This window comes from Pseudomonas sp. LBUM1656, from assembly GCF_059716065.1.
This window is the reverse complement of the sequence record NZ_CP166800.1, coordinates 1,323,003-1,378,664: the sequence shown is the minus strand read 5'-3', so window position 1 is coordinate 1,378,664 and position 55,662 is coordinate 1,323,003. Positions and strand designations below refer to the sequence as shown.

The window sequence follows — 55,662 nt, the reverse complement described above, 5'->3', positions numbered from 1 at the left end:
GCCCTTACACATTTTCTTCCCCGGTTCGGCGTTGCCGCAGCAGTGGCCGGTGTTTTGAGCCTGACCGGTTGTCAGACCTGGAACACCCAGGACACCCTCGCGCCAACCACCGGCGTGCAGCCGCTCAAGGGCCTGGCGCAGAACGTTTCGGTACGCCGCAATGCCATGGGCATGCCGCTGATCGAAAGCAACAGCTTCCACGACGCACTGTTCGCCCTCGGCTACGTCCACGCCAGCGACCGCCTCACGCAAATGGTCACCTTGCGCCTGCTGGCCCAGGGCCGTTTGTCGGAGATGTCCGGTTCGGACCTGCTGGACGCCGACCGCTACATGCGCGCCGTCAACCTGAAGAAAAGCGCGGGCGAGTTGTACAAAGCGTCTTCACCGCGTCTCAAACGTTTCTTCGAAGTCTATGCGCGTGGCGTCAACGCCTACCTGTTCCGCTTCCGCGACAAGCTGCCGGCCGACCTCGCCGCCACCGGCTACAAGCCTGAATACTGGAAACCGGAAGATTCGGCGCTGATTTTCTGCCTGCTGAACTTCAGCCAGTCCGCCAACCTGCCGGAAGAAATTTCCGCGCTGATGCTGGCCCAGACCGTCACCACCGACAAACTCGGCTGGCTGACGCCGTCCGCGCCCGACGAAAAACTGCCGCTGGGCGAAGCCGAAAAACTCCAGGGCATCAAGCTCAATGGAGCCATCCTGGGCCTGGCCGACCTCAGCAAAGCCGTCGGGCAACTGTCCGACCTGAATCTGTTGGGCGCTACCTCGTCGAACAACTGGGCCATCGGCCCGCAACGCAGCCGCAGTGGCAAAAGCCTGCTGGCCAGCGACAGCCATGGCCCGTTGGGTGTGCCGTCGTTGTTCAGCTACGTGCAGATTCGCGCACCGAAATACCAGGCCTCTGGCGTGACGATCGCCGGTTTGCCCATGGTCCTCGGCGGTTTCAACGGCAAAGTGGCGTGGAGCATGACTTCGGTCATGGGCGACAACCAGGACCTGTTCCTGGAGAAAATCAAACGCCAGGGCAACGGCCTTACTTATGAAGTCGGCGGCAAATGGCAGCCGGCGATCGTGCGCAACGAAACCTACTTCGTCAAAGGCCAGCGGCCGATTCGCGAAGTCGTCTACGAAACCCGCCACGGGCCTCTGCTCAACAGCGCTCAAGGCACGACACTGGCCAATGGTTTCGGCCTGGCCTTGCAGACGCCGAACTTCACCGATGATAAAACCCTGGACGCGTTTTTCGACCTGTCACGGGCGCAGACCGTCGAGAAAGCCTCGGACGCCAGCCGTGAAATCCGCGCCATCGCCTTGAACCTGGTGTTCGCCGACGCCAGCAATATCGGCTGGCAGGTCACCGGGCGTTACCCGAACCGCCGCGAAGGTGAAGGCCTGCTGCCGTCTCCGGGCTGGGAAGGTCGCTACGACTGGGACGGTTACGCCGACCCGATGCTCCACCCGTACGACCAGGACCCTGCTCAAGGCTGGCTCGGCACCGCCAACCAGCGGGTCATTCCCCATGGCTACGGCATGCAGTTGTCCAATTCCTGGTCGGCACCGGAGCGTGGCGAACGCCTGGCCGAACTGGCGGGTGTGGGCAAACAGGACACGCGCAGCGTGATCGCGATGCAATACGACCAGACCACGAAGTTCGCCGCCAAACTGAAGAAAATGTTTGAAGCACCGGGCATGGCCCAACCGCTCAAACAGGCCATCGAAGCACTGCCGGTGGCCGATCGCGGCAAGGCTCGCGAGGCGTTTACCCGCTTGATGGCGTTTGACGGCAAACTCAGCCCGACCTCCGCGGATGCGGCGATCTACGAACTGTTCCTTCAGGAAAGCACCAAACAAATCTTCCTCGATGAACTGGGCCCCGAAAGCGGCCCGGCGTGGAAAGCCTTTATCGCCAACGGCAAGTTGTCCTACGCGGCGCAGGCCGACCACCTGCTGGGCCGTGAAGACAGTCCGTTCTGGGATGACGCGCGCACGCCGCAGAAAGAAGACAAACCGGCAATCCTCGCCCGCAGCCTGGCGGCGGCAATCAGCGCCGGTGACAGCCAATTGGGCGGCGATCACAAAGCCTGGCAGTGGGGCAAACTGCACCGCTATGAGTGGAAGAATGCCAGCGGCCAGACCGTGCGCGGTCCATTGGCGGCCGGAGGCGATCACACGACGCTGAACACTGCGGCGTTCACCTGGGGCCAGGACTTCAACACCACGCTGGCACCGGCCATGCGCTTTATCGTTGATTTCGGCCAGGCGGAACCGTTGATGGGGCAGAACGGCACCGGTCAGTCCGGCAACCCGGCGAGCCCGAATTACCTCGACAGCATTGATCCATGGCTGAAGGGGCAATACATGAGCCTGCCGATGCAACCGCAGAACTTTGACAAGGCTTATGGCAAGACACGGCTGACCCTGACGCCTGGCAAGTAAGGCAAAAGGCAAGATCAAAAGATCGCAGCCTCGTTTCACTCGACAGCTCCTACATGGATACGCGTTTCAATGTAGGAGCTGTCGAGTGAAACGAGGCTGCGATCTTTTGCTTCTGATCTCTGAAAAATCAATAGAACTTCTGGCTTCGCGCAAACCTCATAGCTAACAAGTCCCCCCATTTGGGTAACAACATGGATCTTGTTATCGCGCGCCCCGAAGGTTTGTACTGCCCCGCCGGCGATTTCTATATCGACCCGTGGCGGCCGGTCGAGCGTTCGGTCATCACGCATGCTCACGGCGACCATGCCCGTACCGGCAACCAGCATTACCTGGCGGCCGCGCCCGGCGAAGGGATTTTGCGTGCGCGACTGGGCCAGGACATCAACTTGCAAACCCTGCCCTATGGCGACCGCTTGCAGCACCACGGCGTCACCTTGAGTTTTCACCCGGCCGGCCATGTCCTCGGCTCTGCCCAAGTGCGCCTGGAATACGGCGGTGAAGTCTGGGTGGCCTCGGGGGATTACAAAATCGAGCCCGACGGCACCTGCGCGCCGTTCGAACCGGTGCGGTGCCATACCTTCATCACCGAGTCGACTTTTGGCCTGCCGATTTATCGCTGGCAACCCCAGGCGCAGGTCTTCGCGGAGATCAATCAGTGGTGGCAGGCCAATGCCGCCGTCGACAGAACCAGCGTGCTGTTCTGTTACTCCTTCGGTAAGGCCCAGCGAATTCTCCACGGTATCGATGCCAGCCTCGGCCCCATTTTGGTGCACGGCGCGGTAGAACCGCTGAACAAGGTGTATCGCGAGAGCGGCGTTTATATCCCGCCGACGATCTATGCCGGCGATGTCCTGAAAAGTGACCCGATGATGCGCAAAGCGCTGGTCATCGCCCCGCCATCGGCCGGCGCCAGCACCTGGATGCGCCGGTTTGGCGATTACAGCGATGGCTTCGCCAGTGGCTGGATGCGCTTGCGCGGCACACGGCGCAGACGCGGTGTCGACCGTGGCTTTGTGCTGTCGGACCACGCCGACTGGCCCGGCCTGCTCTGGGCCATTGAACAGACCGGCGCCGAACGGGTGATGGTCACCCACGGTTCGGTGGCGGTACTGGTGCGTCATCTGCGCGAGCAAGGCCTGGATGCCATGGGTTTCAGCACAGAATACGGCGACGATGAGGAAGATAACGCCACCGTCGAAACAGAGAGCGCCGAGGTGCTGCCATGAAGGCTTTCGCCGAGCTGTATGCCGAACTCGACGCTACCACTTCAAGCAATGCCAAACTGGCCGCCATGCAGTCCTACTTTGCCCAGGCCGCCCCCGAAGACGCCGCGTGGGCGGTGTACTTTTTGTCCGGTGGGCGCCCACGGCAACTGGTGCCGGTACGCGTGCTGCGTGAGCTGGCCGTCGAGTTTTCCGGAATTGAACCCTGGCTGTTCGAAGAGAGTTACCAGGCGGTCGGCGATCTGGCGGAAACGATTTCGCTGGTCCTGCCCGAAACCCTGCACAGCTCCACCGACGGGCTAGCGGTATGGATTGAAGACAAACTGCTGCCACTGCGCGGCGAATCCCCGGAAGCCCTCGTCCAACGACTGCCCGCGCTCTGGGCGCAACTGGACCGCCACAGCCTGATGCTCTGCATCAAACTCATTACCGGCAGTTTCCGCGTCGGCGTCTCCAAGCTGTTGGTAACCCGTGCCCTGGCGGCCATGGCCGGGCTAGACAGCAAACGCGTGGCCCAGCGACTGGTCGGTTACACCGACCTGTCCAATCGTCCGAGTGCTGCCAGCTACCTGAAATTGATCGCACCGGAATCGTCCGACGAACATGCCCAACGCGGTGGCCAGCCCTACCCGTTTTTCCTGGCCCACGCTTTATCACAACCGGTCGAGCAGTTCGAAGCAATGCTCGGTCCGGCGACCCAGTGGCAAGTGGAATGGAAGTGGGATGGCATTCGCGCTCAGGTGGTCAAGCGTGAGGGGCGCCTTTGGATCTGGTCACGCGGCGAAGAACTGGTGACCGAGCGCTTTCCCGAACTCGACAGCCTGTTGCACGGTTTGCCGGACGGGACAGTGATCGATGGTGAAATCGTCGCCTGGAGAGCTCCTCGACCGAACACCGACGATGCCTTCAACCCGCAATCGCCGGCCGCTCCCGCGGTCATGCCGTTCGCCTTGTTGCAGCAGCGAATCGGCCGCAAAACCCTGGACAGGAAAATTCTCGAAGAAGTGCCCGTGGTGGTCCTCGCCTACGACCTGCTGGAATGGCAAGGCGAGGACTGGCGCAGTCAGCCTCAGGTGAAGCGCCGCGCGCAACTGGACCAACTCGTCGCTACCTGCAACAACCCGGTGTTACTCACCTCACCGGTGCTGACCGGCGAAGACTGGTTCGACCTCGCCAGACAACGCGAAGCCTCTCGCAGCCTCGGTGTCGAAGGCATGATGCTCAAGGCCCGGGATGCGCTGTATGGCGTTGGCCGGACCAAGGACATGGGCGTCTGGTGGAAATGGAAAGTCGACCCCTTCAGCGTCGACGCGGTGCTGATTTATGCGCAGCGCGGTCATGGTCGCCGGGCGAGTCTTTACAGTGATTACACCTTCGCGGTCTGGGACGGGCCGGCTGACGCCAGCGAACGTGCCCTGGTGCCGTTTGCCAAAGCCTATTCCGGGCTGACCGACGAGGAAATGCGTCAGGTCGACAGTATCGTGCGCAAGACCACAGTGGAGAAATTCGGCCCGGTGAGCAGTGTGAAACCGAGCCTGGTGTTCGAGCTGGGGTTTGAGGGCATTGCCCTGTCGAAACGGCACAAGAGCGGGATTGCCGTGCGATTTCCGCGGATGTTGAGGTGGCGGCAGGACAAGTCGGTGGAAGAAGCAGACAACCTCGCAACGTTGCAGGATTTACTGGGCTAACCCAATCCTCCCTGTGGGAGCGGGCTTGCTCGCGAAAGCGGAGTGTCAGTTGATACAAATGTGCCTGACGCACCGCTTTCGCGAACAAGCCCGCTCCCACAGGAATTTGTGCCATTCTGAACCAAGATGGTGCAGCAATTTTCCGACGCCCGATTTCGTGCACAAATCCCCGTTTGCCATTTCTTGAATCACCTTTTAAACGCTTGTTCGGGACTCTGGTTCGGAAATTGCTACTTTCATTAGGTCTTACGCTTTCCAGTAACAATAATTCTGCGCCACAAGCGCTCATATTGGTTCTTAGGGATTGAATAATGAAAAAAGCATTGCTGACCCTTTCTGCACTGGCGTTGTGCATGGCGGCTGGTTCCGCCATGGCGAAGGAATACAAAGAACTGCGTTTTGGCGTTGACCCTTCCTATGCTCCGTTCGAGTCGAAAGCGGCCGACGGCAGCCTGGTGGGCTTTGACATCGATCTGGGGAACGCAATCTGCGCCGAGCTGAAGGTCAAGTGCAAATGGGTCGAAAGCGATTTCGACGGCATGATTCCGGGTCTCAAGGCCAATAAATTCGACGGTGTGATCTCTTCGATGACCGTCACCCCTGCCCGCGAAAAAGTCATCGACTTCTCCAGCGAGCTGTTCTCCGGCCCAACCGCTTACGTGTTCAAGAAGGGTTCCGGCCTGAGCGAAGACGTCGCTTCGCTGAAGGGCAAGACCGTTGGCTACGAGCAAGGCACCATCCAGGAAGCCTATGCCAAGGCCGTATTGGACAAGGCTGGCGTGAAAACCCAGGCCTATCAGAACCAGGATCAGGTGTATTCCGACCTGATGTCGGGTCGTCTCGACGCGGCGATCCAGGACATGCTGCAAGCCGAACTGGGCTTCTTGAAGTCGCCAAAGGGCGAAGGCTACGAAGTCAGCAAGCCGGTTGACAGCGAATTGCTGCCGGCCAAAACAGCTATCGGTATCTCTAAAGGTAACAAAGACCTCAAGGCACTTTTGGATAAAGGTATCAAAGCGTTACACGACGATGGCACCTACGCCACCATTCAGAAGAAACACTTTGGCGATCTGAATCTGTACAGCGGCAAATAATGCCCGGCGCCCATCTCGCGATGGGCGCTTTTTTCACCCGATCAGGTTGCTGATTTATGTTCGAAAACCTATTACAAAACCTGGGGCTCTCAGCCTTCAGCATAAAGGGCTTCGGTCCGTTGCTGATGGAAGGCACCTGGATGACCATCAAATTATCGGCATTGTCGCTGCTGGTGGCCGTATTGCTCGGCCTGCTCGGCGCCACCGCCAAACTGTCAAAAGTCAAACTGGTGCGGGTTCCAGCCCAGATCTACACCACGCTGATTCGCGGCGTGCCGGACCTGGTGCTGATGCTGCTGATTTTCTACAGCCTGCAAACCTGGTTGACGTCGTTCACCGATTTCATGGAATGGGAATACATCGAGATCAACCCGTTCAGCGCCGGGGTCATCACCCTGGGCTTCATTTATGGCGCGTATTTCACCGAAACCTTTCGCGGGGCGATTCTCTCGGTGCCTCGGGGTCAGGTCGAAGCCGCCACCGCTTATGGCCTTAAACGCGGACAGCGTTTTCGAATCGTGGTGTTCCCGCAAATGATGCGTTTCGCCCTGCCGGGTATCGGTAACAACTGGATGGTGATGCTCAAGGCCACCGCGCTGGTGTCGATCATCGGCCTTGCCGATTTGGTCAAGGCTGCACAGGACGCCGGTAAAAGCACCTATCAACTGTTTTACTTCCTGGTGCTTGCCGCGCTGATTTACCTGGCCATCACCAGCGCCTCGAACGTCGTCCTGCGCTGGCTCGAACGCCGTTACGCCGCCGGTTCCCGGGAGGCCGTACGATGATCGAACTCTTGCAGGAATACTGGAAACCCTTCCTCTATACCGACGGCTACAACATCACCGGGCTGGCCATGACCATGTGGCTGCTGACCGCCTCGATTGTCATCGGCTTCCTGGTGTCGATCCCGCTGTCCATTGCCCGGGTATCGCCGCATTTCTACATTCGCTGGCCGGTGCAGTTCTACACCTACCTGTTCCGCGGCACGCCGCTGTATATCCAGCTGCTGATTTGCTACACCGGTATCTACAGCCTGGCCGCGGTGCGTGCGCAACCGGTGCTGGATGCGTTCTTTCGCGATGCGATGAACTGCACGATCCTGGCCTTCGCCCTGAACACCTGCGCCTACACCACGGAGATTTTCGCCGGGGCGATCCGCAGCATGGCCCATGGTGAAGTCGAAGCGGCCAAGGCCTACGGCCTGACAGGCTGGAAGCTGTATGCCTACGTGATCATGCCGTCAGCCCTGCGTCGCTCGTTGCCTTATTACAGCAACGAAGTGATTCTGATGCTGCACTCGACCACCGTGGCGTTCACCGCGACCATCCCCGACATCCTGAAAGTCGCGCGGGACGCCAACTCGGCGACCTTCCTGACCTTCCAGTCGTTCGGCATCGCCGCGCTGATTTACCTGACGATTACCTTTGCGCTGGTCGGCCTGTTCCGCCTCGCCGAACGCCGATGGCTGGCGTTCCTCGGGCCGACCCACTAGGACCAGGAATAAAGAGACGAACATGCGCCACCAGATACATGACTTGTTGGCCCCGCTGCCGGGGACCGCACGACAGATTCACAGCTTCCACTTCGGCCCGACCTCGGCCAAAGGCAAGATCTACATCCAATCGTCCCTGCACGCCGATGAAATGCCCGGCATGCTGGTGGCCTGGCACCTCAAGCAGCGCCTGGCGGAACTTGAAGCCGCCGGCCGCCTGCGCAGCGAGATCGTGCTGGTGCCGGTGGCCAACCCGGTCGGCCTGGAGCAGGTGCTGATGGATGTACCGCTGGGCCGCTACGAGCTGGAAAGCGGGCAGAACTTCAACCGCTGGTTCGTCGACTTGAGCGAAGCGGTGGGCAACGAAATCGAAGGCCAGCTGGGCGATGATCCCCAGCGCAACCTCGAATTGATCCGTGAAAGGCTGCGCAACGCCCTCGCTGGGCAGACCGCCAGCACTCAACTGCAATCCCAGCGCCTGACCCTGCAACGGTTGGCCTGCGATGCGGACATGGTGCTGGACCTGCATTGCGATTTCGAAGCGGTCGCCCACCTCTACACCACCCCCGAAGCCTGGCCCCAGGCCGAACCGTTGGCGCGCTACATCGGTGCCGAAGCGAGCCTGCTGGCCACCGACTCCGGCGGTCAGTCGTTCGATGAATGCTTCACCTTGCTGTGGTGGCAGTTGAAAGAACGCTTCGGCGAGCATTTCAACATTCCGCTCGGCAGTATCTCGGTCACTGTCGAACTGCGTGGCCAGGGCGACGTCAATCACCCGTTGGCCAGCCTCGATTGCCAGGCGCTGATCGATTACCTGATTCACTTCGGCGCCATTGCCGGCGAAGCGGCGCCACTGCCCGAGCTGCCCTACCCCGCCACACCGCTGGCCGGCGTCGAGCCGGTGTCGACACCGGTGGGCGGCCTGCTGGTGTTCACCGCGCTGCCGGGGGAATACCTCGAAGCCGGGCAACTGATCGCCGAAATCATCGACCCGATCAATGATCGCGTCACCCCTGTTCATTGCACCGCCGCCGGCCTGATGTACGCCCGCTCGCTGCGGCGCATGGCCACTGCCGGCATGGTGATCGCGCACGTCGCGGGCACCGAGGCCTATCGCAGCGGCTACCTACTTTCGCCTTGAGGATGCATGCCCCATGTACAAACTGACCATCGAAGGCCTGCATAAAAGCTATGGCGATCATCATGTGCTCAAAGGCGTTTCACTCAAGGCCAACACCGGCGACGTCATCAGCCTGATTGGCGCCAGCGGCTCGGGCAAAAGTACCTTTCTGCGCTGCATCAACTTTCTCGAACAACCCAACGACGGCGCCATGACCCTGGACGGCCAGAACATCCGCATGGTCAAGGATCGCCACGGCATGCACGTGGCCGACCCCGATGAACTGCAGAAAATTCGCACGCGCCTGGCCATGGTGTTCCAGCACTTCAACTTGTGGAGCCACATGACCGTGCTGGAAAACATCACCATGGCCCCGCGCCGGGTGCTGGGTTGCAGCAAAGAGGAAGCTGAAGACCGCGCGCGGCGTTATCTCGACAAGGTCGGGCTGGCGGCGCGGGTGGCGGATCAATACCCGGCATTTCTTTCCGGTGGCCAACAGCAACGCGTGGCGATTGCGCGGGCATTGGCCATGGAACCGGAAGTCATGCTGTTCGACGAACCGACCTCGGCACTCGACCCGGAGTTGGTGGGTGAAGTGCTCCGAGTGATCCAGGGCCTCGCTGAAGAAGGCCGGACCATGATCATGGTGACTCACGAAATGAGTTTCGCCCGCAAAGTGTCGAGCCAGGTGTTGTTCCTGCATCAGGGCCTGGTCGAGGAAGAAGGCGCGCCGGAAGACGTGCTAGGCAATCCGAAGAGCGAACGCTTGAAGCAGTTCCTGAGCGGCAATCTCAAATAACACTCCCCCCTTTGTAGGAGCCGGCTTGCTGGCTCCTACAGGATCGCGTTTCTTCATTAAACCTTTGCCCTTGCGCCGCGGTCACTGAAAGAAGACTTTCAGAGCGCACACCGCCAGCATGGGATCCTCCCCCGACTACGCAAAACAATGGTTCAGCGCCCGCGACTGGAAGCCATTCACCTTTCAGAAGCAGGTGTGGACGGCCGTTAAACGCGGTGAGTCCGGTTTGCTGCACGCCAGCACGGGCGCCGGTAAAACCTATGCGGTCTGGTTTGCCGCGCTCAATCGCTTCGCCAAGTCGAGCGCCCCTGTAGAAACCCCTCGCAAACGCAAACCTCTTGCCGAACCGATGACGGTGCTGTGGATAACCCCCATGCGCGCCTTGGCCGCCGACACCGCTCGCGCCCTGCAAGCGCCGCTGCACGACCTGCAGATCCCGTGGAGCGTCGGCCTTCGCACCGGCGACACCAGCAGCAGCGAACGTGCACGACAGAGCCGGCGCCTGCCCACAACGCTGATCACCACCCCCGAAAGCCTGACCCTGATGCTCGCCCGTGCCGATGCGCAAACAGCGCTGTCGACCTTGCGCATGGTGGTGGTCGACGAATGGCACGAACTGCTCGGCAACAAGCGCGGCGTGCAGCTGCAACTGGCGCTCGCTCGTTTGCGGCGGTGGAATCCGGACCTGATCGTGTGGGGCGTTTCCGCGACGCTGGGTAATCAGGCCCACGCCGAACAGGTATTGATCCCACAAGGTGGCGGCATCAGCGTGCAAGGCCAGACCTCGAAGGAGCTGCAGGTCGACACCTTGCTGCCGCCGGCCATCGAGCGTTTTCCATGGGCCGGGCACATTGGCTTGAAGATGTTGCCGCAGGTCGTCGCCGAAATTGATTCAAGCCCCAGTAGCCTGGTGTTCACCAACACCCGCGCGCAATCCGAGATCTGGTATCAGGCCTTGTTGGAAGCGCGCCCCGATTGGGCCGGATTGATCGCTTTGCATCACAGCTCCCTGTCACGGGACACCCGCGACTGGGTCGAGCGGGCGCTGAAGGAAGGTCAACTCAAAGCGGTGGTCTGCACCTCAAGCCTCGATTTGGGCGTGGATTTCCTGCCGGTGGAACGGGTACTGCAAATCGGCTCGGCCAAGGGCGTGGCGCGCCTGATGCAGCGGGCCGGGCGGTCCGGTCATGCGCCGGGGCGGGTGTCACGGGTGACGCTGGTGCCGACTCACAGCCTGGAGCTGATCGAAGCCGCGGCGGCTCAAGACGCCGTGGCGCAGCGTCGCATTGAGCCCCGCCAGTCGCCGCATAAACCGCTGGATGTGCTGGTGCAGCATCTGGTCAGCATGGCGCTGGGCGGCGGGTTTGTGCCCGATGAGTTGTATGAAGAAGTCCGTGGCGCCTGGGCCTATCGAGACCTCACCGTGGAGGATTGGACCTGGGCACTGGCGTTCGTACGCCACGGAGGGCTTTCCCTGACAGCCTATCCGGATTATCGCCGGGTCGAGCCTGACGAGCAGGGCATCTGGCGCGTACCGGATGCGCGACTGGCGCGACGGCATCGCATGAGCATCGGCACCATCGTCAGCGATGCGAGCATTCAGCTGAAGTTCTGGAGCAAGGGCGGTGGCGGCAAGCAGCTGGGCAGTGTTGAGGAAGGCTTTATTGCGCGACTCAAACCGGGCGACGGTTTTCTGTTCGCCGGGCGCTTGCTGGAATTGGTGCGGGTGGAAAACATGACCGCTTACGTCAAACGCAGCACCGCGAAAAAAGCCGCGGTGCCGCGCTGGAATGGCGGGCGGATGCCACTTTCCAACGAACTGGCGCAAGCGGTGGTCATGCGCTTCAGTGCGGCACAGCAAGGCGAGTTCATCGGCCCGGAGATGGGGGCGCTGCGGTCGCTGCTGGAGGTGCAACAACGCTGGTCCGGTCTGCCGACCTCAAACACGTTGCTGGCCGAAGCGCTGAAATCCCGCGAAGGCTGGCACCTGTTCCTTTACCCCTTTGCCGGACGCCAGGTGCATCTGGGACTGGCGAGTTTGCTGGCGTGGCGAGTCAGCCAGCAGCAGGCGGTGACGTTTTCCATCGCGGTCAACGATTACGGACTCGAATTGCTCAGCGCCACGGCTGTGGACTGGTCAAAGGTATTGACCCCCGAACTGTTGAGCCCCGAGCATTTGTTGGAAGACGTGCTCGCCAGTCTGAATGCCGGCGAACTGGCGCTTCGTCGCTTTCGGGAAATCGCGCGAATTGCCGGTCTGGTGTTTGCCGGCTACCCCGGCGCACCGAAAAGCACGCGGCAGGTTCAAGCCTCCAGCGGGCTGTTCTTCGAGGTGTTCAAGCAGTACGACGCGGGGAATCTGTTACTGGCCCAGGCCGGAGAAGAAGTCCTACGGGAAGAACTGGATATTCATCGCCTGGAACAGACGTTGGCGCGCATCAATCAACTGAAAATGGACTTGCACCCGATCAAACGTCCTACACCACTGGGGTTTCCCCTGCTGGTTGAGCGCATGCGGGAAAGCATGAGCTCGGAAAAACTCGCGGACCGAATCCGACGCATGGTCACCGACCTTGAAAAAACTGCCGAAACCGGAAAAACCTGATGAGTACGCCCTATCCCGTGCAACTGGCCGGTGAAGAACTGTGGTTGCTGCCGGAAAAAGCCATTTACTGGCCGGCGCAACAAGCGTTGCTGATCGCCGACGTGCATTTTGGTAAGGCGGCAGCGTATCGAAGCCTGGGTCAGCCGGTGCCCCATGGCACCACCGCCAGCAATGTCGCGGTGCTGGACGGGCTGTTGGACGCCCTGCCCTGCCGTCAGCTGATTTTCCTGGGGGACTTTCTGCACGGGCCTGGCTCCCATGCCACCGGCACGTTAAGCGCACTGGCGGATTGGCGGGCGCGGCACCCGGACCTGCCGATGACGCTGATCCGCGGCAACCACGACAAACGCGCGGGGGACCCGCCCGCCTCGTTGAACATTCGCGTAGTGCCTGAGCCGATGTTGCTCGGACCGTTCGCCTTGCAACATGAGCCCGATCCCCATCCGCAGCGGCATGTGCTCGCCGGGCATGTGCATCCGGTTTATCGGCTGAACGGCAGAGGTCGGCAGCGTTTGCGCCTGGCGTGTTTCAGATTGGGAGAGGACATCAGCCTGCTCCCTGCCTTCGGCGCATTTACCGGCGGGTATCAGGTCGAACGGGACGACAGCTGCAGGATTTTTGTCATCGGCGACAAAGAAATATGGCCAGTCAGCTGAAGTCTTCAGGGACTACAGCTGACTGGCCATTCATTTTCGACGCCAGATCAGGCTACGGGCGCGGGAGGCGGCTCATCCGGCAGGGTGGGCTCACCGGGCTCGGTAGGTTGTTCGTTGGGGGTATCGGGATCAGGCTGGCCGGGGATGCCCCCTGCCATGCTGATAGGTGGATGTGCCAACAAGGACCAGGCCAACACGCCAACCTGATTGGGCTCAAGCCTTGCCAGTTCGGCACTTATTTGCGGATCGATCTTCATAAAGCACTCCTGAGCAATGGCCCGTCCGCTGTGCGCGAACCGGGCAGTACACCCAATAGAGTGTCTACCCGCTCAAGAATTCCCGCGACCTGCCAGATGAATGGATCAGGTGCGTGGCAGGGTCACGCCGCGTTGGCCCTGGTACTTGCCGCCACGGTCCTTATAGGACACTTCGCACTCTTCGTCGGATTCAAGAAACAGCATCTGCGCCACGCCTTCGTTGGCATAGATCTTCGCCGGCAGGTTAGTGGTGTTCGAGAATTCCAGGGTCACGTGGCCCTCCCACTCAGGCTCAAGCGGGGTGACGTTGACGATGATGCCGCAGCGGGCGTAGGTGCTTTTGCCCAGGCAGATGGTCAATACGTTGCGCGGAATACGGAAGTATTCGACGGTGCTGGCCAGGGCGAAAGAGTTCGGCGGGATGATGCAGACGTCGCTGTGGATGTCGACGAAGCTGCCGGCATCGAAATTTTTCGGGTCGACAATGGCCGAATTAATGTTGGTGAACACCTTGAAATGACTCGTGCAGCGAACGTCGTAGCCGTAACTCGACACACCGTAGGAGATCACACGGTTATCGTCGCTGCCGCGCACCTGGCGCTCGACGAACGGCTCGATCATGCCGTGTTCCTGCGCCATGCGGCGAATCCACTTGTCCGATTTGATGCTCATGGCGGGTGTCCTGAATAGCGAGGTGGAAAAATTCTGTCCGGCATCTTACCGGGCGCGCGCTCCGGGTTCAAAGTCCGAGGCACAATTCTCGCCGATCCCCCGTGATATCTGGGCCTACACCGTAAATCGATGCACCGTCAGTCATGAAAACAGAGAAACCTTTGCAGGAAGGATTGGCACGTTCCGGAAAAAGGGTTAAGGTGGCGCCACTGTGCTGCTTGTGTCACTGAGAATCTCTACACGATATGTTGAATTTCGATCCAACCATCTACAAGAATTTTTCCTGCTCTTTGCACTCAGTCTCGGCCAGGGTTCTTCCTGCGTCGCAGTTATCTTTGTTCAAGGAGTTACACCATGTCTAATCGCCAAACTGGTACCGTTAAGTGGTTCAACGATGAAAAAGGCTTCGGCTTCATCACTCCACAATCCGGTGACGACCTGTTCGTTCACTTCAAAGCTATCCAATCCGACGGCTTCAAAAGCCTGAAAGAAGGCCAACAGGTTTCTTTCATCGCTACCCGCGGTCAGAAAGGCATGCAAGCTGAAGAAGTTCAAGTTATCTAACTTGTACTTGCTTTAGTAAAAAGCCCCGCCCTCAAAAGCGGGGCTTTTTTGTGCCTGTGTGTTTTTTGCAGGCAAAAAAAATCGCAGCCCATGGCTGCGATTTTTTTGCGTCTTACCAGGCGACGCCAAACCCTGCGGTGTAACGGGTCTTTTCCAGATCGGCATCGTCGGTGCCGCTGATGACGTCTCGCTCGGCCTTCAGGTTAAGCGAAGCCCACTCGGTGACCTTGTAACGCAGCCCAACCTCGGCATCCAGCGCGTAATCCGCCACGCCCGACAATGGCTTGCCCACCTCGCCGTTGGTGAAGAACTCGACCTGCTTGCCGATCAGGTAACGGTTGTAGTCCCACTTCATCGCCAACGAATAGAAGTTTTCCTTGCTGCCATCGGAGAACTGATAGTCCGTGCGGTTGACCAGCGAGCCCAAGGAGAATGCGCCTAGCTCGTCATCCCAGAACTGATAACCCGGACCGGTACCCACGGTGCGCTGACGGGAGAGGTCTTCAACCTTGTCGCGTTTATAGACCGCACGACCCTGCCAGAACCATTTCTCGGTCAGGAAGCGGTCCAGCGAGTATTCGCCCCGCCAGTTGTCGGTGGTGACCACGTCATCCTGGAATTCGCGGTTGTACTCGCCTTCCGCGATATGCCGCCATTTGCCATGGCGCGCAGTGGTCTTGAAGTCGATGTCGTAGTCATCGGTATCTTTCTCCGCCCGCTGGTAATCCAGCGCCGCGTCGATATTCCCTTTCCACACCAGGTCTTCGACCACCGGCTTGGGCTTGAGGATCTGCTGGATACTGGCCAACTCGACGGTCTTGGGCGCCTCGCCATTTTCCAGCGTGACCTTGCCATCGTCTGCCGCATGCAGCGACTTTGCCTTCTCGCCGGTGTAGGCATCCTGCTTGACCAGTAATTCCTGATCACTTTCCAGGGTCTTGACCTGTTTCCAGTCGATCGGGATCGCACCGGCATACTCGGTCTGGATCAGCAATTTACCGCCATCGAACAGCGTGATCTTGCCGCTCAATTTGTCACCGTTCTTCAACCAGACGGTATCAGCGAGCAACGGCGTGGAGGCACTGAGGACAGCGAGGCACAACAGGGTTCTGGACACCATAAGCAGATACAGGCTCAAGTTTGCGAAAAAAAGTCGGCATTATCCCTGAGAATAAGACCCTAGCAAGGACTGACCCGACTATTTCTATTGAGTTCATTTCTCAATTGCCAATCCACGACTTACTCTACAAACGGTAAGGCGACCTTTTTCAGGAACCACGGACGTGACCGACTCAACCGCTGAAACCGACAGTGCGGGGCAAATCCGACGCACGGCTCTCTACTTGACCCTCGCGCAAGTGCCCGAAGGCAAAGTGGTGAGCTATGGCCAACTCGCCGAGCTGGCCGGATTGGGCCGCGCCGCTCGCTGGGTCGGACGCACACTAAGCCAACTGCCCGGCGACACTAAACTGCCGTGGCACCGCGTACTCGGTGCCGGCGGCCGGATCAGCCTGCCCGTGGGCAGTCCTTCGGGGGATGAGCAGCGCGCGCGACTACGCTCCGAAGGGGTCAGTATCCTGAACAATCGTGTTGATATTCAGCGCCATGGCTGGCGCCCGGTAGAGCACAGCGGTTAGAGTGCGCGCTTTGTTTCCGTAATTCTTGAGGCAGACTCCAGCCCATGCCCCGTAAAACCTGGCGCGCCGCGCTCGCCGCCTATGCCAGCCCCTCGACGCTTGTGTTGTTGTTGCTTGGTTTCGCCGCCGGCCTGCCCTACATGCTGGTGTTTTCGACGCTCTCCGTCTGGCTGCGTGAGGCCGGTGTGGCCCGCGAAACCATCGGCTATGCAAGCCTGATCGGCTTGGCCTATGCCTTTAAATGGGTCTGGTCCCCGCTGCTCGACCAATGGCGCCTGCCATTCCTCGGCAAGCTGGGTCGACGACGTTCCTGGCTGGTGCTTTCCCAGGCGCTGGTGATCCTCGGCCTGATCGGGATGGGTTTCTGCGACCCGCAAAAGCATTTGTCCTGGCTGATCGCCATCGCCGTGGTCGTTGCCTTCGCCTCGGCCACGCAGGACATCGCGGTAGACGCCTATCGCCTGGAAATCGCCGACGACACGCGCCAGGCCGCGCTCGCGGCCAGCTATATGTCTGGCTATCGGATCGCCGCATTGCTGGCGACGGCCGGCGCGCTGTTTTTCGCTGAAGGCTTCGGCTCCACCGGCTTCAACTACAAGCATTCGGCCTGGGCCGGCACCTACTTGCTGTTTGGCGCCCTGATGGTTCCGGCGCTGCTGACCACGCTGTTCATGCGCGAACCGCCCGTCCCCCTGCGCACGCAACTTCAGGCCGGTCGCTACAGTTTCATGCATCAGCTGATGTCGGTGTTCGTGCTGATCGTGCTGCTGGTGTCCGTGCCGGCCATGTTTACCCAGCTCTACAACACCGATTTCGCCAGCGTGCTGTTCGAAGGCGTGAGCCCGCTCGACCTGCTGCTCGAAGACCGCGCCTTCCTGCGAGCCATCCTCTATACCACGCTCACGTTTATGTGCCTGTCGGCCATGGGCCGCCGTGGCCTGGCGCCGGTGCTGACGCCGATCAACGACTTCATTCTGCGATACCGCTGGCAGGCGTTCCTGTTGCTCGGGCTGATCGCCACCTACCGCATGTCCGACACGGTCATGGGCGTGATGGCCAACGTGTTCTACATCGACCAGGGCTTCACCAAGGACCAGATCGCCAGCGTCAGCAAAATCTTCGGCCTGATCATGACCCTGGTCGGCGCCGGCATGGGCGGCCTGCTGATCGTGCGTTTCGGCATCCTGCCGATCCTGCTGATCGGCGGCATCGCGTCGGCCGGCACCAACCTGCTGTTCCTGATGCTCGCCGACATGGGCGCCAACCTGAACATGCTGATCCTGACCATTTCCCTGGACAACTTCAGCTCGGGCCTGGCGACGTCGGCGTTCGTCGCCTACCTGTCGAGCCTGACCAACCTCAAGTTCTCGGCCACCCAGTACGCCCTGCTCAGTTCGATCATGCTCCTGCTGCCACGCCTGATCGGCGGCTATTCAGGGGTCATGGTGGAGAAATTCGGTTACCACAACTTCTTCCTGATCACGGCGCTGCTGGGCGTTCCGACCCTGCTGTTGATCGCCCTGCACTGGTTCCAGGAGAGCCGCCGTGCAGGTCCGACGCCGACACCCGAACCGGTGCCGACCCAGGTCGCGGAAGAATCGTAGGACATTTCGCAGAGGGCGCGACGATTCCCGCCCTCGTGCCACACCGCCGACCGCACGCCTGTACGCCAGCAGATCTCGCCCGTACAATGCTCCGTCATTTCTCGTCATCAGCAACCGACAACGGCCAACCATGCGCACCAGTCAATTTTTGCTCGCCACACAGAAAGAAACGCCTTCCGACGCGGTCGTCATCAGCCATCAGCTGATGCTGCGCGCCGGCATGATCCGCAAACTCGCCTCGGGCCTCTACACCTGGCTGCCGATGGGCTTGCGAGTGATGCGCAAGGTCGAAGCCGTCGTTCGTGAAGAAATGAACGCCGCGGGCTCTCTCGAAGTGTTGATGCCGAGCACCCAACCGGCTGAGTTGTGGCAGGAATCCGGTCGCTGGGAAGAGTACGGCCCTGAATTGCTGCGCTTCAAGGATCGCCACGGTCGCGACTTCTGCGCCGGCCCGACTCACGAAGAAGTGATCACCGACCTGATGCGCAACGAGTTGAGCAGCTACAAACAGCTGCCGATCAACCTGTACCAGATCCAGACCAAGTTCCGTGACGAAATCCGCCCACGCTTCGGTTTGATGCGCGGCCGCGAATTCATCATGAAGGACGCCTACTCGTTCCACGCTGACCAGCCTTCGCTGCAGGTCACCTACGACCGCATGCACCAGGCGTATTGCAACGTGTTCACCCGCCTGGGCCTGAAGTTCCGCCCTGTAGAAGCCGACAACGGCTCCATCGGCGGCGCCGGCTCCCACGAGTTCCACGTACTGGCCGAGTCCGGCGAAGACGATATCGTCTTCAGCAACGGTTCCGACTACGCCGCGAACATCGAGAAAGCCGAAGCCGTGCCGCGCGAAACCTCCCGCGCCGCGCCGACTGAAGAGCTGCGCCTGGTCGACACACCGAACGCCAAGACCATTGCGCAACTGGTCGAAGGCTTCAACCTGCCGATCGAAAAAACCATCAAGACCCTCGTGGTTCACGCTGAAGAGCAAGGCAAGCTGATTGCCCTGATCATCCGTGGCGACCACGAGCTGAACGAAATCAAGGCCGCCAACCAGCCAGGCGTTGCCAGCCCGCTGGTCATGGCGTCCGAAAGCGAACTGCGCGACGCCATTGGCGCCGGTGCTGGTTCCCTTGGCCCGATGAACCTGCCGCTGCCAATCATCATCGACCGTTCCGTCGAGCTGATGAGCGACTTCGGCATCGGTGCCAACATCGACGACAAGCACTACTTCGGCGTGAACTGGGAGCGTGATCTGCCGGTTCCGACCGTTGCCGACCTGCGTAACGTTGTCGCCGGCGACCCAAGCCCGGATGGCAAGGGCACCCTGGAAATCAAGCGCGGCATCGAAGTCGGGCACATCTTCCAGCTGGGCAACAAGTACAGCAAAGCGATGAAGTGCGAAGTGCTGGGCGAGAACGGCAAGCCGGTGACCCTGGAAATGGGTTGCTACGGCATCGGCGTTTCCCGCGTGGTGGCTGCGGCCATCGAACAGGGCAACGACGAAAAGGGAATCATCTGGAGCGACACACTGGCGCCGTTCCAGGTTGCCCTGGTGCCATTGCGCTACGAAACCGAACAGGTTCGCGAAGCCACCGACAAGCTGTATGCAGAACTGACTGCAACCGGCTTCGAAGTACTGCTGGACGATCGCGACAAGAAAACCAGCCCGGGCATCAAGTTCGCGGACATGGAGCTGATCGGCATTCCTCACCGGATCGTGGTCAGTGACCGCGGCCTCGCCGAAGGCAATCTGGAATACAAGAGCCGTACCGAACCTGAAGCGCAAGCGCTGCCGGTTGCTGACGTGCTGTCTTTCCTCCAGGCCCGTATCCGCCGCTGACACCAGATAGAGAAGTCATGTTCAAGCGAAACACCTTAGGCCTCGGTGGTGCCGCCCTGTGCGGCACCCTGCTGGTCAGCGGCTGCGCCAATCACATGTCGCAACGTAGCGAGCACGAGGAACGTGTCGAGCGCAAATTGCTCGATCACAGCCTGCAGATCGATGTCGGTGAGCCCAAGGTGCTTGAGCTGCCGCAACGGCGGGTGAAAATCCACGAGCAGAAGACGTTCGAAGTCACCGAATTCGAAGTCACGCGCCACTACGATCGCTACACGCCTTACCAACCCTGGCGGGAGGTCTACGAGATCCCGCTGGGCGCGGTGGCGGTGGTCGGCGGTGTCGGTGCGAATGTGGTCAACGTGTTCACCCTCGGCAATCTGCCGGACAGCGTGACCAAGGATTGGCTGAGCTACGGTTTTGCAGGGCTCAACCCGTTCATGAACGTGCAGTCCAACGGTCGGGCGCAGCAAAACCTGGCCGGCATCGACGAAATCCAGCTCGACAAGCGCACCGAATACTCGAGCCTGCCCTGGAGCGAGCGTCCAGTGGTGGTGAAAGCCGGCAAGGAAACCTTCGACCTGAACACCGACAAAAACGGTGTCTTACGCATTAACCTGCTGGACAGTCCGTTCGCTGAACATGACATCAATCATCTGAGCCGACTGCTGATCAGCGTCGAAGACGGTCAGGACGATGTGCATACCGATTCGTCCCTGGCAGTCAGCAGTGGCTTGCGTGGCAAGCTGCTCGAAGCGCATGGCCTGATTTATGACGACCTCGAAGACGACGAAGTGAGCCAGTGGGTACACCGGGTCAAGCGCTTGTCGGAACTGGGTCTGGAAGAAGAAGCCAGCGAGCTGGAACAAAGCCTGATCGAACTGACCCGCAATGATCCAGAGTTGCAGACCGAATTCCTCAAGTCGTTGACCAAGGATGCCGGGCGACTGGTGGCGGATCCGGGACCGAATTAAAAGCAAAAGCTTCGCTAGCAGGCTAGCTCCCACAGGGGATTCGAGGCGGTCACATATTGTGTGTCCACAGCAAATCCAATGTGGGAGCTAGCCTGCTAGCGATGACGGCCTGACGTTCACCATCACATCAAAACCCTGCCACTACCGCTCAAACAACTCCATCTGCTCAAACCCACCCCGCAAATCCTCCAGCCTGACCCCAATCCCCAACAACCGCACCGGTTTCCCGCCGCGATTGAACGCTTGGGTCAGCAACAGCTTATAACTCTGAAGATCCCGCCCTGCCCCGGCCTGCTCCAGAGTGGTCTGGGTAAAGTCATGGAATTTCACTTTGACGAACGGCTTGCCCGGCCGATAGCTGCTGTCGATCCGCGCCATGCGGCCCGCCAGGGTTTCCAGCAGCTCGGGTAATTTATCCAGACAGCTCACCAGATCCGGCAGATCCACGTCGTAGGTGTTTTCGACACTGATCGACTGCCGACGGCTGTCGTTGTGCACCAAGCGCTCATCAATCCCACGGGCAAGGCTCCAGAGTCGCTCGCCGAAACTGCCGAATTCACGCACCAGCGCCAACTTGTCCCACTCGCGTAAATGCGAGCAATCGACAATGCCGAGCTTGCCCAGCTTGTCAGCAGTCACTTTGCCCACGCCATGCAGCTTGCTGACGGGCAAACCGCTGACAAAGTCTTCCACCTGATCCGGCGTGATCACAAACAAACCGTTGGGCTTCTTCCAGTCACTGGCGATCTTGGCCAGAAACTTGTTCGGTGCCACGCCGGCCGAGACCGTGATGTGCAACTGATTGGAGACCCGGCGGCGAATGTCCTGGGCGATGCGCGTGGCGCTGCCACCGAAATGCGCACAGTCCGACACGTCGAGGTATGCCTCGTCGAGGGAAAGCGGCTCGATCAGGTCGGTGTAATCGCGAAAGATCGTGTGAATTTCCTTCGACGCTTCTCTATAGGCCTCCATGCGCGGCTTGACGATGGTCAGGTCCGGGCACAGCTTCAAGGCATGCCCGGAAGACATCGCCGAACGCACGCCATGGGCCCGCGCCTCATAGTTACAGGTGGCGATCACCCCGCGCCGATCCGCCGAACCACCCACCGCCAGGGGTTTACCTGCCAGGCGCGGGTCGTCACGCATCTCGATGGCAGCGTAGAAGCAGTCACAATCGACGTGGATGATTTTTCGCTGGTTCATATAGAAGCGGTGTTCATGGTGAAGAAAAGGGCGTAATGGCGTGTCGGATCGGCAGTATCTCACTGACACCTGTATATAGCACCAGTAGTCTGAATCTTCTTCCCCGCGGGTAGGAAAAGTACCGGTGAATTTATTTTCTTAATCGAAAACGCCCACTCGATAGAGCTGAAAGCCTTGCCATACCTGACTTGCAGCCGTTCGTCCCACCCCTTATCCCAGCTAAGCGATTGAACCAGAACAGGTTTTATCCGAATTGAAGGTTGACAGCCCCGCGTTCCTCTGTAGAATGCCGACACACAGACGCGGGATGGAGCAGTCTGGTAGCTCGTCGGGCTCATAACCCGAAGGTCGTCGGTTCAAATCCGGCTCCCGCAACCAAACATCAAAAAAGGCTACTCGAAAGAGTGGCCTTTTTTGTGCGCGTCTGTTTTGTGCCGCTATTTTTCACCAGAAGCGAGAAATCGTTCTGATTCCGAAACTTAAGCCTCCCCTGCGACCGTTCGCCGCTTATTCACGCTTATTTGACCCGGTTCCAGATTAACGGTTGACACACAGGCGTATCTCTATAGAATGCCGCCACACAGACGCGGGATGGAGCAGTCTGGTAGCTCGTCGGGCTCATAACCCGAAGGTCGTCGGTTCAAATCCGGCTCCCGCAACCAAACATCAAAAAAGGCTACTCGAAAGAGTGGCCTTTTTTGTATCTGTTGAAAAAGTCCTTTCGCAACAATGACCTGTCACTGTGTAGAGAAGCGTTCGGGATCACCCTGGCTGTGAGTTCAGACTATGCTGAATCCCAGACAGAACCCTCTACGACCAATGACATGCCATCGCCGCCAACCGGTGAGAGGCGTTAATATTTGTGATTATTTTTTTCTACAGGGATTGGTAACTTGGCTGGATACCCCCATCCTGTCGCGCACAATCCAAGAGGTGATTGATGCGCGCCAACTCGTCTGATCCACAAGACACCGTCACAGCGACACAACCGATCAAGGCCGGGCGTCTGCGCTGGCTGGATCTGGTCAGCAAGTACCGTCAGCCTATCGGCCTGGCGGTCACTCTGCTGTTGTTCGCTATCGCGCTGATTGCCTGTCGTCATCTGTTGAGCGAACTCGATCTGTACGCTTTGCATGACTCGATCCTGGAAGTACCGAAGCCGGCATTGCTCGGCGCATTGGGTGCAACCGTGGTCGGTTTCATCATTCTGCTGGGGTACGAATGGTCGGCCAGCCGCTACGCGGGCGTGACACTCGCGCCGCGCATCCTCGCGCTGGGTGGTTTCACTGCGTTTGCCATCGGCAACGCCATCGGTCTTTCGATGCTCTCGGGGGGCTCGGTCCGCTACCGTTTATATGCACGTCATGGTCTGGGGGCTTCGGAAGTCGCTCACATGACGCTGTTCGCCAGCCTTTCACTTGGTTGCGCCCTGCCACCGCTGGCCGCCCTGGCAACCCTCAGCAACCTGCCTGCCGCCTCAGCTGCCTTGGGCCTGTCCGAAGGTTTGCTGGGCGCAGTTGCCGCGGCCGTTTTGCTGCTCTTCAGCGTATTGGCCATCGGCATCTACCGCCGTCGCCTTTCGGAGCAGCCTTCCAAGGACAACCTGCTGGTCAAGGTCGGACGCCGCACCTTGCGCCTCCCGGGTCGCCGCCTGACCTTCCTGCAACTGATCATCACCGCCCTGGACGTGGCCGCCGCCGCGACCGTGCTTTATTTGTTGCTGCCGGAAGCGCCGCCCTTCGGTGCGTTCCTGCTCGTGTACCTGCTGGCCTTGGCCGCTGGTGTGCTCAGCCATGTGCCCGGCGGCGTCGGCGTATTTGAAGCCATCCTGTTGGCCGCTTTCGCCGACACACTCGGCGCCGCCCCACTGGCCGCCGCGCTGCTGCTCTATCGCCTGATCTATGTCGTGCTGCCCCTGCTGGTGGCGTGTGTGTTTCTGCTGATCAACGAAGGCCAGCGCCTGTTTCAGTCGCGCCAGTCCCTGCGGGCCGCTTCCGGTCTGGCGGCGCCGATTCTGGCGGTGCTGGTGTTCCTGTCCGGCGTGGTCCTGCTGTTCTCCGGTGTGACGCCGGAAATCGACACCCGCCTGGAACACATCGGTTTTCTGATCCCGCATCGACTGGTCGACGCTTCGCACTTCGGCGCCAGCCTGATCGGCGTGCTCTGCCTGCTGCTGGCGCAAGGTCTGCGTCGTCGGCTGTCCGCCGCGTGGATGCTGACCACCATCCTATTGCTGGTCGGCGCCCTGCTCTCTCTGCTCAAAGGTTTTGATTGGGAAGAAGCCTGCCTGATGACCCTGACGGCGAGTCTGCTGGGGGTGTTCCGACGTTCGTTCTATCGCCCGAGCCGCCTCACTGAATTGCCGTTCTCGCCGCTCTATCTGGTTTCCAGCCTGTGCGTGCTTGGCGCGTCGATCTGGTTGCTGCTGTTTGCCTATCAAGACGTGCCGTACAGCCATCAACTCTGGTGGCAGTTCACCCTTGATGCCGATGCCCCACGCGGCCTGCGCTCATTGTTGGGCGCCGCCGTTCTGCTGGTGGTCGTGTCGCTGACCTGGCTGCTGCGCACCGCTCGCCCGGTGATTCACTTGCCGACGCCTGATGAACTGGATCGCGCCGTAAAGATTCTCATGGCCTCCGCGCAACCGGACGGTGGCCTGGCCCTGACCGGTGACAAGGCGTTGCTGTTTCACCCCAACGACGAAGCGTTCCTGATGTACGCCCGCCGTGGCCGCAGCCTGGTCGCCTTGTACGACCCGATTGGCCCGACCCAGCAGCGGGCGGAAATGATCTGGCAGTTCCGCGACCTCTGCGACATCCACCACGCTCGCCCCGTGTTCTATCAAGTGCGCGCCGAGAACCTGCCGTACTACATGGACATCGGCCTGACGGCGATCAAGCTCGGCGAAGAAGCCCGGGTCGATCTGCAGCGCTTTGATCTCGAAGCCAAGGGCAAAGAGATGAAAGACCTGCGCTACACCTGGAACCGCGGCACCCGCGATGGCCTGTCGCTGGAGATCTTTGAGCCGGGCCATGCGCCGATGGATGAGCTCAAGGTGATTTCGGATGCCTGGCTGACCGGCAAGAACGTGCGCGAGAAAGGCTTCTCACTCGGCCGTTTCAGCGACGACTACATCAAGCATTTTCGCGTGGCGGTGATTCGTTTCGAAGGCCGCCCGGTGGCGTTTGCCAACCTGCTCGAGACTTACGGCCATGACCTGGCCAGCCTCGACCTGATGCGCGCGCACCCCGAGGCGCCGAAGCTGACCATGGAATTCATGATGGTCGGTCTGATTCAACATTATAAGAGTCACGGATACGCGCGCTTCAGCCTGGGCATGGTGCCGTTGTCGGGGTTGCAACCCCGGCGTGGCGCACCGCTGACCCAGCGTCTGGGCTCGATGGTTTTCCGCCGTGGAGAGCAGCTCTACAACTTCCAAGGTTTGCGCCGCTTCAAAGACAAATTCCAGCCTGACTGGGAACCCCGTTATATGGCCGTGCCCGCCGGACTCGATCCGCTGGTTGCCCTGGCCGATACTGCTGCCCTGATTGCGGGCGGCTTGACTGGATTGGTGAAACGCTGATGATTCAACGCTCCTTGCGGTACGTACTGGGCACGCTGGTCGTGCTGGCCCTGATTCTCGGTGGCGGTTACTGGTACCTGAAACGCCCGGCACCCGAACCGACCCTTGAACTGCTGACACCGGCCGATGGTGCGGCGATGACCCGCGTCATCCCCGGCAACACGCCGCGCGCCCAGGTGCTGGTGGCGGTCAACGAAGACCAGAAACTCAGCGACAAACAATTGATGACCCTGAGCCGCACCGGCTCGGCGCAGATTGTTCAGGTGATCCTGCCCAAAGACTGCCTGCTGCAAAGTCGCGCCCTGCAATCGGGCCTGCGCGAACTCAAAGGCCCGGCGACCCTGGTCAGCGGCATCGGCCCTGGCGCCGTGCTCGCGTGGCGCTGGTTGTCCGAGCAAAAGGACGAAAAGGCTCAAGCTGTCTCCGTCGACCTGGCCCTGGAAAAACCCGGCTGCACCCACCTGCTGCCGAAAAGCGCCGCTCACGGTCACTGGCTGGTGGCCTGGAACGACAACCCGGACGACACCAGCGCCGGCTTCGTGCGTGACCAAGCCAATGCCGAAACCAGCATCAGCGACTACGACATCAACCTGCCGCAAGTGCTGAACAACGAACTGCGCAAGCTCCTTGTCGGTGGCGACAAAGCCGCTGGCGGTCTGCAGATCCCGGTGGTCGAAGTCCCGGCCGGCCAGGCCAAAGACACCGTGACCCTGTTCCTGTCCGGCGACGGCGGCTGGCGTGACCTGGACCGCGACGTCGCGGGCGAGATGGCCAAGATCGGCTATCCGGTGGTCGGCATCGACACCCTGCGCTACTACTGGCAGCACAAGAGCCCGGAGCAAAGCGCCCTTGACCTCGCCGAGCTGATGCAACACTACCGGCAGAAATGGGGCACCAAGCGCTTCATCCTGACCGGTTACTCGTTCGGCGCCGACGTCCTGCCGGCGATCTACAACCGCCTGGAGCCAGCAGAGCAGCAACGCGTCGACGCAATCATCCTGCTGGCCTTCGCCCGCACCGGCAGCTTCGAAATCGAAGTCGAAGGCTGGCTCGGCAACGCCGGCAAAGAAGCCGCCACCGGCCCGGAAATGGCTAAGCTGCCACCGGAGAAAGTGGTGTGCATCTACGGTGAAGAAGAAGTCGACGAAAGCGGCTGCACCGACAAGAGCGCCGTGGGCGAAGCGATGAAACTGCCTGGCGGCCACCACTTCGACGAGAACTACCCGGCGCTGGCAAAGCGCTTGGTGGACATCATCGAGAAGCGCCAGGCCAAGGGTGAGACGGTTCAGGAGTGATCTGAGGCCTGCCCACGAAAAAGCCCCCACAGCCGTTTGGTTGCGGGGGCTTTTTCATATTTACCGACTCAACTAAGCACCACAGCTCCCTGTGGGAGCGGGCTTGCCCGCGATAGCGGTATGTCTGTCACATCAATGTCGGATCTGCAGCCGTCATCGCGGGCAAGCCCGCTCCCACAGGATCTGCGTATCGCCTGAGCAGATGCGTCTACCGCCCTCGAGACTGCCGCCTAGTCTTTCCTGGCGTACCGTGCACGCATATCGTCGTGACTGACTACCCTGGATTGATCAAAACCGGTCAATCGCCCCGTAGCCGCTGCTTCAACGCGAAGATCCTTAAGCTCGTCGAGCATTTCCTGATAGGCATCGACATTGATCATGACTGCTACTGGCCGATTAGCTTTGAAAATGACCAGACGCTCATTGGCACGACTGGAGATCTCGTTGAGTCTCGCACTGAAGCCCCTGACCAATGCAGTCATCGATATTGCTTGGTCAGCACGCTCAAATGATGCCGTCACATTCACCTCTCTTCACAATCGTGCAAATTTTTGAGCACGCTGTTCAACGTATCGCTTACTTAAGGTGTCGCAATATCGGATGACGCCCGCAGACCTTGTAGGCAAACTCCGAATCTCGCGTTTGGGCACTTTGCCGCCTTGTTGCGTTTTTCTTCGACGGGATACTCTCCGGACGTCGCTGACCATTCAGCGATCGGGCTTGGAAACCCGACGAGCGAATTGCAACAACGTGCCCAACATGACTGCGGACCTTTACGGCTGCAATCTTGTGTCATGGTGGCTGTGCGTGGGACGTCTCCGGACGTGCCGGTTTCCTAAGCTCCCGGTTTTCCAACCTGCGCACAGCTGCCACCCATTCGCTTGGAAACGAACGTGGCAGCTCCTCAAGCTTAGGGAATAGACATGACTAAAATTGATGCTTCCGCGATTTCAGATTTAAAAACCATAGGCTTCACCCCCCTCATCTACTGCCCGGACCAGGCGTTGTTCAACGTCCGAGCCGGTGTCCCCATCGTTCAAGCATTGTCACAAGCCTCCGATCTGCTGTTCCTCGCCAAATCCTTTTCCGAGGATGCCGCCTACGCAAGAGACACCGACCGCCACGCCTGGGCCGCTCACTATCTGACGGCGATGGGTAAGGCTGTGATTGATGATGTGGTGAAGGTCCTGACGCCGCGACCGGCCCGGACAAAGACTGAATCCGAAGAAGAGCTGCCCGGAAACAGATAACACCGCAAATCCCCTGTAGGAGTGAGCCTGCTCGCGATGGCGGACTGATATCCACCATTGTTGTCGACTGACAGACCACAATCGCGAGCAGGCTCGCTCCTACAGGGGTTCATCGCCAGCCTCTGAATCTCAGGCACAAAAAAGCCCCCGCTGCCGCAAAGGCAACGGGGGCTTTTCGATAAGGGCTTACATCTCGACCTGAGTACCCAGTTCAATCACCCTATTCAGCGGCAAATTGAAGAAGCGCAAATTGCCATTGGCATTCTTCAACATGAAGGCGAACAGCGCCTCGCGCCAGCGGGCCATGCCTTCTAGTTTGGAGGCGATCACCGTCTCGCGGCTGAGGAAGTAGGTGGTGCGCATCGGGCTGAAGTCGAGGTCATCGAGATGACACAGCTTCAGCGCCTGCGGCACGTCCGGCTCATCGACGAAGCCGAAGTGCAGGATCACGCGGAAGAACCCTTCACCGTGGGATTCAACCTCGAAGCGCCGTGTCGGCGGTACGCGCGGGATGTCTTCGTACACCACGGTCAGCAGCACCACTTGCTCGTGCAATACCTGGTTGTGCAGCAGGTTGTGCAACAACGCGTGGGGCACGGCGTCTGGACGTGCGGTGAGGAACACTGCGGTGCCCTGGACCCGATGTGGCGGTTGCACGGCGATACTGCTGATGAAAATCGGCAGCGGCAGCCCGCCCTCGTCCATGCGCTCCACCAGCAGTTGCTTGCCGCGTTTCCAGGTGGTCATCAGCACAAACAGCACGATACCGGCGATCACCGGGAACGCACCACCCTGAATGATTTTCGGCACGTTGGCCGCGAAGTACAGACCGTCCACCAACAGGAAACCGAGCAACAGCGGCACCGCGAGGATCGGAGGCCATTTCCACAGCAGCAATATCACCGCCGAGACCAGGATGGTGGTCATCAACATGGTCCCGGTCACCGCCACCCCGTAAGCCGAGGCCAGGGCGCCGGAGGATTCGAAGCCGATCACCAGCAGAATCACGCCGACCATCAGCGCCCAGTTCACCGCGCCGATGTAGATTTGGCCCTGTTCAGCGCTGGAGGTGTGCTGGATGTGCATGCGCGGGATGTAACCGAGCTGGATCGCCTGACGGGTCAGGGAGAACGCGCCGGAAATCACTGCTTGCGAGGCAATCACCGTGGCCAGGGTCGACAAACCGACCAACGGGATCAACGCCCAGCTCGGCGCCAACAGATAGAACGGGTTGCGAGCGGCTTCCGGATCTCCGAGCAGCAAGGCGCCCTGACCGAAGTAGTTCAGCACCAGCGCCGGCAGCACGAGAATGAACCACGCACGGGCAATCGGCTTGCGACCGAAGTGGCCCATGTCGGCGTACAGCGCTTCGGCACCGGTCAGTGCCAGCACCACCGCGCCGAGAATCGCCACGCCCATGCCCGGGTGAACGATGAAGAAGCGCACGCCCCAGACCGGGTTCATCGCTTGCAACACTTCCGGGTGTTGCAGGATGCCGTAGACACCCAGCGCGCCCAAGACCAGAAACCAGGTGACCATGATTGGCCCGAACAGGATGCCGATGCGCGCGGTACCGTGGCTCTGGATCAGGAACAGCGCCACCAGCACGACCAGCGACAACGGCACTACCCAATGGTCGATGCCATCGAACGCCAGCCCCAGGCCTTCAATCGCTGAAAGCACGGAAATCGCCGGGGTGATCATGCTGTCGCCGTAGAACAGCGCTGCGCCGATCAGCCCGCAGACCACCAGCAACCCTCGCAATTTGCGATGCCCCGCCGCCGCCCGCCTGGCCAGTGCGGTCAAGGCCATGATCCCGCCCTCGCCCTGGTTGTCGGCGCGCAACACGAACATCATGTATTTGATCGAGACGACCCAGATCAGCGACCAGAAAATCAGCGCCAGGATGCCCAGAACGCCGTCATGGTTGACCGGTACGCCGTAGCTCCCGGAAAACACCTCTTTGAGGGTGTACAGCGGGCTCGTGCCGATATCGCCATAAACCACCCCGACCGCTGCGACCAGCATGCCGATCGGCTTCGCCGCCGAATGCTCGGCACCCGCCGCCTGACTACTTGCCTGACCCATCCACCACTCCTACTACCCAGACCGGACTTCTTTGAAAGAAGCACTATGCTTTGCCACGCAGCATGCGCTGTTTTACATGACGTTACAGACGTTTCATTGACTGTAAAGAATAGGTAAAGCGTAACGGCGCGAAGCATAGCGCAGCACTCGTCGTATTTCCCTGCATAAAGCTGGTCAAGTGCGCCTCTCATCGCTAGAATTGCGCACTTTTTGATCAGAGGCACAAAACGTCCTGTCTCGCGAATACTGCTGATTTTTGACGGCGCCTGTTGTCGCCATACTGCGTTGCCGCTTCTCGCCATAGCAAGCTATGGCTCGGCGCGGCGCCTTGTCTGGCAACAACAGTCACTCGTCAAAAAACAGCGTATTCACGAAACAGGACGTAAGTGCCCGCTTGTCGCCTTGCCGTCTTCGGCTGGAGGCGTCACAAATACCGAGGTTAGACATGTCCACCACTCCTGCGCCGGCCAATCCAAAGGTTGGCTTCGTATCCCTGGGTTGCCCCAAAGCACTGGTCGACTCCGAGCGCATCCTTACCCAGCTGCGCATGGAAGGTTATGACGTTGTGTCCACCTACCAGGACGCCGACGTCGTGGTGGTCAACACCTGCGGTTTCATCGACTCGGCCAAGGCTGAATCCTTGGAAGTGATCGGCGAAGCCATCAAGGAAAACGGCAAGGTCATCGTGACCGGCTGCATGGGCGTCGAAGAAGGCAACATTCGCAAAATTCACCCGAGCGTGCTGGCCGTGACCGGTCCTCAGCAATACGAGCAAGTGGTCAACGCCGTGCATGACGCCGTGCCGCCGCGTCAGGATCACAACCCGCTGATCGACCTGGTGCCGCCGCAAGGCATCAAGCTGACCCCACGCCACTACGCGTACCTGAAGATTTCCGAAGGCTGCAACCACAGCTGCAGCTTCTGCATCATCCCGTCGATGCGCGGCAAACTGGTCAGCCGTCCGGTCGGTGACGTGCTCGACGAAGCCCAGCGCCTGGTCAAGGCCGGCGTCAAAGAGCTGTTGGTGATCTCGCAAGACACCAGCGCCTATGGCGTCGACGTGAAATACCGCACCGGTTTCTGGAACGGCGCGCCGGTGAAAACCCGCATGACCGAACTCTGCGAAGCCCTGAGCACCCTCGGCGTCTGGGTGCGTCTGCATTACGTTTACCCGTATCCGCACGTCGACGAGCTGATCCCGCTGATGGCCGCCGGGAAAATCCTGCCGTACCTGGACATCCCGTTCCAGCACGCCAGCCCGAAAGTCCTGAAGTCGATGAAACGCCCGGCCTTCGAAGACAAGACCCTGGCGCGGATCAAGAACTGGCGTGAAATCTGCCCGGATCTGATCATCCGCTCGACCTTCATCGTCGGCTTCCCGGGCGAAACCGAAGAAGACTTCCAGTACCTGTTGAACTGGCTGACCGAAGCCCAGCTCGACCGCGTCGGCTGCTTCCAGTACTCGCCGGTTGATGGCGCTCCGGCCAACGATATGGACCTGGAAGTCGTTCCGGACGACGTCAAGCAAGACCGTTGGGACCGCTTCATGGCGCACCAGCAGGCCATCAGCTCGGCGCGTCTGCAAATGCGTGTTGGCCGTGAAATCGAAGTGCTGGTCGATGAAGTCGACGAGCAAGGCGCCGTTGGCCGCTGCTTCTTCGATGCCCCGGAAATCGACGGCAACGTGTTCATCGACAACGGCAGCAACCTGAAGCCGGGCGACAAGGTCTGGTGCAAAGTGACCGACGCCGACGAATACGACCTGTGGGCTGAACAGATCTAAACGCAAAAAATACGAAAAGCCCTGCTCTCTTGACGAGATGCGGGGCTTTTTTACGTCTATCGTTTTGTGAGGAAAGGATTCTCGACACTCACAGGAAAAGGGGCATCTGGCTATGCGCCAACATTCGGTTATCCACACGCCGAAACACAGCGATTACGAAGAACTCACGCAAGTCTGGGAAGCCTCGGTGCGCGCCACCCACGACTTTCTGCCGGACAGCTACATTGAATTGCTGAAGAACCTGGTGCTGACCCGCTACCTCGACGCGGTGATGCTGATCTGCACCAGGGACTCGCGCCAGCGCATCACCGGGTTTGCCGGGGTGGCGGCGGGCAAGATCGAAATGCTCTTCATCGACCCGGCCCACCGTGGCCAGGGTTTGGGTAAGCAATTGCTGCGTTACGCCATGGAACACTTGAACGCTGATGAACTGGACGTCAACGAGCAGAACCCGCAAGCGCTGGGGTTCTATTTCAAGCAGGGCTTCGAGGTGATTGGCCGTTCGGAAGTCGATGGCATGGGGCAGCCGTATCCGTTGCTGCACATGCGCTTGCGCCAGGCGCAACAAAAGACACGCAATGGCTGACACAACATAGAACTCTGTGGGAGCTGGCCTGCCAGCGATGCAGACGCTACGGTTGGTCAGATACACCGAGGTGATGCAATCGCTGCGATGCGGCGGCCCGACAGGCCAGCTCCCACAGGAAATGCAACCGCATTGAAATGGAGCCGGGATTAACCGGCGCCACGCAGGTACAATGCCCACCCCTTTTTTGTTACGGCCCTGTCATGACTGACCCGATTCGTCTCTCCAAACGCCTCATCGAACTCGTCGGCTGTTCCCGTCGGGAGGCTGAGCTGTTCATCGAGGGCGGCTGGGTCACCGTGGACGGCGAAGTCATCGACGAGCCGCAATTCAAGGTCGACACCCAGAAAGTCAAACTCGACCCAGAGGCCAAGGCCACTGCACCGGAGCCGGTGACCATCCTGTTGAACGTGCCCGTTGGTATGGACGCGGAAACGGCGATGGCGACCATCAGCGCCGAGACCCTGAGCGAAGAACATCGCTTCAGCAAACGTCCGCTCAAGGGCCACTTCCTGCGCCTGACCGCCAGCACCGACTTGCAGGCCAACGCCAGCGGTCTGCTGGTGTTCACCCAGGACTGGAAGATCTTGCGCAAATTGACCGCTGACTCCGCCAAGATCGAGCAAGAGTATGTCGTCGAGGTAGAAGGCGACATGGTGGCTCACGGCCTCAACCGCCTGAACCACGGCCTGACCTACAAAGGTAAGGAACTGCCGCCGGTCAAGGCCAGCTGGCAGAACGAAAACCGCCTGCGTTTTGCGATGAAGAACCCGCAACCGGGCGTGATCGCCCTGTTTTGCCAGGCCGTTGGCCTGAAGGTCGTCGCCATCCGCCGCATCCGCATCGGCGGCGTGTCCATCGGCAAAGTGCCGTTGGGGCAATGGCGTTACCTGTCCGGCAAAGAGAAGTTCTAAGACTTTTCACGCCGCCACACATTTCGGCGCCGCTGTTGATGCGGCGCCCACTGCTGAATATCAGGATTGCACACCATGATTCATAACGACGTACTGCGCAGCGTGCGCTACATGCTCGACATCAGCGACAAGAAAGTCATCGAGATCATCAAGATCGGTGGCATGGACGTGTCCCTGGAAGACCTGCTGACCTACCTCGACAAGAAAGAGGAAGACGAGGAAGGCTTCGTACGCTGCCCGGACGAAGTCATGGCGCATTTCCTCGACGGCCTGGTGATCTTCAAGCGCGGCAAGGACGAAAGCCGTCCGCCGCAGCCGATCGAAGTGCCGGTGACCAACAACATCATCCTGAAGAAGCTGCGCGTGGCCTTCGAACTGAAAGAAGACGACATGCACGCGATCCTCAAGGCGTCCGAGTTCCCGGTGTCCAAGCCTGAGCTGAGCGCGCTGTTCCGCAAGTTCGGCCACACTAACTACCGTACGTGCGGCGATCAGTTGCTGCGCAACTTCCTCAAGGGCCTGACCCTGCGCGTTCGCCCGCAGTAAGCCCGCCGCGCGCCCTGTAGGAGCCGGCTTGCTGGCGAAGGCGATCTTGAGAACGCCATCGCCAGCAAGCCGGCTCCTACAAGAGCGGTCGCAGGCCATTCTGTATAGATGTTCATTCCTCGCAAAAATAGTGGCTCCGCTTCCGGCGGCTGACGACTAGGGTGTATTGACCCTCAGCTCTCAGGATTCGCCATGCACCCGTACTTTTCCCTGCAAGGCCGCACCGCTCTGGTGACCGGCGGCACCCGTGGTATCGGCAAAATGATCGCCAAGGCTTATGTCGAGGCCGGCGCCACCGTGTACGTCTGCGCGCGGGATGCCGAAGCGTGCCAGCAAACGGCTGATGAGCTGAGCGCCTTCGGGACGTGCCGCGGCGTGGCGGCCAACCTGGCCAATGAAGAAGGCGTGTTGCAACTCGCCACGCGGCTGGGCGAACAGATTCCTCATCTGGATATTTTGGTGAATAACGCCGGCACCACGTGGGGCGCACCGCTGGAAAGCTACCCGGTCAAGGGCTGGGAAAAGGTCATGCAGCTCAACGTGACCTCGGTGTTCAACTGCATCCAGCAGTTTTTGCCACTGCTGCGCAAGGCCGGCTCGGAAGCCAATCCGGCGCGGATCATCAACATTGGTTCGGTGGCGGGGATTTCTTCCTTTGGCGAACAGGCCTATGCCTACGGGCCGAGCAAGGCCGCCCTGCATCAACTGTCGCGGATTCTCGCGCGGGAGCTGGTGAGCCAGCACATCAACGTCAACGTCATCGCGCCGGGGCGTTTTCCGAGCAAGATGACGCAGCACATCGGCAATGATGAGCAGGCTCTGGCCGACGACACGGCGTTGATTCCAATGAAACGCTGGGGCCGGGAGGAAGAGATGGCGGCGCTGGCGATCAGTCTGGCGAGTACGGCCGGCGCTTACATGACTGGGAATATTATTCCTTTGGATGGTGGGTTCAGCCTCTAGATTGGCGGTGCGTCCTTCGCGAGCAAGCCCGCTTCCACAGGTTTTGTGCTGAACACACATTGTGTGTTCGCTCGAGAACCCTGTGGGAGCGGGCTTGCTCGCGAAGGGACCCTACCGGTCACCACCGATTCCAGGGTTGATCGGGTTATCATGCCCGCCCAAATTCCCGCCTCGACCCAAATCATGACCTACAGCGTTTCCCCCATCGGCTTTGTGCGCTCCTGCTTCAAGGAGAAGTTCGCCATCCCGCGCCAGCCGCAACTGGCCCCGGCCGCTCGCGGTGTGCTGGAACTGGTGGCGCCGTTCGATCAGGGCGATGCGGTGCAAGGGCTGGAACAAGTGAGCCACGTCTGGCTGCTGTTCCTGTTCCATCAGGCCCTGGAAGAAAAGCCACGCCTGAAGGTCCGCCCTCCCCGCCTGGGCGGCAACAAATCCATGGGCGTGTTCGCCACCCGTGCCACGCATCGGCCCAATGGCATCGGCCAATCCGTGGTGAAGCTGGACAAGGTTGAAGCCAATCGCCTGTGGATCTCGGGAATCGACCTGCTCGACGGGACGCCGATTCTCGACATCAAACCCTACGTGCCTTACGCGGACATCATCGACACGGCCTCCAATAGCATCGCCAGCGCTGCGCCGCAGCTGATTCCCGTGCAGTGGACGGACTCAGCGCTGCAACAGGCTCATGGTCATGCTCAGCGCCTTGACGAGCCGTTGGTGGCGTTGATCGAGCAATGTCTGGCACAAGATCCACGCCCGGCGTACCAGGTTCCTGCGCCAGAGCGGGAATATGGCGCGCAGTTCTGGGACCTGGATGTGCGCTGGCATTACCCCGAGGCCGGGGTAATCCGCGTCCTTGAAGTCATTCCCGCAAAAACCTGAACCCCAGAAACAAAAAAGCCCGCGCTGCCTTCTCAGGCAACGCGGGCTTTCCAAAATCAGCGCAAAACTAATGTGGGAGCAGGCTTGCTCGCGAAAGCGGACTTTCAGTCAACAGTATCGTTGAATGTGAAACCGCATTCGCGAGCAAGCCCACTCCCACAATGACCGAGTTTCTTACTTCTCGACGAACGCGCGCTCGATCAGGTAATCACCCGGCTCGCGCATCCGCGGCGACACTTTCAGGCCGAAGCTGTTCAACACTTCGCTGGTCTCGTCGAGCATGCTCGGGCTGCCACACAGCATGGCGCGGTCGTCCTGCGGGTTGATCGGAGGCAGACCGATGTCGCTGAACAGCTTGCCGCTACGCATCAGGTCGGTCAGGCGACCTTCGTTCTCGAATGGCTCGCGGGTCACGGTCGGGTAGTAGATCAACTTGTCACGCAGGGCCTCGCCGAAGAACTCGTTCTGCGGCAGGTGCTCGGTGATGAACTCGCGGTAAGCGACTTCGTTGACGTAACGTACGCCGTGGCACAGGATCACTTTTTCGAAACGCTCGTAGGTTTCCGGGTCCTGGATGACGCTCATGAACGGCGCCAGGCCGGTACCGGTGCTGAGCAGGTACAAATGTTTGCCAGGCTTCAAGTCATCCAGCACCAGCGTGCCGGTAGGCTTTTTGCTGATGATGATCTCGTCGCCTTCCTTCAGATGCTGAAGTTGGGAAGTCAGCGGGCCATCAGGCACCTTGATACTGAAGAACTCGAGATGCTCTTCCCAGTTCGGGCTGGCAATCGAGTACGCGCGCATGAGCGGCCGGCCGTTGGGCTGTTGCAGGCCGATCATCACGAACTGACCGTTCTCGAAGCGCAGACCCGGATCGCGGGTGCACTTGAAGCTGAACAGAGTGTCGTTCCAGTGATGAACACTGAGGACACGCTCGTGGTTCATGTTGCTCATGTACGTGGGACTCCTGGGAGATTTTGCCTGCGCCGCTGATGTGCGCAATTGCATCGCATTCTAATGGCAGCGACAATATCTGTTAAATGGATTATTAAGATAAGGGTTATCGGTTATATAGATATGCGATTTACTCTCCGTCAACTTCAAGTATTCGTCGCCGTCGCCCAGCAGGAAAGCGTATCCCGTGCTGCCCTGACGCTCAACCTCTCGCAATCGGCGGCGAGTACCTCGATCACCGAGCTAGAGCGCCAGTCCAGCTGCCAGCTGTTCGACCGCGCCGGCAAACGGCTGAGCCTCAACGCCCTCGGCAAACAGTTATTGCCGCAAGCGGTGGCCCTGCTCGACCAGGCCAAGGAAATCGAAGACTTGCTCAACGGCAAGTCCGGTTTCGGCTCCCTGGCGGTCGGCGCGACCCTGACCATCGGCAATTACCTGGCCACCTTGCTGATCGGCAGCTTCATGCAGCGCCATCCCGAAAGCCAGGTGAAGCTGCACGTGCAGAACACTGCCAACATCGTGCAGCAAGTCGCGCACTATGAAATTGATCTGGGTCTAATCGAAGGCGACTGCAGCCATCCAGACATCGAAGTGCAGAGCTGGGTCGAGGATGAGCTGGTGGTGTTCTGCGCGCCGCAGCATCCGCTGGCCAAGCGTGGCAGCGCGACCATGGAAGAACTGACCCACGAGGCCTGGATTCTGCGGGAACAAGGCTCTGGCACGCGACTGACCTTTGACCAGGCCATGCGTCACCATCGCAGCGCATTGAATATCCGTCTGGAACTGGAACACACCGAAGCGATCAAGCGCGCGGTGGAATCAGGCCTGGGGATTGGCTGCATTTCGCGACTGGCGCTGCGCGATGCCTTCCGCCGCGGCAGCCTGGTGCCGGTGGAAACACCGGATCTGGACCTGGCGCGGCAGTTCTATTTCATCTGGCACAAACAGAAATATCAGACGTCGGCGATGCGCGAATTCCTCGACCTGTGCCGCGCCTTCACCGCCGGGGTTCAGCGCAGCGACGAGATCGTGCTGCCCACCATCGCTTAAAGCAGAATCACCGCCCACACCAGCGCGATCATGCTCAACGCCACGAACTGAGCGGCGCTGCCCATGTCCTTGGCGTTCTTGGACAGCGGGTGCAATTCAAGGGAAATGCGGTCGATGGCCGCTTCCACGGCCGAATTCAGCAACTCGACGATCAACGCCAACAGGCAGACCGCGATCAGCAATGCCTGCTCGACACGGCTGACGTTCAGAAAGAACGATAGCGGGATCAGGATGACGTTGAGCAACACCAGTTGCCGAAAAGCCGCTTCGCCGGTGAAGGCTGCGCGCAGGCCGTCCAGCGAATAGCCGGAAGCGTTGAGGATGCGTTTGAGGCCGGTTTGGCCTTTGAATGGAGACATAGAGTAGGCAACTGACCAAAAAGGAGTGGGAAAGCTAGATCAACCAAAGTCAAAAAAGCGTGAACAGGCCAACTCTTAGTGGCTCGAAATTGACTCAAGTTGTTGCAGAAGCAACGCAGCCTGGGTGCGAGTCCGCACATTCAGCTTACGGAATATCGCCGTGACATGCGCCTTGATGGTCGCTTCGGAGACGCTCAACTCGTAGGCAATTTGCTTGTTCAGCAAGCCCTCACAGACCATGGTCAGCACCCGAAACTGCTGCGGCGTGAGGCTGGCAAGGCCTTCACTGGCGGCCTTGGCTTCAGCGGAAACGCTCACGGCTTCAAACGCCTGCGGCGGCCAGAACACATCACCATCAAGCACCGCACGCACGGCTTTCTGGATGACACTCAGGTCACTGGATTTGGGAATGAAACCACTGGCGCCGAATTCACGGGACTTCACCATGATCGAGGCTTCTTCCTGGGCCGACACCATGACCACCGGTATCTGCGGGTACTGACCGCGCAGCAGCACCAGGCCGGAAAAACCGTAGGCCCCCGGCATGTTGAGGTCCAGCAGCACCAGATCCCAGTCAGACTTTTCGTCCAGTCGGGTTTCCAGTTCGGCAATGCTTGCCACTTCCACCAGACGGACATCCGGCCCTAGGCCCAGGGTCAACGCTTGGTGCAGGGCGCTTCGAAAAAGAGGGTGGTCATCGGCAATCAGGATTTCGTATGTGGCCATTTTTCTAATGATCCTGTTTTTCTAACAACTCAAGGCACAGCCACGGAGCTGCACCAACAGGGCACGTTCAACGCCAATTACGTGGCTATCACGCAAAGAATACGGCGTATCAAACTTTGGCCGCGCCCCAATCGGCGCCAAGCATGCCCAGCGGAACCGGGGTGGTCAAGGTGCATGGCCGGTACAGTTCTTTGCAGTATGGGCGACAATCAGCCGATGACCGGGGCCGCGTTCTGCACGAAAGGCATCAGTTCGGTGTGGGCCGGCGTTGCAACGTTCATGTCCAGCTGATGTTTCGCGTCCAGGTAATGCTGGCTGAACACGTCAAAATAAGCGTCCAGCGCCGATGCCGCCTCCGTATCGCCCGCAAGATCCAGGCACAAAGCCGCCACTTCGGCGGTGCACAAATGCTCGCTGCGGGTCGACCTGCGCAACCGGTAACGGGACAGTTTCTCGGGCAGCAGGCTCAGGATCGGCAGCCGATCAAAGTACGGGCTTTTACGGAAAATCTTCCGGGCCTCGGTCCAGGTGGCGTCGAGCAGGATGAACAGCGGCCGCTTGGTGCTATCGGCTTCGACGGTGTTCTTCACTCGCTCAGGCTCGACGTACTCACCCGGAAAGACCAGATACGGCTGCCATTGCGGGTCGGCCAACAGCGCCAGCAACTGCGGATCCGTTTCCGTGCGGGACCAGATAAAGGCATGGTTGTCGCGCACCACGTCGGCGATCAGCCAGCCGGTATTGCTCGGTTTGAACACTTCTTTATTGGTCATTATCAGGCACACGCCCGAGCGGGCCTCGACCTGCGGGCGCCAGTTGCACAGGCAGTGACTCTCGATCACGCGGCAGGCGCGGCAACGCGGTGCCCTCCAGCCCCGGGCCTGAATCGGCTTGATGCCCTCCTCCTCTCGCTGGTCGCGCAAGCGGGCGACGGCGTTTGCAGCGAAATGTGGAGTTACGGGGCTCATCGCAGGCAACACCGGAGGGGAAAGAAAGTCGACACGAAAAATACTCGAAAAATCAGAAAGTGGCGGCAGTTTATCAGAGCGGCCGGCGCAAGCCTGTACCGTCCAGGCCTCGTCCCCTATAATTCGCCGCCACTGAACGCACAGTCATGTGACGGGTCGAACCACCAGTCACTGAACCAGGAGAGTTTCATGCTGCGCCTTATCGTTCCCACCGCTGCCATTTTGCTGGCGTCGTCTTTCAGCGCTCAGGCTGCGTCCTTGAGTGAGCAGAATCTCAACCGAGAACTGCGAAACGTCGCCGCACAAAGCAGTGCAGGCACTCCACGGGCGATCAACGAAGACATTCTTGATCAGGGCTACACCGTCGAAGGCAACACGCTGATCAACCACCTGAGCGTACAAAGCAGCCACGCCAACAAGATGCGTGCTGACCCCAAAGCCGTGTATTTCCAGCTGGGCGCCTCTGTGTGCAACAACCCATCGTTCCGCAAACTGATGGCCAAGGGCGCGGTGATGCGTTACGACTTCACTGAAGTGAAGACCAACCGCTCGGTCGGTTCCGCCAGCTATCAGGAATCGGATTGCCCGAAAGCAGCACCGTCCAAGAAGAAGTAATTATCGGGAATTGGCGCGCCGCTGTTCATCCTCGGCGCGCAGTTCTGCCACCAACGCCTGCAAATAACGCGAACGCCGCTCAGCGCCTTCCAAACGCCGGCAACACTCTTCTTCAAGACTCAAATGATGGGTCTCGGCGGATGACTTCAGTAATCGATACAGATGCGTATCGATTTCCAGAATGACTCTGGCCATCGTTTACAGCCTCCCTGCACCTCGCCCTGTTTGAGCGAAAAATCCTTGAACCGCATGAACCGTGCGCCCTGCCTTTGACGCAAAGTTGTCGTGTCACGCCTGTAACTTAGTAAATCAGAGCGTTGGACCCGTGGTTGGCGTTCGGACGAATGGTGAATTCACCTTGCAAATAGTCAATAAGCGGTTGCCAGGAAAGACTTTGCGGCGCAATGATCAAGTCAGCGAGAATCTCTGCAAGGGTCTAGATTCAGAGTGTTCACGATCACTTTTCAGGGCAGGAAAGGGGCTGCCCGTCGCGTGTCTTGTTGTGCGAACGTTTCTTTCATCCAAGGGAAAAACAGAGCCTGTATGGACGACTCGAACCGAGTCGGGTGGAGCGCCCAGGCATGGGCTTGGGCAGACAGCGACACATGAGGTGTCGCGGCGCTGACGACTGTTTTGTCGGTGCCAAGGGTTCTGTGCAGAAGGAGAAGTTGAATGCCTTACCAACCGAATGACCTCCTGAGCCGTCATTTCGAAGAAAGCGGCCACGACCTCATCAGCAAGGTCGAAGAGCAACTCAACCTGGTTTCACCCAACAGCCCCAACATCCCGATTTACCGCGACATGATCCTGACCGTGCTGCGCATGGCCCAGGAAGATCACAACCGCTGGAATGCCAAGATCACCCTTCAAGCCCTGCGCGAACTGGAGCATGCGTTCCGCGCGCTCGAACAGTTCAGAGGGCGACGCAAGGTCACCGTTTTTGGCTCGGCGCGCACACCGATCGAACACCCGTTATATGGCTTGGCCCGGGAACTCGGCGCCGCGCTGGCGCGCTCGGACCTTATGGTCATTACCGGTGCCGGTGGCGGCATCATGGCGGCGGCCCATGAGGGTGCCGGCCTGGAACACAGTCTGGGGTTCAATATCACCCTGCCCTTCGAGCAACATGCCAACCCCACCGTTCAAGGCACCGCCAACCTGCTGCCCTTCCACTTCTTCTTTACCCGCAAGCTGTTCTTCGTCAAAGAGGCCGATGCGCTGGTCTTGTGTCCAGGTGGTTTCGGCACCCTGGATGAAGCGCTCGAAGTGCTGACGTTGATTCAGACCGGTAAAAGTCCGCTGGTGCCTGTCGTGCTGCTGGACGCGCCGGGTGGCAAGTTCTGGCAAGGCGCGCTGGACTTCATTCACCATCAACTGGAGGAAAACCGCTACATCCTGCCAACCGACATGAAGCTTGTGAGCCTGGTCTACAGCGCCGAAGAAGCAGTGGAGCAGATCAATCAGTTCTACGGCAACTTCCACTCCAGTCGCTGGCTCAAGCATCAGTTTGTGATCCGCATGAACCACAAGCTCAGCGACCAGGCGCTGGAACACATGCAGGAAGCGTTCGCTGATTTGTGCCTGAGCGATCACTTTCATCAGCATGCCTATAGCGGCGAGGAGCACGATGACGCGCAGTTCAGTCATCTGGCGCGCTTGGCGTTCAACTTCAACGCCAGGGATCACGGCCGCCTGCGGGAGCTGGTGGACTACATCAACCTGCCGGAAAACTGGGCCCATTCCAAACCCCAGGCGCAACAGCGCACGCGAGAGCCGTCCAAGGTGACGTGAGGCAAAATCGAGGCAAAAAAAACGGCCCGCTATCGAAATAGCGGGCCGTTTTTATTAATCATCCATTCCCCGACCGCTGAACAAGCGGCCGATCATTTCCATGGAGTATCCCCGATAACTCAGGAAACGCCCTTGCTTGGCGCGTTCCCGGACGTCTATCGGCAGATGCCCGGCAAATTTGCGTCGCCAGGTCTCTTCCAGTTGTTCCTGCCAGTTGATACCGCTCTCGCGCAAGGCGAGTTCGATGTCGTTACGTTGCAGGCCGCGCTGGCTCAGCTCTTCGCGAATACGCAACGGACCGTAGCCGGAACGAGCACGGTAGGAAACGAAGCTTTCTAGGTAACGGGACTCGGACAGCAGGCCCTCTTCCGTCAAGCGGTCGAGTGCTGTGTCGATCATTTCAGGGAGAGCGCCGCGCTGACGCAGTTTACGCGTCAGCTCGACTCGACCGTGCTCGCGTCGTGCGAGCAGGTCCATGGCGGTTCGCCGCACCGCGACGAGTGTATCGAGTACGGCGGTCATCGGATCAATCAGATATCAGCATCAGCCAGGTCATCAGCCGTCTCTTTGACTGGCGATGCTTTGACGTCCGGCGCCGGGGTCAGCAACTTGTCACGCAGTTGCTTCTCGAGCTTGGCGGCGATTTCCGGATTGTCTGCCAGGAACTTGGCCGAGTTAGCCTTGCCCTGACCGATCTTGGTGCCTTCATAGGCATACCACGCGCCGGACTTCTCAACGAAACCGTGCAGCACGCCCAGGTCGATCATCTCGCCGTTGAGGTAGATGCCCTTGCCGTAAAGAATCTGGAACTCGGCCTGACGGAACGGCGAAGCCACCTTGTTCTTCACAACTTTAACGCGGGTTTCGCTACCGACGACTTCATCACCTTCTTTCACCGCGCCAGTACGACGGATGTCCAGACGAACCGAAGCGTAGAACTTCAGCGCGTTACCACCGGTGGTGGTTTCCGGGCTGCCGAACATCACGCCGATTTTCATACGGATCTGGTTGATGAAGATCACCAGGCAGTTGGCGTTCTTGATGTTACCGGTGATTTTACGCAGCGCCTGGGACATCAGACGGGCTTGCAGGCCCACGTGCATGTCACCCATCTCGCCTTCGATTTCAGCCTTTGGAACCAGAGCCGCCACGGAGTCGACGATGATCACGTCAACCGCGTTGGAACGCACCAGCATGTCGGTGATTTCCAGGGCTTGCTCGCCGGTGTCCGGCTGGGAAACCAGCAGATCGTCGACGTTGACGCCCAGTTTGCCGGCGTATTCAGGGTCGAGGGCGTGTTCGGCGTCGACGAATGCGCAGGTCGCGCCGGCTTTTTGAGCCTGGGCGATCACCGACAGCGTCAGCGTGGTTTTACCGGAAGATTCAGGACCGTAGATTTCAACGATACGGCCTTTTGGCAGACCGCCAATGCCGAGTGCAATGTCCAGACCCAGAGAGCCAGTGGAGATAGCCGGGATCGCCTGACGGTCCTGATCGCCCATACGCATTACGGCACCCTTGCCGAATTGACGTTCGATCTGACCCAGGGCCGCAGCCAAGGCTTTCTTCTTGTTGTCGTCCATTAAAGTCCTCACGTAATCAATAAGGCCTGACGGCCAACACCTGTATAAGTAGCCAGTATTATTCCACAGCGTTTCAGGATCGCCTACCCCTGATTTGAGATTTCTCCAGCGGCATGACGCAGCAGCCCCTCTAGCGCGGCCTTAACCGTTTGTCGGCGGACCTCATCGCGGTTACCGGCGAAGTGCTGTACCTCGCTGAACAGCTGCTCACCGACGCCCCAGGCCAGCCAGACCGTGCCGACCGGCTTGTTCGGAGAACCGCCATCCGGGCCGGCCACACCGCTGACCGCCACGGCAAAATGCGCCCGGCTTTTTTCCTGCGCGCCGCGGACCATCGCCTCGACCACTTCGCGACTGACCGCGCCTACCGAAGGGAACAATTCGGAAGGCACGTTCAACTGCTCGGTTTTCTGCCGGTTGGAATACGTCACATAACCGGCCTCGAACCACGCCGAACTCCCGGGAATGCGAGTGATCGCTTCCGAGATCCCACCGCCGGTACAAGACTCGGCCGCGGTGACGTGGGCATTGAGAACCTGCAAGCGCCTGCCAAGTTCAGCGGCCAGTTGAGTGATTTCTTTCACGGTCATCTCCTGAGCGAGCGGAATGAGCACCACCGTACACGAGCAGATTGCGCTTGCAAGGCACAGGATCGATCAAAATGTTAGCGAACGATGGCTCTGACATAGGCCTGGCAGGCCTGCAAGGCAATCAGTCCGCTGTCGCCGGCATCGGTGATGGCGATAATTCGTTGAGCATGCGCCGGGTCAAGTCGGGCTCGCGCCGTTCCATGATCCACGCCGCCGGCACCGGAGGTGGCTGACATTGAACAGCCTGAGGCAGCGTCATTGGTATCGAGGAGGACTGACAAGCGCAGATCAGCAGTGGCAAGACGATCGCGCAGGCGACCTTGATCACGTTGGGCATCGCTAAGCGCTCGGTAATGGGTTTGTTCACTGGCTGACAGACGCTGCTCCAGCGCCAGACGCTTGTCCTGTTCGGCCTGTTGCTGCGTTGCGGCGGCCAGCGTCAGCAGATTGAGGGCCTCGGCGTGCAGCCGGGCCTGTTCCGCGAGTTGTCGGCCATAACGCCAATCCTGAACGTGCCAGGCCAGCGCCGCCGAGACAGCGGCCAACAACGCCAGGAACACAACAAGGCCGATTGCCCGGTAAGAAACCGGCATCAGACCGAGGGCTGGCATAGCACCGCCCTCGCCCGCGCCCACAGTTGCAGACGATCCTGCAAACCGTTCAGGCCGCCGTTAATGCGGCGGGTGATGCTGTTGAATTGATCGCGGTCGGCGAGTTCGTTGAGGCCGTTTTGCTCCCAGAACCAGGCGGCTGATTCGGCGGCCCATTGCGGCTTCTCCAGCAGTTCGGGCAAAAACAGCAAACGATCATCGCCGAACAGTCCGAGGCTGCATTGACGATAGTTATCACGACCAGTGATCTGGATCAGCCCTCGGCCGCGGTACTTTTGGCCGTCGCCGTCGAGCGCTGGTGTATTGCCCAAACGGGTGGCCAAAGTGCCGGTGTCGTACTTGCTGAGGTATTGATCGCTGCCCAACTCTCGAACGTACTGCAACTGCCCTGACTCGTGCCCGACTTGTGCCAGAAATGCAGCGATGCGTTTGGGTGTATTGATGTTGAATCGCCCCATGGCGATGTTGAGACTGGCAATAAAAACGCCCGCTTGCTGGCGGGCGTTGGGCAGGATGCTTTGCAACATGTGTTGAGTAACCGACATGATCCCCCCAGAGAGAGAATGGAAAATAGCGTGAAGTGATTGGGTTGGCGCATTCACGAATCGAACAAGGGGCGTCAGGCCTTTGCGTCCAGGCAGGTTGCGTCTATCGAGCAGCGATAGCTTTTCTCCCGACTGCCGCTGGCGGTGACCTTGTCGATCGACCAGCGACCGCGCATGAAATCCGGCCAGGTGGGGTCCAGCAGTACGACGCCTTCGGCGGACAATCCAGGATTGCCCGGGCACTCGATCTTCACTTTAAGAGCTTCACGCAGCATCCGGCGGACCTCGCCCTCTGCTGCTGCCCGGGCATCGCCTGCGCTCTGGTAGCGCTGGCGCATCGTCTTGAACGGTGCGATGCCGCTCTCCACCACCTGCACTTTGCCGGCTGCCGCGTCCCACCAACCGGTTTTGCAGCCCTGATATTTCGCCCGGGCAGTTTCCTGCAGGACCGCAGAAATAAAGGCGTTGTCGCCTGGGCGATTGTTGGTCGTCACCGACAGCTCTATGTTCGGAAGAACTTTGCCCGACAAGGATTTCGCCTGACCGCGCCGCGCCAATACATACAGTTCGTTGATCGGCTTGGCGACGGCGTCATGACGGTGGGCCAGCCGGGTCAGAAAACCCATGTCCGTTTCGTTGGACTGATCGATGTGTTCGATTCCGATCAGCGCCAGCTCGGGTGCGACACGAGGCGAAAACCCGTGCCTGGACGTCAGCTGGCGAAACAGCTCACCCAATGTCGTCGGACCATGGCTGACCGATCGACGCTGCTTGAAACCGGTCTGGTCCGCCGCACTGAACGGTGCCGCCGTGGCCACCAGCATCAGACGCAACGGGAACAACGTCGGCGTACGTCGTGTAATGACGAACTCGCCTTTGTCCACCAGCCCCGACTCACGATAACCGACCCGCAGGCCGATCTTTCCACCCAGGTCCGGCAAGCCTTCAATCCCGTCCAGACTGATGGTCAGCGTCAATTGATCGGACTCGATTCCCGCCGCATCGACGTGCTGCCAGGAGAGCAATCGTTCGTTGAGCAGCGCAGCGTTGGCGCCATAAATTTCCACCGCGGGGGTGAATCCCAGTGACATGTTGCCTCCTTAATCCCAGGCCGAAAGCGGCGTGGGTGCAACGGGTTTTGCATCCACTTCCGGCAGGACCACCCACACCCCCGCCGGCAATACTGCAGCGTATTCGGCCAGCCCCGGATTGAGCCGCCAGAGCGCTTCCTCGACGGCGTCGTCACAACGCTCGAGCTCGCGGTAGAGCAACAGGTTCACCGAATCACCGGCAATACTTCGAACCCTACGCATTGGCGACCTCCATCAGCTCAATCGCCCAGTCGACCACCATCGCGGTACCGTCATCAATGATGTTGTTTTGGGTTTCCGACACATCGTTGATCCGCCACAAACCCCAGTTGCGACCAATGCCGTCAACCAATGGCAAAGGGACGCGCAGCGCCTGCAAGGCACGCAGTTCATCGAGCCGATCCATGGCGGTCGCGTACATTGATTTGCCCGAGATCGTCAGGGTTTGCAGGCCTTGACCGGTCTGGCTGGACTTGGGTTTGCTGGTGAGAATGTCGATGTTCGTCCAGCCCCCGCTCGACTTGTGCACCAGGGCGCTGTAGGCGAAGTTTCTGGACAGGCCGAAAATGAAACTGCCCAGGATCATTTGCTGGCGCATTACGTACCTCCGTCGGTCAAGGCCGCGTCACTTCGCACAGAGAGCGGGTTAATCATCATCGGCATAAACTCGCCGCTGAACTGCATGCGCAGATTCGCCATGATTTTTTCTGTCAATCGATCAGAGTCTGTGGGATCGGCCCCGGTGATCTGGATGACCGGCGAGTAGTTGATCTGACGGTTGTCCGCGGGTGTGCCCGTCAGGTCTTTACTGACCTGGTCCGGTGAGCGAAGCCGGTCAACCTCGGTGTAGAGCGTCTCACCAAGCATTTCCCCACCCTCACTACCGACGTAGGAACCGATGAGGCCGCCGACCAAAGCGCCAATGGCAGTGCCCACGACCGGGACCGGGATGAAACTGCCGATCATCGCGCCGGTGGCAGCGCCCGCATAACCGCCGGCCAAACCGCCGATGCCCGATCCGAGAGCTCCGGAAGCGGCTTTGTAATCACCCGCCAGCAGCGCTTTAACGCCGTCGTAACTTGCGCTGGCGACCGCCATAGGAGCACCCAGCCGACCGGTGAAGGTCTTGGCTCTGGCCATGGAGGTGACCAGTCGACTGCGCATCGCAGGACGTGGGGCTTTGGTGTCAGCAGCACCCTGTGGTTTCTGTTTACCGTTGTCGTCCGGCGTACCGTCGCCTGTCTTTTTCTTGTCTTGACCCACGACCTCGTCACTTCCCGGCGGCTTAATGGCAGCGTCCGGTTTCAGCAGCTCTGTTTTTGCGGAAGAAACAATCGACGTCAGCTTGTTCATGATCGCCCCGCGAAACGGGGTCGAGAGCGCGGCACCCAGCAAGGACAATCCGGCGATGACTTTCGGGAGTGTCTCAACCACCGAACTGACGCCGCTGACCACAAGATCGGCGCCGAGTATCGCAAGATCCGTGATGGGAGCGACCGCGTTACCGAGCGCCGTATAAAGACGGGTCAGGCTTGCGTCCAGCGCACTCCAGCGTGCTTGCGAGGTATTGCCACGGGCGTCGGCAGTCTCTGCCGTTGAGCCCTTGTCCTTGTCGGACGCCACCGTAAACGCGGTATTCAGGTCGTGGGGGCTCTTCAGCAATTCGCGGATGCCGGCATCGCCCTCAAACAGCGTCTTGATCAATGCGCCCTGTTGCTCGGCAGGCTTGCTACTCAGCGCCGCCAGCACATCCTTGATCACTCCCGATGCGTCCGTGCGCATCCTGCTGGCCAAAACCCCCGGTTCGATATCAAGCTCGGCCCAGGCGGCCCGTTGCTCTGGCGTAGCCTTGTCGCCCTTGCCGAACGCCGTGCCCAGCGTTTTCAACGATGCCCCGGCGCCCTCCTTGCTCACGGAAGCGCTCAGCAGGGCCGCTGCGATTGCAGCCACATGCTCGGGCTTCATGCCCGCCGCCAGACTCGTCCCGCCGCCGTTTTTCACCACCGAACCGATGTCTGCCGCGGAGGCCTTTAAATCGACACTGGCGCCAAGGCGGCTGGCCGCGTCGCCCAGATCGAGACTTTTTGCCCGATCAAGTTTCAACGACGTATGCCAACCGGCCATCAGCTCGCCGGCCTCCTTGGCGTCAATCTTGTACGCAGACGCAATGATGCCGGTGTCGCGAGCGAAATCCGTCAGCACGTGCGACAGGTCATCCGGTTTGACGCCTTTGACCAGGCCCGAATTAACCGCCGCCAATTGAGCCTGCACCAACTGCACACCCGTCGTACCACTGGGAGCGGTGCGTTTTTCAGCGGCTATTTTCGAGATTTCATTCGACAGCGCCTGAAGCGTTTCCGGGTCCAGCTGCACCTTTTGATTGAGATCGACCAGGGCCGTCTGCATCGCCATTGCCGGCTTTAACTCCTCCGGTGGCGCACGCTGGTCAACCTCGGCCTTGAGCTTTGACTTTGCCTCACCGGCTGGCGCATTTGCCTTGAGCAGCGACTGCTGCGAAGACAGGGCGCCGTTCAACAACACCAGGGTTTCGCGCAGCTTTTCCTGCGCCTCCATCAACAGACGGATGTCGAGGCTGGCCGTGGTGAGCGCCAGATTAAGCCCCGACAAAGAATCCGTGATACCGGCAAGTCCCGGTCTTTCTGATGCACTGCCGAGTGGCGGCAGTTCCATTCGTATTATCTCCGCACCGGGCGGCGAATATTTGCTCTCTGCCATCCCGCTCTACTCCTGTTTCACGCCAAGACGACTCATCGCAATCTCGTAGCGGCGCAATGCCTTGCCGGCGTCCCATTCCAGAATGTCCGCCTCACTTACCGGGTAAATGAGCGGCACCACATCGAGGATTACTTCGATGTCGCGCTCCGAAAGTAGTCCGCCGGTTTGTTTAAAAAATCGTCGATGCGTACCTGAAGCTGTGTCCAGTCGGGCACGGTCAGAAGGTCAAGATCGGGAAGCATCAACCCGGTGCAATGGGCGGTGATGAACTCGGCGCGTTCCTTGGCCGTTTTCAGTTTTTTCATCGCTTTGGTGGCACGCAGTACCGGCATTTCCAGGGCAAGAGAGGTCAGGCTGCGGCCCGCTGCGTTGAGCGGTTGCAGCAGTTGCACGTGGTCTGGATCCTCCGATGCGGCGTCAGCTTCGGTGTCCTGCTGAAGAAAATACGACGCCGGACGAGTCGACATCTCATGCACGTACTGCGCGATGCTCACGTAGTCCGGGCGTTTGAGCTGGTCGAGTTCCTTGACTGACAGGCCGGTGGCCAGTTTCGCCAGCTCGAAAAACTGATCGTCTTCATCATCGCCGGCTCGGGTAAGGGCTTCTTTCTGTGCGGCGTAAAACAACGGTTTGAGCTGGATATGCTCGAGCGTCGATTGATCGTCGGCGGTAATCGGCGACAACAGTTCATGTTTGGGTGGCATCCAGGACATGGAAGAAATTCCTTGGTGAATCATGGAAGGGTGCTGCGCAGGGAGCTGTTCGCCACAATCCTTGTGGGAGCGAGCCTGCTCGCTATAGCGTCGGGGCAGTCAACAATGATGTTGAAAGTGAAGCCCTCATCGCGAGCAGGCTCGCTCCCACAGGTAGTGCGCCTTGGTGGGTCTTGGTGTTACGGGATCAGCACTGCGCGACGGGCGTCGCCGAGAATGTCGACGCCGTTGAGCACGAACTTTTGCGTGCGCACGTCGATATCGATCACCGGGATGCCGTTTTCGAGACGGTTGTAAGTGCGGCAGGAAAGCTCGAGGGTGGTCTTGGGTTTGTCGTTCATTTTGAGGACGGCTTCCTCAAGGGATTTCAACTTGCCGCCGACGGTGTGATAGGTGAACCAGGTGTTACCGTCCTGGTCCTGACCGGCTTCACGCACGTTCAGCAGAATATCGTCGCCCAGCTTCACGCCGAGGGCGAGCATGATCTCCGGTCCGGCGCCTTGCAGGATCAGCTTGGAGGTCAGCGCCTTGCCACTTTTGGCCATTTCTTCACCGATGAAGCGGCCGCCGACCATGTTTTCCATCTCGAACTCGATCTTCGGCGGGGTAAATTCTTCCACCGTCGCCGACAACGGCAGGCCTTGCAGGGTGGCCGCGATGGCCTGTCTTACGCGGTTGGTAAACATTAGAGAACGTCCTCCAGGAACTGCTCGATGATTTCATCGCGGGCGTTGAGTTGATAAACCATGTGTTCGTTCGGCGCGTAGCGGCCGTAGTCGATGACGATGAACCAGGTGCCGTTCTTGTATTTCTCGACACTGTTCAATTCCGGGTGCAGGTACACGCTGCCGCCGGGGATGGTTTCGTCGGCGACCAGGGTTTGCAGCCAGTCGTTGATGCGCTTGACCTCCTGATCCATGAACGACTTGGTCAGGTTTTTCGCCATGGCTTTCTGACCGGCCTTGACCAGCTTGCGGCTGATTGCATCTTCGAGGCCGACGTAGCTGATGAACTTGCCGGTGATGGAGCGATTACCCAGCAGCGAGAAACCGCCGAGGATGGTCCGGGCGTAATAGCTGATGCCGTAGCGGTTGAGCAGATCGCCTTCAGTGGATGTGTCGAGGAGGTTGTATTCCACCACCCGCGACACGTCTTCAGCGTAGGTCACCTGGTTGCCCGGGCTCTCCCACTGCTTGACCTTGGCCAGGGCGGCGATTGCAAGGCTCGATGGCGACAGGAAAACGTTCTTCTTCGCTGCTTTGGAATAAACGGCCGGCATGTTGTGCACGACCAGGCAGCGGTCGAAACCGAGGTCCGCACCGCCCAGTTCCTGGCTGTAGGTCACTTGATCGGCCACCGCGGCGTCCTTGCCGTCGAGTACCACACGCGCCTTGATGCGCTTGCCGAACGAGGCGAACTCACTGGCGACGGCTTTGGTGCCGGTGAAGCCTGGCGCACCGATGATGGTCAGGTCTTCCGGCACGCCGCTCAGTGCGGCCAAGCCCAGTTTGCGACCGGTCACGGGCTCGATGCCGCCGATCACGTTATTCATCGTGTCCGCCGGGGTCGCGCCTTCTTCGACGATGACCACGTAGACCGGCACCTTGACCACTTTCAGAATCTGGAACACTGCGTGGAACAACGTGCCCGACTCGGTGCCGGTCGGATCCAGCAGCGCCTGGGTAGTGAAGCTGTTGATGCGAAACGGCGCATTGCGCGGGATCAGCGGATCGGCCTTCGGCGCGGTGCCGATCAGACCGATGACGTTGTCGCCGAGGCCGCCCATGGCCTCGGGGGATTCGGTGGCATTGACGGTAATGCCGTTGTGCTCGAAGTTCAGAACCTCAGCCATGTTATTCAGCCTTCTTGGCAGCGGCCTTCACGGCCTTGGTGGATGTGGATTTCAGCTCCAGGCGACCGGCGCCGAGCAGAGCGTTGGCTTCGACGTCGAGCAGATCCAGCTCTTGACCGGCGGTGGACCAGTGACCGCGCCCGACGGGGAACGGGACGAGGACGGTGTAGGTTTGGCGGATAGACATTTGCGAATTTCTCCAGACGCAAAAACACAAAAGCCCCGTCATGGGGTGTTGTGCGGGCGAAAAAAAACCGCTTTCGCGGTGGGGGTTACTTCACGAAGGCCGGGAGTTCCGGCCACACCAACTCAGCAGGGTGTTCAGCCATCTCAGGAATATCCCGCAGCGCCTTACGGTAAGCGGTGACCTGGGCCAGTTGTGCAGCCGTGGCCGGATAATCCGGCAACTGGGTAAAATCCGTTGCGCGCAGAAGCTGATCGCGACGCGTGCGAATAGCAGCCCATTCGATATCAGGGGTCGGCACCGCAAGCGGCCACTCTGTGCTGTTGACAGGTGTATCAGACATTATTAACTCCTTAACTAAATGCTACGGTTTCAGCCAATGACAGTTTGGTTTTCAAATCACCCAAATTAAACAACCGACCATTACCCACTCGCATCGTGTCGATGCGCACCGTGGTGTAATAAATATTAGGGATCAGAATACGCATAACGACGTTCCCGTTAGTATCAACATAAACAGCAGGCGTCATGTTGCCGAACGTCGATACATTTTGCAGTGTACGGGTGGGTTGGTAGCAATAACCGACCAATGTTTCTTCGATAATCTTCGCTGTACCGTAACTGTAGCCCTTGATATTGAACCAAAACATCTCCGAGTTGACGTTAATGTTCAGCGGTATCTTGAAATGCATATAAATATTTGTGCTGGTACCCAGGTCGGTCGACACGAAGTCGCCCTGCCCTCCAACACCTTGCACGCCGCCGGTACCCGGGACAAATCCCTGCAACAGGTTGCGGCGAATAGTGCCGAGTGCTGCCGGGTCTCCTTCAACGTCCTTGAGATTGCGCCATTCGTTGAACTGGCCCAGTGCGGTGGTCATGGTGCTGTTGATGCTGCCAATCTTTCCATTGACTACAGTGGTCAGGTTATTGGCCGCCGTCACCAACGATGCGACAGTAGTTTCTAAACTCACGTTTCAAATTCCTATGCAATTAATAAGGCTGGCATAGTATTCAGATACAAATACTTTCCATGTGAATACTTCTTATCGTCTTACTTGCTTTGCAGCGACATCACTCGAAGCAACAACTCCACATGACGTGCCATGTTGTCAATGTCGGCGCAGGCGAGTGCTGTAAACTCTTCACTCAACAAGATATTGAGATTTTCCGATCCTACAATCACCGTTACGCTTTCCGTTGGTAACGGTGAAACATCCAATGTGAACTTCTGCAGGACTCGAGCGGCGGCGGCCTTATACGTCAGCAAACTACCGGCAACGGAATAAACCGCAAGCAAAGTGCCGCTGGCAAGATAAAAACCGAACTCACCAATTTCATATTCATCCGGGCCACTGAACAGCGCCCCCATCCGGAGTTCCCCGGCGCCCAGGTCCTCATAATCAACAATCGCCACCCGCTGGCGCTCATCACGAAGAGCCGTTTCCGAGCCATTCGGGTCATAACGAGCCGTCCCGGCCCCGATATGGGTAATTTCTCCTTTCAAGCCTTGGTTCTTTGCCTGTAACACTTCTGCCAGACCGGCGGAAGTGAAGCGAACCAAGCGCGTAATTTCATCTGTCATGGCAGCGCCTTGAGATCGTCGTTCGTTAATGGTTTAGCACCAGGAGGCCCCGGCGCCGATAAGTCCGGCCGTTAACCTTGACCGGGCAGTGCGGCGCGAAGAGGCAACTCGCCAACTGAAAGCGGTATCCACATCGCACTGCTCAACACCAGCGAGCCGCTGAGTTTCACGTCAGGCAAAGCGACTGGCTGGCTGTCGTCGCGGACAGTCAGTACAGGATCCGCCGCGGCAGTCATCCGCAGGCCACCGCGGGTTTCATGCACGATGGTGATGGTTGCTTGGTCGCGCTCGCTTTTGGCCGCATTGATGCGGCGTATCAAGCGCGTGTGATCGCCGCTCGACCAACTGCGCCCGACAGTCGCCTGTACGTCGAAGGTGTAGGGATTGCCGCGCGGTTGCTGTTGGTACCAGGGCGAGATGTGGGGCGTAAAACCCATCGACTCGACAGCGTGACTCAACGCTTTGTCAGTGCCGGCCTGACGCTGGATTTGCCAGGAAAGCGCGACCGTCAGGCGCTTTTCCGATTCACTGGCCTGCGTGTCCCACTCGCCGACTCCGCGATCCAGCGCAAGGTACGGAAGGAATGCGAAGGGGGTGGCGGATGGCTCCATCAACTCTGGAAACGGAGGCTCGATACGCTCAAGCAATGTGCCAAAGCCAAGATCGAGGGCTTTTTCCAACAATGAACTGTTGGCAGGCAACAGGCTCGGACGAGGCATGTCGTCACTCATAACGTATTCACCTCGACCTCGACGCCCGTGCAATAAGGTGCTTCGAAGGCCGTTGTCACGATCGGCTCGACCGGTTCGAGAATCTGCAACTGAACCGCGCCGGCACTGTGCAACGTGTAGTCGATCCAGCTCGGATCCACCCGCCCTTCCAGTCGATGACAGGCATCGGCATACGCCTGCAACTGCTGTTGCGCAGCCACCTTGGTCAACCCGGAATCAGGACCGGCGTTGATCTTCGCCACGACACGTATTTTGTAGGTCTTGATGTGCGCCCCCTGCACCGTGACAAGGTCTGTTTCGGGGCGCACATCAGGTCGGGCGAAATGCTGGCGAACACCCTCAAGCAATGCTTCGGATGGCGTGCCACCACCTTCCCGGGCAAGCACGGTAACCATCACCTCGCCGGGAGCGGTGCGGCGTCCATTGCCATCCTTGACCTGTGCCGCGTAGCCGTCCGGGTCGAACGTGTAGGTGACCGTCACCACGCCCGCGGCGGTGGTTTCCACCTTCACGGCAGGTCGCTCACCAAGGGTGAACACCTCACGACGGTATTGCATGCGCGACCCGGCCGCCGGTGCATGGGGTGCCAGGTAGTAGCGCAACCGGGCGTCATCATCGCTTTCATGAACCGGGGCCACCGGCGGGAATGCTGCCGGGTCCCCCGGTTCCAGCAACTGTCTTTCAAGGCCCATGTCCGCCAGTCGCGCATCGAGATTGCTACCGGTCGCCCACCACGCCAGCATCTGCTTGATGCGGGCGTTGTACTTGCGTTCGTGGATTTGCAGACGCACACAAAAAGCCTCAAGGGCCAGGGTCAGCAACTCGCTTTCGTTGTCGAGACTGACTTTGAGTTTTACCGCACGCTCGGGAGAGCGGGCTGCGACGTACTCGACGACAAACGTCTTGAACTCCGCGAGCAAATCCTCGAACGCTTCGACGGTGACGATCGCAGGTTCGGCCAACTGATTCTGGCCAGGTATCAACATACTCATGTCACCACCTCGAATGTCTGATTACGGTTTTTCCAGAGGCCGGCGAAACGCAACAGCAGCCCTGCCCCGTGGCGGCTGGCAACAATGACCTGAGGCTGGAAATCACCAATGCCGTTCTGCTCGTTGTAAAACGCCTGCGCCGCATGGCTCTGGGCAAGCATCAACAGGTCGTCGCCGAGGTTCTGGCCCAGCAGGTCCGGGATCAGGGAGCCGTACAAAGGGCGTT

57 protein-coding genes and 2 tRNA genes (2 of these 59 running past the window's edge) are annotated in these 55,662 nt (G+C 59.5%); 29 read left to right on the top strand and 30 right to left on the bottom strand.

Features of this window, described 5'->3' with window-relative positions:
• The 10 genes from ACA072_RS06065 to pdeM all read left to right on the top strand — a co-directional run.
• Positions 1-2,439 carry the 3' portion of a penicillin acylase family protein gene (locus ACA072_RS06065; RefSeq protein WP_497623607.1) on the top strand. The gene continues 12 nt to the left of window position 1, outside the view, so 2,439 of the gene's 2,451 nt are visible here — the last part of the coding sequence; its start codon lies beyond the left edge, outside the window; the stop codon is at positions 2,437-2,439.
• Between the two features lie 191 nt (positions 2,440-2,630).
• Entirely contained in the window at positions 2,631-3,665 is a 1,035-nt protein-coding gene (locus ACA072_RS06060) for a ligase-associated DNA damage response exonuclease (RefSeq protein ID WP_497623606.1), read from the top strand.
• Entirely contained in the window at positions 3,662-5,350 is a 1,689-nt protein-coding gene (locus ACA072_RS06055; RefSeq protein WP_497623605.1) for an ATP-dependent DNA ligase, read from the top strand. The genes ACA072_RS06060 and ACA072_RS06055 overlap by 4 nt, the downstream gene beginning before the upstream one ends.
• A 311-nt stretch (positions 5,351-5,661) precedes the next feature.
• Complete coding sequence (locus ACA072_RS06050; RefSeq protein WP_462025880.1) at positions 5,662-6,444, top strand: transporter substrate-binding domain-containing protein; 783 nt, start codon at positions 5,662-5,664, stop codon at positions 6,442-6,444.
• Between the two features lie 56 nt (positions 6,445-6,500).
• Positions 6,501-7,229, top strand: coding sequence for an ABC transporter permease (locus ACA072_RS06045; RefSeq protein WP_497623604.1), 729 nt, complete (start codon positions 6,501-6,503; stop codon positions 7,227-7,229).
• A complete protein-coding gene (locus ACA072_RS06040; protein WP_109628272.1) occupies positions 7,226-7,936 on the top strand; it encodes an ABC transporter permease in 711 nt (236 codons plus the stop codon). Before ACA072_RS06045 ends, ACA072_RS06040 begins: the two co-directional genes overlap by 4 nt.
• A gap of 22 nt (positions 7,937-7,958) precedes the next feature.
• The gene (locus tag ACA072_RS06035) at positions 7,959-9,077 is read left to right on the top strand and encodes a succinylglutamate desuccinylase/aspartoacylase family protein (protein ID WP_497623603.1); all 1,119 of its coding nucleotides are present in this window, start codon (positions 7,959-7,961) and stop codon (positions 9,075-9,077) included.
• Between the two features lie 13 nt (positions 9,078-9,090).
• The gene (locus ACA072_RS06030; protein WP_219096827.1) at positions 9,091-9,855 is read left to right on the top strand and encodes an ABC transporter ATP-binding protein; all 765 of its coding nucleotides are present in this window, start codon (positions 9,091-9,093) and stop codon (positions 9,853-9,855) included.
• 118 nt (positions 9,856-9,973) lie between these two features.
• Positions 9,974-12,460 (top strand): ligase-associated DNA damage response DEXH box helicase, encoded by a 2,487-nt coding sequence (locus ACA072_RS06025; RefSeq protein WP_497623602.1) that lies wholly within the window; start codon positions 9,974-9,976, stop codon positions 12,458-12,460.
• Complete coding sequence (pdeM, locus tag ACA072_RS06020) at positions 12,460-13,116, top strand: ligase-associated DNA damage response endonuclease PdeM (protein WP_497623601.1); 657 nt, start codon at positions 12,460-12,462, stop codon at positions 13,114-13,116. Before ACA072_RS06025 ends, pdeM begins: the two co-directional genes overlap by 1 nt.
• A gap of 47 nt (positions 13,117-13,163) precedes the next feature.
• On the opposite strand, the gene ACA072_RS06015 is transcribed toward pdeM, so the two are convergent.
• The gene (locus ACA072_RS06015; protein ID WP_150630745.1) at positions 13,164-13,373 is read right to left on the bottom strand and encodes a hypothetical protein; all 210 of its coding nucleotides are present in this window, start codon (positions 13,371-13,373) and stop codon (positions 13,164-13,166) included.
• Between the two features lie 105 nt (positions 13,374-13,478).
• Entirely contained in the window at positions 13,479-14,045 is a 567-nt protein-coding gene (gene dcd / locus ACA072_RS06010) for a dCTP deaminase (protein WP_010462661.1), read from the bottom strand.
• A 354-nt stretch (positions 14,046-14,399) separates the two neighbouring features.
• Here dcd and ACA072_RS06005 point away from each other — a divergent pair, with 354 nt between their 5' ends.
• Positions 14,400-14,609 (top strand): cold-shock protein, encoded by a 210-nt coding sequence (locus ACA072_RS06005; protein WP_002554837.1) that lies wholly within the window; start codon positions 14,400-14,402, stop codon positions 14,607-14,609.
• A gap of 112 nt (positions 14,610-14,721) precedes the next feature.
• Here ACA072_RS06005 and ACA072_RS06000 read toward each other — a convergent pair whose 3' ends face one another.
• Positions 14,722-15,729: a DUF481 domain-containing protein gene (locus ACA072_RS06000; RefSeq protein ID WP_497623600.1), complete on the bottom strand. Its 1,008-nt coding sequence runs from the start codon at positions 15,727-15,729 to the stop codon at positions 14,722-14,724.
• A 163-nt stretch (positions 15,730-15,892) separates the two neighbouring features.
• Between ACA072_RS06000 and ACA072_RS05995 the strand changes: the two genes are divergently transcribed.
• The 4 genes from ACA072_RS05995 (at position 15,893) to ACA072_RS05980 (ending at position 20,667) form a co-directional block, all read left to right on the top strand.
• Positions 15,893-16,246, top strand: a complete 354-nt coding sequence (locus ACA072_RS05995) for an MGMT family protein (protein WP_497623599.1) — start codon at positions 15,893-15,895, stop codon at positions 16,244-16,246.
• Between the two features lie 44 nt (positions 16,247-16,290).
• The gene (locus ACA072_RS05990) at positions 16,291-17,850 is read left to right on the top strand and encodes an AmpG family muropeptide MFS transporter (RefSeq protein ID WP_497623598.1); all 1,560 of its coding nucleotides are present in this window, start codon (positions 16,291-16,293) and stop codon (positions 17,848-17,850) included.
• 130 nt (positions 17,851-17,980) lie between these two features.
• Positions 17,981-19,696: a proline--tRNA ligase gene (locus tag ACA072_RS05985; protein ID WP_497623597.1), complete on the top strand. Its 1,716-nt coding sequence runs from the start codon at positions 17,981-17,983 to the stop codon at positions 19,694-19,696.
• A 17-nt stretch (positions 19,697-19,713) separates the two neighbouring features.
• Positions 19,714-20,667: a hypothetical protein gene (locus tag ACA072_RS05980; protein ID WP_497623596.1), complete on the top strand. Its 954-nt coding sequence runs from the start codon at positions 19,714-19,716 to the stop codon at positions 20,665-20,667.
• 141 nt (positions 20,668-20,808) lie between these two features.
• Here the strand turns inward: ACA072_RS05980 and dinB are convergent, their stop codons facing one another.
• A complete protein-coding gene (gene dinB / locus ACA072_RS05975; RefSeq protein WP_497623595.1) occupies positions 20,809-21,870 on the bottom strand; it encodes a DNA polymerase IV in 1,062 nt (353 codons plus the stop codon).
• Between the two features lie 301 nt (positions 21,871-22,171).
• Between dinB and ACA072_RS05970 the strand changes: the two genes are divergently transcribed.
• From ACA072_RS05970 to ACA072_RS05955, 4 genes are all read left to right on the top strand, one after another.
• Positions 22,172-22,248 (top strand) — tRNA-Met (locus tag ACA072_RS05970).
• Between the two features lie 207 nt (positions 22,249-22,455).
• Positions 22,456-22,532: transfer RNA gene (locus ACA072_RS05965), tRNA-Met, on the top strand.
• 278 nt (positions 22,533-22,810) lie between these two features.
• Positions 22,811-25,453 (top strand): bifunctional lysylphosphatidylglycerol flippase/synthetase MprF, encoded by a 2,643-nt coding sequence (mprF, locus tag ACA072_RS05960; protein WP_497623594.1) that lies wholly within the window; start codon positions 22,811-22,813, stop codon positions 25,451-25,453.
• Positions 25,453-26,748, top strand: coding sequence for a virulence factor family protein (locus tag ACA072_RS05955; RefSeq protein ID WP_497623593.1), 1,296 nt, complete (start codon positions 25,453-25,455; stop codon positions 26,746-26,748). The genes mprF and ACA072_RS05955 overlap by 1 nt, the downstream gene beginning before the upstream one ends.
• Before the next feature lie 230 nt (positions 26,749-26,978).
• Here the strand turns inward: ACA072_RS05955 and ACA072_RS05950 are convergent, their stop codons facing one another.
• A complete protein-coding gene (locus ACA072_RS05950) occupies positions 26,979-27,269 on the bottom strand; it encodes a type II toxin-antitoxin system Phd/YefM family antitoxin (RefSeq protein WP_497623592.1) in 291 nt (96 codons plus the stop codon).
• Between the two features lie 402 nt (positions 27,270-27,671).
• Between ACA072_RS05950 and ACA072_RS05945 the strand changes: the two genes are divergently transcribed.
• Positions 27,672-27,998 carry a DUF3077 domain-containing protein gene (locus ACA072_RS05945; RefSeq protein ID WP_497623591.1) on the top strand — a complete coding sequence of 109 codons (327 nt, stop codon included), beginning with the start codon at positions 27,672-27,674 and terminating at the stop codon, positions 27,996-27,998.
• Between the two features lie 186 nt (positions 27,999-28,184).
• On the opposite strand, the gene ACA072_RS05940 is transcribed toward ACA072_RS05945, so the two are convergent.
• Positions 28,185-30,086, bottom strand: coding sequence for a potassium transporter Kup (locus ACA072_RS05940; protein WP_497623590.1), 1,902 nt, complete (start codon positions 30,084-30,086; stop codon positions 28,185-28,187).
• A gap of 445 nt (positions 30,087-30,531) precedes the next feature.
• Between ACA072_RS05940 and rimO the strand changes: the two genes are divergently transcribed.
• The 6 genes from rimO to tsaA all read left to right on the top strand — a co-directional run bounded on the left by rimO (position 30,532) and on the right by tsaA (position 35,760).
• Positions 30,532-31,869, top strand: a complete 1,338-nt coding sequence (rimO, locus tag ACA072_RS05935) for a 30S ribosomal protein S12 methylthiotransferase RimO (protein ID WP_131059214.1) — start codon at positions 30,532-30,534, stop codon at positions 31,867-31,869.
• A gap of 112 nt (positions 31,870-31,981) precedes the next feature.
• Positions 31,982-32,455, top strand: a complete 474-nt coding sequence (locus tag ACA072_RS05930) for an acetyltransferase (protein WP_497623589.1) — start codon at positions 31,982-31,984, stop codon at positions 32,453-32,455.
• A 203-nt stretch (positions 32,456-32,658) separates the two neighbouring features.
• Positions 32,659-33,369, top strand: a complete 711-nt coding sequence (locus ACA072_RS05925) for an rRNA pseudouridine synthase (protein WP_497623588.1) — start codon at positions 32,659-32,661, stop codon at positions 33,367-33,369.
• Between the two features lie 75 nt (positions 33,370-33,444).
• Positions 33,445-33,915, top strand: coding sequence for a YehS family protein (locus tag ACA072_RS05920; protein ID WP_497333885.1), 471 nt, complete (start codon positions 33,445-33,447; stop codon positions 33,913-33,915).
• Positions 33,916-34,107: 192 nt separating this feature from the next.
• A complete protein-coding gene (locus ACA072_RS05915) occupies positions 34,108-34,878 on the top strand; it encodes an SDR family oxidoreductase (RefSeq protein WP_497623587.1) in 771 nt (256 codons plus the stop codon).
• Between the two features lie 183 nt (positions 34,879-35,061).
• Positions 35,062-35,760, top strand: a complete 699-nt coding sequence (gene tsaA / locus ACA072_RS05910; protein ID WP_497624948.1) for a tRNA (N6-threonylcarbamoyladenosine(37)-N6)-methyltransferase TrmO — start codon at positions 35,062-35,064, stop codon at positions 35,758-35,760.
• Between the two features lie 174 nt (positions 35,761-35,934).
• Here the strand turns inward: tsaA and fpr are convergent, their stop codons facing one another.
• Positions 35,935-36,714 carry a ferredoxin-NADP reductase gene (gene fpr, locus ACA072_RS05905; protein WP_003443014.1) on the bottom strand — a complete coding sequence of 260 codons (780 nt, stop codon included), beginning with the start codon at positions 36,712-36,714 and terminating at the stop codon, positions 35,935-35,937.
• Between the two features lie 123 nt (positions 36,715-36,837).
• On the opposite strand from fpr, the gene ACA072_RS05900 reads away from it, so the two are divergent.
• The gene (locus ACA072_RS05900) at positions 36,838-37,764 is read left to right on the top strand and encodes a LysR family transcriptional regulator (RefSeq protein ID WP_461957480.1); all 927 of its coding nucleotides are present in this window, start codon (positions 36,838-36,840) and stop codon (positions 37,762-37,764) included.
• Here ACA072_RS05900 and ACA072_RS05895 read toward each other — a convergent pair.
• From ACA072_RS05895 to ACA072_RS05885, 3 genes are all read right to left on the bottom strand, one after another.
• Positions 37,761-38,123 carry a diacylglycerol kinase gene (locus ACA072_RS05895; RefSeq protein ID WP_008010143.1) on the bottom strand — a complete coding sequence of 121 codons (363 nt, stop codon included), beginning with the start codon at positions 38,121-38,123 and terminating at the stop codon, positions 37,761-37,763. The two genes, ACA072_RS05900 and ACA072_RS05895, sit on opposite strands and share 4 nt — an antisense overlap.
• Positions 38,124-38,198: 75 nt before the next feature.
• A complete protein-coding gene (erdR, locus tag ACA072_RS05890) occupies positions 38,199-38,849 on the bottom strand; it encodes a response regulator transcription factor ErdR (protein WP_010462704.1) in 651 nt (216 codons plus the stop codon).
• A 209-nt stretch (positions 38,850-39,058) separates the two neighbouring features.
• On the bottom strand, positions 39,059-39,817 hold the full coding sequence (locus tag ACA072_RS05885) for a tRNA-uridine aminocarboxypropyltransferase (protein WP_497623586.1): 759 nt from the start codon (positions 39,815-39,817) through the stop codon (positions 39,059-39,061).
• 189 nt (positions 39,818-40,006) lie between these two features.
• On the opposite strand from ACA072_RS05885, the gene ACA072_RS05880 reads away from it, so the two are divergent.
• On the top strand, positions 40,007-40,432 hold the full coding sequence (locus ACA072_RS05880) for a PA3611 family quorum-sensing-regulated virulence factor (protein ID WP_497623585.1): 426 nt from the start codon (positions 40,007-40,009) through the stop codon (positions 40,430-40,432).
• On the opposite strand, the gene ACA072_RS05875 is transcribed toward ACA072_RS05880, so the two are convergent.
• The gene (locus ACA072_RS05875) at positions 40,433-40,627 is read right to left on the bottom strand and encodes a hypothetical protein (protein WP_403106894.1); all 195 of its coding nucleotides are present in this window, start codon (positions 40,625-40,627) and stop codon (positions 40,433-40,435) included.
• Between the two features lie 477 nt (positions 40,628-41,104).
• On the opposite strand from ACA072_RS05875, the gene ACA072_RS05870 reads away from it, so the two are divergent.
• The gene (locus tag ACA072_RS05870; protein WP_497623584.1) at positions 41,105-42,223 is read left to right on the top strand and encodes an LOG family protein; all 1,119 of its coding nucleotides are present in this window, start codon (positions 41,105-41,107) and stop codon (positions 42,221-42,223) included.
• Positions 42,224-42,277: 54 nt separating this feature from the next.
• Here ACA072_RS05870 and recX read toward each other — a convergent pair whose 3' ends face one another.
• The 19 genes from recX to ACA072_RS05775 all read right to left on the bottom strand — a co-directional run.
• A complete protein-coding gene (recX, locus tag ACA072_RS05865; RefSeq protein WP_219096805.1) occupies positions 42,278-42,745 on the bottom strand; it encodes a recombination regulator RecX in 468 nt (155 codons plus the stop codon).
• A gap of 8 nt (positions 42,746-42,753) precedes the next feature.
• A complete protein-coding gene (gene recA / locus ACA072_RS05860) occupies positions 42,754-43,806 on the bottom strand; it encodes a recombinase RecA (protein WP_007907270.1) in 1,053 nt (350 codons plus the stop codon).
• An 83-nt stretch (positions 43,807-43,889) separates the two neighbouring features.
• Entirely contained in the window at positions 43,890-44,390 is a 501-nt protein-coding gene (locus ACA072_RS05855) for a CinA family protein (protein ID WP_497623583.1), read from the bottom strand.
• A gap of 80 nt (positions 44,391-44,470) precedes the next feature.
• Positions 44,471-45,007, bottom strand: a complete 537-nt coding sequence (locus ACA072_RS05850; protein WP_497623582.1) for a lysis system spanin subunit — start codon at positions 45,005-45,007, stop codon at positions 44,471-44,473.
• Positions 44,989-45,552: a glycoside hydrolase family 19 protein gene (locus ACA072_RS05845; protein ID WP_497623581.1), complete on the bottom strand. Its 564-nt coding sequence runs from the start codon at positions 45,550-45,552 to the stop codon at positions 44,989-44,991. Before ACA072_RS05845 ends, ACA072_RS05850 begins: the two co-directional genes overlap by 19 nt.
• Before the next feature lie 74 nt (positions 45,553-45,626).
• Positions 45,627-46,643 (bottom strand): phage late control D family protein, encoded by a 1,017-nt coding sequence (locus tag ACA072_RS05840; protein ID WP_497623580.1) that lies wholly within the window; start codon positions 46,641-46,643, stop codon positions 45,627-45,629.
• A 9-nt stretch (positions 46,644-46,652) separates the two neighbouring features.
• A complete protein-coding gene (locus ACA072_RS05835) occupies positions 46,653-46,865 on the bottom strand; it encodes a tail protein X (protein ID WP_497623579.1) in 213 nt (70 codons plus the stop codon).
• Positions 46,858-47,241, bottom strand: a complete 384-nt coding sequence (locus ACA072_RS05830; RefSeq protein WP_497623578.1) for a phage tail protein — start codon at positions 47,239-47,241, stop codon at positions 46,858-46,860. Before ACA072_RS05830 ends, ACA072_RS05835 begins: the two co-directional genes overlap by 8 nt.
• Positions 47,241-49,379, bottom strand: a complete 2,139-nt coding sequence (locus ACA072_RS05825; protein WP_497623577.1) for a phage tail tape measure protein — start codon at positions 49,377-49,379, stop codon at positions 47,241-47,243. Before ACA072_RS05825 ends, ACA072_RS05830 begins: the two co-directional genes overlap by 1 nt.
• Positions 49,380-49,507: 128 nt before the next feature.
• Positions 49,508-50,092 (bottom strand): phage tail assembly protein, encoded by a 585-nt coding sequence (locus ACA072_RS05820; RefSeq protein WP_497623576.1) that lies wholly within the window; start codon positions 50,090-50,092, stop codon positions 49,508-49,510.
• 179 nt (positions 50,093-50,271) lie between these two features.
• On the bottom strand, positions 50,272-50,778 hold the full coding sequence (locus ACA072_RS05815; RefSeq protein WP_403106924.1) for a phage major tail tube protein: 507 nt from the start codon (positions 50,776-50,778) through the stop codon (positions 50,272-50,274).
• On the bottom strand, positions 50,778-51,944 hold the full coding sequence (locus tag ACA072_RS05810) for a phage tail sheath protein (RefSeq protein ID WP_497623575.1): 1,167 nt from the start codon (positions 51,942-51,944) through the stop codon (positions 50,778-50,780). Before ACA072_RS05810 ends, ACA072_RS05815 begins: the two co-directional genes overlap by 1 nt.
• A gap of 1 nt (position 51,945) precedes the next feature.
• A complete protein-coding gene (locus tag ACA072_RS05805) occupies positions 51,946-52,131 on the bottom strand; it encodes a hypothetical protein (RefSeq protein ID WP_497623574.1) in 186 nt (61 codons plus the stop codon).
• Positions 52,132-52,216: 85 nt separating this feature from the next.
• Entirely contained in the window at positions 52,217-52,471 is a 255-nt protein-coding gene (locus tag ACA072_RS05800) for a tail fiber assembly protein (protein WP_497623573.1), read from the bottom strand.
• Positions 52,472-52,481: 10 nt separating this feature from the next.
• Entirely contained in the window at positions 52,482-53,102 is a 621-nt protein-coding gene (locus tag ACA072_RS05795; RefSeq protein WP_497623572.1) for a hypothetical protein, read from the bottom strand.
• Positions 53,103-53,182: 80 nt separating this feature from the next.
• On the bottom strand, positions 53,183-53,713 hold the full coding sequence (locus ACA072_RS05790) for a hypothetical protein (RefSeq protein WP_497623571.1): 531 nt from the start codon (positions 53,711-53,713) through the stop codon (positions 53,183-53,185).
• A gap of 71 nt (positions 53,714-53,784) precedes the next feature.
• Positions 53,785-54,444, bottom strand: a complete 660-nt coding sequence (locus tag ACA072_RS05785; RefSeq protein ID WP_497623570.1) for a phage tail protein I — start codon at positions 54,442-54,444, stop codon at positions 53,785-53,787.
• Positions 54,441-55,436 carry a baseplate J/gp47 family protein gene (locus ACA072_RS05780; protein ID WP_497623569.1) on the bottom strand — a complete coding sequence of 332 codons (996 nt, stop codon included), beginning with the start codon at positions 55,434-55,436 and terminating at the stop codon, positions 54,441-54,443. Before ACA072_RS05780 ends, ACA072_RS05785 begins: the two co-directional genes overlap by 4 nt.
• Positions 55,433-55,662, bottom strand: partial view of a phage baseplate protein gene (locus tag ACA072_RS05775; protein WP_497623568.1) — the 3' portion only. Its footprint extends 103 nt past the window's final position; the window shows 230 of its 333 coding nt (coding positions 104-333); the start codon falls outside the window, past its right edge — the gene reads right to left on this strand; it ends in the stop codon at positions 55,433-55,435. Before ACA072_RS05775 ends, ACA072_RS05780 begins: the two co-directional genes overlap by 4 nt.

Excerpts from the sequence above, each read along its gene's own strand:
- ACA072_RS06060 (WP_497623606.1), top strand. The coding sequence starts at position 2,631 with ATGGATCTTGTTATCGCGCGCCCCGAAGGTTTGTACTGCCCCGCCGGC.
- ACA072_RS06055 (WP_497623605.1), top strand. The coding sequence starts at position 3,662 with ATGAAGGCTTTCGCCGAGCTGTATGCCGAACTCGACGCTACCACTTCA.
- ACA072_RS06050 (WP_462025880.1), top strand. The coding sequence starts at position 5,662 with ATGAAAAAAGCATTGCTGACCCTTTCTGCACTGGCGTTGTGCATGGCG.
- ACA072_RS06045 (WP_497623604.1), top strand. The coding sequence starts at position 6,501 with ATGTTCGAAAACCTATTACAAAACCTGGGGCTCTCAGCCTTCAGCATA.
- ACA072_RS06040 (WP_109628272.1), top strand. The coding sequence starts at position 7,226 with ATGATCGAACTCTTGCAGGAATACTGGAAACCCTTCCTCTATACCGAC.
- ACA072_RS06035 (WP_497623603.1), top strand. The coding sequence starts at position 7,959 with ATGCGCCACCAGATACATGACTTGTTGGCCCCGCTGCCGGGGACCGCA.
- ACA072_RS06030 (WP_219096827.1), top strand. The coding sequence starts at position 9,091 with ATGTACAAACTGACCATCGAAGGCCTGCATAAAAGCTATGGCGATCAT.
- ACA072_RS06025 (WP_497623602.1), top strand. The coding sequence starts at position 9,974 with ATGGGATCCTCCCCCGACTACGCAAAACAATGGTTCAGCGCCCGCGAC.
- pdeM (WP_497623601.1), top strand. The coding sequence starts at position 12,460 with ATGAGTACGCCCTATCCCGTGCAACTGGCCGGTGAAGAACTGTGGTTG.
- ACA072_RS06015 (WP_150630745.1), bottom strand. The coding sequence starts at position 13,373 with ATGAAGATCGATCCGCAAATAAGTGCCGAACTGGCAAGGCTTGAGCCC.
- dcd (WP_010462661.1), bottom strand. The coding sequence starts at position 14,045 with ATGAGCATCAAATCGGACAAGTGGATTCGCCGCATGGCGCAGGAACAC.
- ACA072_RS06005 (WP_002554837.1), top strand. The coding sequence starts at position 14,400 with ATGTCTAATCGCCAAACTGGTACCGTTAAGTGGTTCAACGATGAAAAA.
- ACA072_RS06000 (WP_497623600.1), bottom strand. The coding sequence starts at position 15,729 with ATGGTGTCCAGAACCCTGTTGTGCCTCGCTGTCCTCAGTGCCTCCACG.
- ACA072_RS05990 (WP_497623598.1), top strand. The coding sequence starts at position 16,291 with ATGCCCCGTAAAACCTGGCGCGCCGCGCTCGCCGCCTATGCCAGCCCC.
- ACA072_RS05985 (WP_497623597.1), top strand. The coding sequence starts at position 17,981 with ATGCGCACCAGTCAATTTTTGCTCGCCACACAGAAAGAAACGCCTTCC.
- ACA072_RS05980 (WP_497623596.1), top strand. The coding sequence starts at position 19,714 with ATGTTCAAGCGAAACACCTTAGGCCTCGGTGGTGCCGCCCTGTGCGGC.
- dinB (WP_497623595.1), bottom strand. The coding sequence starts at position 21,870 with ATGAACCAGCGAAAAATCATCCACGTCGATTGTGACTGCTTCTACGCT.
- mprF (WP_497623594.1), top strand. The coding sequence starts at position 22,811 with ATGCGCGCCAACTCGTCTGATCCACAAGACACCGTCACAGCGACACAA.
- ACA072_RS05955 (WP_497623593.1), top strand. The coding sequence starts at position 25,453 with ATGATTCAACGCTCCTTGCGGTACGTACTGGGCACGCTGGTCGTGCTG.
- ACA072_RS05945 (WP_497623591.1), top strand. The coding sequence starts at position 27,672 with ATGACTAAAATTGATGCTTCCGCGATTTCAGATTTAAAAACCATAGGC.
- ACA072_RS05940 (WP_497623590.1), bottom strand. The coding sequence starts at position 30,086 with ATGGGTCAGGCAAGTAGTCAGGCGGCGGGTGCCGAGCATTCGGCGGCG.
- rimO (WP_131059214.1), top strand. The coding sequence starts at position 30,532 with ATGTCCACCACTCCTGCGCCGGCCAATCCAAAGGTTGGCTTCGTATCC.
- ACA072_RS05930 (WP_497623589.1), top strand. The coding sequence starts at position 31,982 with ATGCGCCAACATTCGGTTATCCACACGCCGAAACACAGCGATTACGAA.
- ACA072_RS05925 (WP_497623588.1), top strand. The coding sequence starts at position 32,659 with ATGACTGACCCGATTCGTCTCTCCAAACGCCTCATCGAACTCGTCGGC.
- ACA072_RS05920 (WP_497333885.1), top strand. The coding sequence starts at position 33,445 with ATGATTCATAACGACGTACTGCGCAGCGTGCGCTACATGCTCGACATC.
- ACA072_RS05915 (WP_497623587.1), top strand. The coding sequence starts at position 34,108 with ATGCACCCGTACTTTTCCCTGCAAGGCCGCACCGCTCTGGTGACCGGC.
- tsaA (WP_497624948.1), top strand. The coding sequence starts at position 35,062 with ATGACCTACAGCGTTTCCCCCATCGGCTTTGTGCGCTCCTGCTTCAAG.
- fpr (WP_003443014.1), bottom strand. The coding sequence starts at position 36,714 with ATGAGCAACATGAACCACGAGCGTGTCCTCAGTGTTCATCACTGGAAC.
- ACA072_RS05900 (WP_461957480.1), top strand. The coding sequence starts at position 36,838 with ATGCGATTTACTCTCCGTCAACTTCAAGTATTCGTCGCCGTCGCCCAG.
- ACA072_RS05895 (WP_008010143.1), bottom strand. The coding sequence starts at position 38,123 with ATGTCTCCATTCAAAGGCCAAACCGGCCTCAAACGCATCCTCAACGCT.
- erdR (WP_010462704.1), bottom strand. The coding sequence starts at position 38,849 with ATGGCCACATACGAAATCCTGATTGCCGATGACCACCCTCTTTTTCGA.
- ACA072_RS05885 (WP_497623586.1), bottom strand. The coding sequence starts at position 39,817 with ATGAGCCCCGTAACTCCACATTTCGCTGCAAACGCCGTCGCCCGCTTG.
- ACA072_RS05880 (WP_497623585.1), top strand. The coding sequence starts at position 40,007 with ATGCTGCGCCTTATCGTTCCCACCGCTGCCATTTTGCTGGCGTCGTCT.
- ACA072_RS05875 (WP_403106894.1), bottom strand. The coding sequence starts at position 40,627 with ATGGCCAGAGTCATTCTGGAAATCGATACGCATCTGTATCGATTACTG.
- ACA072_RS05870 (WP_497623584.1), top strand. The coding sequence starts at position 41,105 with ATGCCTTACCAACCGAATGACCTCCTGAGCCGTCATTTCGAAGAAAGC.
- recX (WP_219096805.1), bottom strand. The coding sequence starts at position 42,745 with ATGACCGCCGTACTCGATACACTCGTCGCGGTGCGGCGAACCGCCATG.
- recA (WP_007907270.1), bottom strand. The coding sequence starts at position 43,806 with ATGGACGACAACAAGAAGAAAGCCTTGGCTGCGGCCCTGGGTCAGATC.
- ACA072_RS05850 (WP_497623582.1), bottom strand. The coding sequence starts at position 45,007 with ATGCCAGCCCTCGGTCTGATGCCGGTTTCTTACCGGGCAATCGGCCTT.
- ACA072_RS05845 (WP_497623581.1), bottom strand. The coding sequence starts at position 45,552 with ATGTCGGTTACTCAACACATGTTGCAAAGCATCCTGCCCAACGCCCGC.
- ACA072_RS05840 (WP_497623580.1), bottom strand. The coding sequence starts at position 46,643 with ATGTCACTGGGATTCACCCCCGCGGTGGAAATTTATGGCGCCAACGCT.
- ACA072_RS05835 (WP_497623579.1), bottom strand. The coding sequence starts at position 46,865 with ATGCGTAGGGTTCGAAGTATTGCCGGTGATTCGGTGAACCTGTTGCTC.
- ACA072_RS05830 (WP_497623578.1), bottom strand. The coding sequence starts at position 47,241 with ATGCGCCAGCAAATGATCCTGGGCAGTTTCATTTTCGGCCTGTCCAGA.
- ACA072_RS05825 (WP_497623577.1), bottom strand. The coding sequence starts at position 49,379 with ATGGCAGAGAGCAAATATTCGCCGCCCGGTGCGGAGATAATACGAATG.
- ACA072_RS05820 (WP_497623576.1), bottom strand. The coding sequence starts at position 50,092 with ATGTCCTGGATGCCACCCAAACATGAACTGTTGTCGCCGATTACCGCC.
- ACA072_RS05815 (WP_403106924.1), bottom strand. The coding sequence starts at position 50,778 with ATGTTTACCAACCGCGTAAGACAGGCCATCGCGGCCACCCTGCAAGGC.
- ACA072_RS05810 (WP_497623575.1), bottom strand. The coding sequence starts at position 51,944 with ATGGCTGAGGTTCTGAACTTCGAGCACAACGGCATTACCGTCAATGCC.
- ACA072_RS05805 (WP_497623574.1), bottom strand. The coding sequence starts at position 52,131 with ATGTCTATCCGCCAAACCTACACCGTCCTCGTCCCGTTCCCCGTCGGG.
- ACA072_RS05800 (WP_497623573.1), bottom strand. The coding sequence starts at position 52,471 with ATGTCTGATACACCTGTCAACAGCACAGAGTGGCCGCTTGCGGTGCCG.
- ACA072_RS05790 (WP_497623571.1), bottom strand. The coding sequence starts at position 53,713 with ATGACAGATGAAATTACGCGCTTGGTTCGCTTCACTTCCGCCGGTCTG.
- ACA072_RS05785 (WP_497623570.1), bottom strand. The coding sequence starts at position 54,444 with ATGAGTGACGACATGCCTCGTCCGAGCCTGTTGCCTGCCAACAGTTCA.
- ACA072_RS05780 (WP_497623569.1), bottom strand. The coding sequence starts at position 55,436 with ATGAGTATGTTGATACCTGGCCAGAATCAGTTGGCCGAACCTGCGATC.